Below are 57,671 nucleotides of genomic sequence, written 5' to 3'. Positions count from 1 at the left end.
TAGAGCTCGACATCTTAGCGCCTATTTCAGAGGGGGTTCAAAATGACCTACTTAAAGATCCATTTGCCAGTGTCAATCAGGATATTCTCGATATCGCCTCGTATAACGATGCTGATAAGTGGATAGAGCATATATTCAAGAATCAGACTCAAACTAAGAACTACGTTAAAAATAAACTTATTGATTCATTAACTTTTTTCTCCCTCGTGAGAAATCGCCTTAGGCCAGAAGAAGTTAAAGAACAGCTCGCATTTTATTTTAGAAATCTAGATGGTAATACGATCAAAAATGATCTTTATTACTTATGTGCAGAAGCTTCTGTTATCTCGGATGATATCTTTAGTTTTACAAAGAAGCATATTGAAGGCCTAAAAGGAACAGATCTCATCGATAACCTTGACCTTATTTTTTCAAAGAAGCCTTATGATGATGTTATCGATTATTATAAGTCCCTAATGGATGAAACACGTGCCTACTGTAAGAGTCTAGATCAAAAGAATATTTGGAATGATGAATTTGATATCGAATACGAAGGTTTTCATCAGTGGTATATCGATAAGACCAGAGCAGCAAAAACTTTTGAAACATTTCCAGAAAAGCACTACGAGAGTGATGCTCTCTCACAAGATTTTATAACGTATGAGAATGGAGACATTATTTGTCGCTCAATAAGTCATTGCTTAAGAAAATCTATTATCAATATTATTGAAACTTCTCGTGCAAGCTACTATGGTGATCTCTTCTGGAAGGCGAAGTTTTCACAAGCTTCAGCAGACTTATTTAATCCATACGCAGATCGTGTCTCTTGCAAGGTATATGATCCTTATTTTAAGACAAAGCAAGTCATGACTCAATTTGTGTCAGATATTGGCCAGGGACTGATGAGTTTCTTCACACCAGGTGTTCTATATACAAGAGTGAGCCTAACACCTGGCTACGTCACTTCTTTTAATAAGATGATTAAAGATGGCCAAATTGAATTTAATAAAGACTATGAAAAATCAAAAGTTAACGTTGAACTAATTACTGAATTTGGGCCATTAATTGGAGTTCCTTGTGCCCTCTCAATTACAGGTAGTACTAAGAGTCCAACGAATTTATATCATTTCAGAGGCATCTCTGTTGGTGCTTGCTTTGATCGTAGCGGTGGTGACGTCATTGCCAATAGTGGCTCAGATGTGTCTTCACAAGACCCAACACGTAGAGCGGCATGTGCTGCTTGTCGAATCAACTTTGAAGGTATTTCAAATACACTTACTTATTTTAATTCAAAACTTGGACCTTTCTTCTATGTAGCAAGAGCTTTATATAGCTTATACAAGGGCCTAACTGATTTTGATAATATCCCTAGAAGATGGGAGCTAGACTTAGAAAAACTTAAAACTACATATCAACGCTTTGGTGAGATTCCTAAGAGGTGCCGTTCGACTCTTTTAAATGGAAACCACTGTTTAAGTAATCAAGATGAGAAACTAGCTGTAGAGGCAGTTCTTGAGAAAAACTTAACAATATTCGCCTCAAAGAGAGTTGTTAATGGTTACAAATTTAAAGTCAGAGAATGTAAAAATGATTTAACTGTTAGGGTGGAGCAAAATTTTGCGAGGTTATTTTCATCATGCGAGCAATAATACTATTATTTTTCTTACCAGTTATTAGTGCTTATGCATTAAGTGTTAATATTATTTGGACACAAGATTTTACAAAAGAGCTACACCTAGAGTGTTCTAATATTGGTTGTCTTGATGGCCAAAGCTCAGACGTTATTGAAGAAGCTATTTGTGATGAATGTTTTTCTGACTCAGTTAATTCTACATTTATATTCAATAATATAACAACCTATCTTCATCCAAATGAATTGATAACTCTTGATGAGTTTATCACTTACCTTTACACAGCAGATTTTATCTCAATCAACTACAACTCTCCCTATGATCTTGTCTCAAGTCGCTCCATGGAAATTAAGAAATTACTTTATAAAGATTTGTGCCCGAATAAGCACGATGCAATTATTTTTTTTAGAAGAGGATATGCTGATACATTTTCCTCTCCAGAGCTTATTTACTGCGGAGAGGAAATATATACTGCACAATTATTTTAGATCGTACCAGTTAACACCAAATGCAGGATCGACTTTTAGTGGAACTTTTAATTCGACGACGTTTTCCATGCCTTCTTTGACAAGAGTCTTCATTTCATCAAGCTCTGACTCAAGAACATCAAAGATAAGCTCATCGTGTACCTGAAGAATCATTTTAGACTTTAGTCCACGCTTCTTCATTTCTGCATCGATATTAATCATTGCACACTTGATGATATCAGCCGCAGTCCCTTGAATTGGCGAGTTAATTGCCATTCGCTCAGCATTTGCTTTGACTGTGCGATTATTAGAATGAATATCTGGAAGGAACCTCTTTCTTCCATACATTGTAATTGAATAACCTGTTTTCTCAGCATCTTCCTTAAGTCCATCTAAGAAGCCTTTGATCTTTGAAAATCTCTCAAAGTATTTTTCAATATAGGCCTTAGCATCTTTTCTTGAAATTTTAAGGGCCGAAGCTAAACCGAATGAAGACTGTCCATACATAAGACCAAAGTTTACGGCCTTTGCCTTTGAACGCTCATCACTTGTAACTTCCTCAAGAGCAATGCCATTAATTTCACTTGCCGTTTGTGCGTGAATATCCTTGTCCTCATTGAATGCCTTAATCATTGTTGGATCTTCACTGTAGTGAGCAAGGATTCTAAGTTCTACTTGGGAATAATCGGCAGCTAAAAGTAAGTTACCAGGTGTTGCTATAAATGCCTTTCTCACAAGTCGTCCTGTTTCAGAACGAATTGGAATATTCTGTAGGTTCGGATTCACACTTGAAAGTCGACCAGTTTGAGCAACGTGCTGATTAAAGCTTGTATGAACCTTTCCTGTTTTAGGATTTACGATTTCAGGAAGGGCCTTCACGTATGTCGAAAGAATCTTTCCTAATTCACGATACTGAAGAATTAAACCTGGGACCTCATTAATATTTTTTGAATCAAGCTCTTCTAGTACAGAAGAATCCGTTGAGTAACCTGTTTTCGTTTTCTTAACAACAGGGAATGATAACTCATTAAATAAGAACTCCCCTACTTGTTTTGGAGAATTCAAATTAATAGTGTCATTCATTGAATATGAATCAACTTTCTTTTGAATTTTATCTAAAGACTCTTGCAGATCTTTTGCCATTTCATAAAGGTATTCTTTATTTAAGTGCACACCTTCGAACTCCATTTCAGCTAAGATTGGAATAAGCTTATTGTCGATATCTTCATAAACACTAACGAGTTCTTTTTCCTTAAGCTCTTCTTTTAAATGATTTGCAAGCCTAAAGACTGCAATTGATCTTAGGCCCGAATAAGATGCCTTATCTTCACTCGTTTCAAGAGAGGTAATAAAAGGAGTCTTCTTATCAAGAGTCGTTACCTTTACATTTACATTAGATGCGATAACTTCAAGATTATGTCTCGTACTTGGGCTTACATTATAGTGGGCCAAAGTAACATCAAAATTCTTGGCCTTAAACTCTAGTCCACGTCGAAGTAAGTGAGAGTAGTCACGTTTTGAGTGTTCACTATATACTTCTCTCGACTCAATACCCCAGATTAACTCTAGTAATTCTTTTTCATTAGAATCATTAACTTCGACAAAGTAAGAATTATTATCATCAAATGAAATACTTAATCCTACAAGATTACGAGCATGAATATCTTCACTATCAAACTCTGTTTGAACTGCAAGTGCCATTTGATCTTTAATAATCGTCTTAAATTCCTCAAGAGTCGTAACCTTATGTTCAAATGGAGATGCCAGCTCTTCACCTTCCCCTTCCTCACCATTAGCAATAGAAAGTTGGTATTTAAGATCTTCCATTCTCTTAATCATTGAATTCATACCAAGGTCTTTTAGAAAAGTTAGAAGTTCCTCTGAAGGATAGAACTTAATCTCAGAATCTTCTGCCTTACATTCTAAATCAATATCTGTAACAATTTTAATTAGTTCTTTTGAGAGCTTTGCATCCTCAACATGTTCAGTGAAAGCAGTTGTTAATTTCTTACCTTTAAATGTATCTGAAACTTCAAAACACTTCTCAAGAGTTCCATGCTCTGCAAGTAACTTTGCAGCTCCCTTTGCACCAATACCACGCATTCCAGGAATATTATCCGACGTGTCCCCCACCATTGATAAGTAATCAACGATTTGATCTGGGCGTACCCCCATCTTTTCAAAGACACCTTTTTCGTCGTAAGTAACATCCTTCATCGTATCGAGCATCTTAATATTGTCACCAACAAATTGCATAAGGTCCTTATCACCTGAGGCAATTAGGATTTCATCAAAGTCATTTTTCCATTGAACAACAGTTGAGCCAATAATATCGTCGGCCTCATATGTTTCATTTGCAACATTGAGAAGACCCATCTTGTCGATAAGTTCTTTAATGAGTGCAAACTGAGGGACAAGTTCTTCAGGTGGCTCAGAACGATTGGCCTTATACTGATCATAAAGTTCATTTCTAAAAGATCCGCCCGAAGTATCGCGAGCAAGAAGCATATGAGTTGGCCTATAATTGGCCATGATTTTCAATAGCATTGAAAGCACACCATAAGTGGCGTTAACAGGTGTTCCGTCTGGCGCATTCATTGAACGAATTGCAAAAAATGCACGGAATATAAAGTTACTGACGTCGACGACGATTAATCTTTTCTTTGACATATAATCTCCAATTTATGCTATAAATCTAGCCAATTATGTTGAATCTGTTAATGATTAATGTGGAGAATCGATTATGGACAATGCACAAAAGATCGAAATTTATACTAGAGTAAAGCGAGATATCTTTGCTATTTGTGAAGGCGAAAGTAGCACAATTGCAAAAATGGCCACAATCTCTTGTGTTTTGAAACAGGCATTTCCCCATTATTACTGGTGCGGGTTCTACATGGTTGACCCAAATAAAGAACAAGAGCTTGTCGTTGGCCCATACCAAGGAACTCTTGGCTGTCTTCGCATCCCTTTTGGTAAGGGGGTTTGCGGAACTGCTGCTCAACTTCTTGAAACACAAATCGTTGAAGATGTTCATGCAATTGCCAACCACATCACTTGTGACCCAAAGAGTCAGTCAGAGATTGTTATTCCGGTTTTTGAAAATAAAAAATTAATTGCAGTTCTTGATGTTGATAGCGATTCACTTGCAAGCTTCAATGAAATTGATAAATCTAATTTAGAAGAGATTATCAATACTGTTTTTGCCTAGGCCTGAGTCCCCTGGTCTTCAAACCAATTTGTTTTACGCTTCTTAATTGCAAGCATTGTATCATCATTTGCCATAACAGTAGTGTCGGCCATAACATCACCTAAGCGATGCCCCGAATCAAGCTTATAGAGAAGATATAACTCTATCCCCACAATTGGAATTCCTACAATGACGGCCATAAACCAACCTGCTACAGGAATGATGGCAAATACTAATGGAATAATAAAAGGGAGATTTCTAATAAAGCTTTGCTTAAGTGAACAAGGTGTTCCATCAACTAAAGAAATTACTCTAAAGCCGATAAACTTCTTACCAACAGACTGTCCATTTTGAATTGAGTCAGCAAAAGTTAGATAGACGATAGAAAGAAGAATACCAATTGGATATAAGAATAGAGACAAGACTACGACAATAAAAAGGTCAATTGCCTTAGCGAGTATGCGTGAATAACGTGCAACCTTAATGGCCGACTTTAAAAGGTACTTTCTATCCATATAACTATCTTATCCTATGAATTTTATTAGAAAACAAGGCATTTTTTGCACCTAGTCCAAACAATAGATATTAACTAAAGAAATGCTTAACTTCTCTATCAGTCAATAGACTTTGATTAATAGCCAAAAATAGGATTTTAATATATAACTTTAGACTGAGACTAAATAGAGCACATACGCTCTGGAGGATAATTATATGAGTACTGTTGGTAAAACTGACGTAACAAATTTTGAATCTGATGTACTAAAAAGCGCGAAGCCAGTTCTAGTAGACTTCTGGGCAGAGTGGTGTGGACCTTGTAAAACACTTGGACCAGTACTTGACGAAGTAGCATCAGAAATTGGTGAAACTGCAACAATCTTAAAAGTGAACGTTGATGACAACGGAGAACTTGCTCAACAATACGGAATTAGAGGGATCCCAACAATGATCTTCTTTAAAGACGGTCAAGCAACGAAGACTCTAGTTGGTGTTCAAACAAAAGAAGAAATTAAGAAGTCTTTAGAAGAACTTATGTAATAAAAGCCTCTACGATAGAGGCTTTTCTTTTTTGAGAAGGAATTTATGTCTAATTTTATTTCCCACGCATTTAATCACGCACAAGAAACTCTAACAAAATTTATCGCTAACGAAGAAAACTTCGCCACTATGGAGAAAGCGATTAATGAAATGGTTACGGCCATAAAAGGTGGAGGACGTGTTATTAGTTGTGGAAATGGTGGTTCAATGTGCGATGCTATGCACTTCGCAGAAGAACTAACAGGACGTTTTCGTAAAGATCGCCCAGCAATGCCAGCTATTGCTATCGCCGACTCTTCTCATATCACATGTGTGGCCAACGACTATGGTTTTGAATATATCTTTTCAAAATATGTTGAGGCCCATGGACACAAAGGAGATGTCCTTCTTGCCATCTCAACTTCAGGTAATTCACCAAATTGTCTTGAGGCCGTAAAATCAGCTCATGAAAAAGGGATGAAAGTTGTCGGTCTTCTTGGAAAAGGCGGTGGAAAAATGAAGGATCTTGTGGACTTCCCTATCGTTATTGAAGCAGATCTTTCTGATCGTATTCAAGAAATGCATATTAAAATTATTCACACTTTTATAGAGGGAATTGAGCGCCAAGTTTTCCCTCAAAATTACTAAAGAATTACGAGAAAGAATCGGCAGTTTATTCCAAGTCTTTAAAATCAAGTGCTTGACGCGAATATGAGTTAAAATATTCTTAAGTTAGTACATAATTTTAAGGAGCTATAAATGGAAGGCACAGCTGTATCATCGGTAAACACGATCGCTGCTTTTTTTCAAAACGGTGGAATCTTCATGTGGATCATTCTCTTTATCTGGGCAGTAGGTCTAGCTATTGGATTAGAAAGATTCTTTAAACTAAGCTTTAAATTTGATGTTGATGGGGCTTCATTTATGAATGAACTTCGTCGCTATATTATGGCAAATGATGTTGAGGGTGCCTCACGTGTATGTTCAGGATCAAGCGCTGCCCTACCAAAGGTATTAAGAAGTGGACTTGAAAGAGCTTCTGCTAAACCAGAGCAAATTCAAAATGCAATCGATGCAACAGCTTTAGAAGTCATTCCAAAAGTAGAGCTAAGACTTAACTACCTACAGCTAATTGCAAATATCTCAACACTATTTGGACTACTGGGAACGATCCAAGGTCTAATCGCTTCATTTGCGGCCGTTGCTGCTGCAGACCCTACGCAAAAAGCAGAGCTTCTTGCAAAAGGTATTTCACAAGCGATGAACACAACATTCCTAGGTCTACTAGTTGCTATCACAATCATGATCATTCACGCTTTCCTAAGTTCAAAGTCAGAGAAGATCATCAATGAGATCGATGAGTATTCAGTTAAATTAATGGACATCTTAAATACAGAAGAAAGTAAGTAATTATGTATAGAAAGCCGAGTCGAAAATATAAGAATAAGAAAGTTGAGAGACTGAATCTAATTCCAATTTTAGATTCGGTCTTCATCTTTATCTTCTTTCTTTTAATGTCTGCAAACTTTGTGAGAATTTATGAGATTGGTTCTGATGTTCCTATCATTTCAAACTCAACTCCACCAAAGAAGCAAAAAGAAAGATTAGACCTAACTCTAAAGATTAACACGAGTAATATCACTCTTCACTCCGGGCCAAATGAGAGACGTATTTTCACGGCCGGTAAAACAGCTGATGGTGAGTACGATCTATTCAAACTAAGAGAAAAGTTAATTGATCTTAAGAAGAGATATGTGGATGAAAAGGAAGTTATTTTCATCCCTAATGCAAATATCTCTTACGAAGAATTAATTAAGATTATGGATGCTGTTCGCGATATCAAGAAAACAGACCCAGAAGTTTGGACAAAGAGAGATGGACAGGACGTAAAAGTTCTTGAGCTATTTAACAATATTATTTTTGGCGATACGCAGTCGTAGAAATAAAGAATCAGGTTTATTATGAGAAATCGTTCAATTAGAAATAGAGGAATTAGAAGAAAGAAGGAACCATTTGATATTGATATCACTTCCCTTCTCGACATTCTTGTTATTCTTCTTGTATTCCTAATTCGAAGCTATGATACAACAGGTGTAATTCTTAATATTCCAAAAGATATTACAATCCCACACTCTGCTTCAAAGTCTATCAATGAGCAAGGTGTTGTTGTTCAGGTTTCGACAAAGATCGTTTGGGTTGATGATAAAGAAGTCCTTAATACTGAGACTTTCAAAGGACAACTCTACTCTCAAGGTGGGAAGCTTATTGTTCCACTTTATAACGAGCTCGTTGCTAAGAAGAAAGAAATTGATGACCTTACAAAAATGACACCTAATGCGAAAAAGTTCTCGGGTATTGTGAATCTCGTCATTGATAAGTCGTTGAAGTATAACTATGTTAAGAAGCTTATGCACACTGCTGCTGAGGCAGGGTTTCAACAGTATAAATTCGTTGTTCTTGGACAAGAGTAACATCGTGCGATCAAAGGTTGCCCGACGGCAAGCTTTGGCGCACAGATGAATGTGATACGAGAAAGCTAGCCGCAGGCGCGGCTTTCGGTTATATTAGCTCTAAAAGAATCTCGTTAATGTAACGCCAAACTCATCATCCCCATCAAGGACGTACAGTCCGCGATTATCAGCTTTTGCATCATCTCCGATAGTCACTCCACGGAAATTTAACTTCATCTTCCAAGCATTGTTTAGGCGACGCTCATAACTTAAGTAGTATAGAGTCTCCCCCGCTCTTTCAAGGTCAATATAAAGACCTAGCATAAACTCATTAGAGTACGCGTCGTTTAGAGCTAGGCGATGACCAATAAAAAGATCATTTTGAAAGATTTGAGCTTGGCTTCTCTTATCCTTACCAACACCTAGAACACGCTGGTATTCAGTATAGAACCCTGAACTCCAATTATTATCGTAATTATAAGTATACTCATGGCCAATAGAAGCTAGTTGATAATTAAAGATCTCTCTTTGACCACCAGTATAATCAATAATTGATACCGAATCATTTACGTTAAAGTCTGAATAAAGGTATTCAAATTTAAATGTTTGCTCACCCCAAAAATAAGTAGCAGCGGTACCATAATCAGCAACATCAAGATAATACGCATTGATATTTCCTGCTAAAAGATCCGGTACTGATGCAGCTGCAAAGATAGGTCTAGTACGATCGATATGATCCATTGCAAAGACAGTTAAGTCTAGATCACCAAACTGATGAGCATAGTAAACTGCGAATTGATCAAATTGATTATCTTCGTCTGAGTCCGTTATCTTATTACCTTTAACAACATTTTGTTTTTGAGGACTAAGGCCATCAAAGATTCTCATTTTAGAATCAGGATAGAAACCTTCTTTAAAATATGGCATATAGATAAACTTCATCGTCCCAATACTTGTGTAGTGACTTAGAACAACAGAAGTTTCACCAAGTTTTTCAAATCTCTCAATATTACCGTCGTTGATACGAGAATTGATAACATCCACAACGTGATATGCTTCAAGACGTGACCACATAAACATATGCTGACCAACTGATGCCTGCCAATTCCCAAAACTACGGCCAATATTAAACTCATTGAAGTCAACATAGCTATTGTCTTGGTACTTCTCATCAGCACGGCCGATAAGAGAAAGATTATACTCCCATCCGCTCCAGTCACCTCTATCTTCTAGAGCAACTTTAACAAAGGCCAGTTCATTTGGTTGATCCTCTCCTAAAAGAGTTTGAGCATCATCAACATAACCTCTAAAGTTTAATGAAACCTCTCCTCTACCATCAGCTAGAGAGCTAAGACTTGATAGAGTAAGTGCACCTGTGATTAATCCGTATATTAGTGTTTTCAATTTACTTTAACTTCCTCTTAGTAAGATCATTCTCATTAACAGCCTTACCAATAACTCTATTCTTCCACTTAAAAATCGACTGCTTCTTATTGTTAAGATTTAGCATAAGAATTTTATTAGCACGCCACATCTTTCTCTTACCAACAGTGTAAGATTTGAAGTCATCCATTGTAGAAGTTTTTATATGTTCATTTCTTTTGTTGTAATACTCTGACTTAACTGGTGCTAAGTACTTTTGAGAAACATAAAGAACTACCTTAGAGTAAGAACTCTTTGCCTTTGCAACTCTTTCAAGTACCCAAACTTTTTGTCCTGCAACCTTGTCATCTTTTAGATATTTATAATTGTATTTTTCAATTGTTTGACCACCGATATCCTCAAACGAGAATTCAGAACCCATGAATGAGCTCCCCTTTGAGCGTGAATTGATTTTCTTAACTCTCTTTAAAGACGGAAGATAAAGCCATTGGTCATCATCTTTTTCATTTTTCCATGTCCAAGTAAGTAGCTTAGTTCCCTTAACATCTAATGGTTTTTTAAACTCCATTAAGCTCTTATCAACACCATCAAATTCCCCTGATGCCCCTAGCATTTCGCGGATAATTTCAACACCACTTGAATCAACTAGGACAAGCTCCATCGTTGACGTGTCACCAATATAACCCTTATTCGCTTGATCCATTTTCCTAGCAATCTCTAGGCCTTTATCATTAGCAAATACAGAAAGTGTTAATAACATTAATAAAAGTTTAACTATCTTCATTAGAAACCTCGTGTTTTTTCGGTATGTTTTCCCATCAGATAGTAGCATTCACAACACAATGATTGAACATTTACTCGTGATAATGACAATGGATTCATTAAATTATTGAAAATATGCCCCTTATTTTACAACAAGGGGCGTTAGTGTTTTTTGATGAATTTAGTAAGCGCTTGAATTTAAGTTAAGTGGTACGTGAACACCAACTTCGGCCCCACCTTTTGGTCGTGGGAATTGAATCGTTTTTAAGTGATTTACAACACAATTTTTAACACTTGGCGGAACACCGCGGTCAGCTTTGGCAACACTTGCTTTTGTCACGTTCCCTGAGGCACCGATAACAAACTCCATTCCAAGAACTCCTGAGATACCTTTTTGTTGTACATCAAGTTCTTTTTGGTAGCAGTATCTAAACTGTGGAACGTTTTCCATAAGGATTCTCATGATATCATTTCGATCCATAGAACCTAAAATTACCTCACGATATGGTACACCTGCAATATAAACTTGTTTCTTCTGAACAAGTCCATCTGTTCCAAACGATGATGAAAGTTTTCCACTCGTCTTACTACTTAGTGATCCAACCTCTGCCTTAACATCTGCTTTTTGAACTTGTGCAGAATCTCCAGTTGATAATGCAGAGTTATCATCTGCAAAACTTTCACTTGCACCAGAGCCAGCTTTAAAAGAATTTAGAGCACCACCTTTGGCCATAAGAGAGTTCATTGAAGATGTAAAAGATGTTGATTTGTAGACATCAACTTTCCCGCGACTTTTTCTATTTGTCGCCAATTTCTTCACTGTTGTTTTCTTATTTGTTGTACGTGCAGGCTTAGATGCTTTCTTTTTCTTTTGCCTAACAACTTGTTTATCATTTGGCTTCCCTTGTCTTGCCTTCCCTTTTTTAGGAGTGGACGTAGACTTTTGTCTTGGATCACCCTTGCTCTTTGTCACCTTCTTTGGCTTCTCAACATTAGAGACGGCCTGCTTAATTGGTGCTTTCTTTTCAACTTTCTTTTTAACTTCATTTTTAACAACATTCTTCTTCTTAGTGACACGAAGCTGTTTTGGTCGATAAAGAATTTTTGCGATTCTTTCAGGAACCTTCTCTTTTTCGATTTCTTTATCAACTTTAAAATTTAGCATTCCAGCTGCAAAAACGATAAAGAAAAGAAGACAGAAAATAAGATATTTTCTTAATTCTTTATCACGTCTAAAGATCGGAGCCGTTTTAACGATTGGAGGAGCTTCAGTTCCTCTAATGAAAACCTTTAAGTTATCCTTTTCAAAAATATGGATATCATCACGACGAAGTGAGCTTTTAGCGTTTTTATTATTTAAGAATGTACGATGTTCAAATCCAGGAATAGTTCCAACTGCAACATCATTCTTTCTAATATCGAGAAGTTCAACTTTATCTTTCTTACCTAGGTATGGGAATTCGATATCATTCCCACGAGCATTTGAACCAACTAAATAGAACTTCCCATCTTTGTGAGGAATATAATCTAGTGAAACGATTTTCCCATTAAATAGAATAATGACTTCAGCTGCTTCCTTATCAATACTATATTTAAAGATAGGATAAATCTCATCTGGTTCTTCAAATATATACTCAGAGAATTTCACATTATCATCAATACTTAGAGGATAATTTACTTGATACTCTTCATCTTTTTTTATTCTCTCATCATTAAACTTAGGTTGCTTTGGTAAGTTCTTCACAACCTCTTGTGGGTGAATTAGTTGTTGTGGTGGGAGTTGAGCAGTCGAATCAAAAGTGAATGAGTAATTACCAATTGTAATAGACTCCCCACCCTTAAGTTCAGTTGTAACAATTTCTTCACCATTAACTAATACTGGTTTTGAAGAAGACATACTATAGATTGATACCTTGTCAGCAAATTCAATTAGACAATGAATATCATCAATCCCAGCACCTCTCATACGCACATCACAAGAGTCACTTGCTCCTAAAATAATACGATTCTTCTGAGGTAGACGAATATCTTTTTTACCTTTTAAATAAAACGATCTTCCTTGATCCACTTCTACTCCCTAGCGTATACGATCCAAACCTTTCATCATTTCGAGATGAAAATTTGGTTTTGAAGGTAATTTATTTTTAAATTGACGAAGGTAGCGACTCGACACAGTGATCTCGCCTGGCGCTCCAAGTTCTCCATCAACACTAATCTCTTCAAGATTAAATTGTTCAAACTTCTTATATTTATAAACTACTTTTTCCTTAACAGACTTTTGTCCATAAGCATGAGTAGCAAATAGTAATAAAATGGCAGACATTAATACTTTCATCATTACATCTTCCTAACTTGTTGATAGAAGGCCTTATCCTTAGCATTCATATCAGTACTATCTAAATCACTTTGTATTGTAATTGCATGTTCACTCTTTAATTGCTTCAAAGAGTAGTAAAGAGCAATTTTAAGACTTGGAATATCAATATAATCCGAATTCATTTCCTTAAGAATTGTATAAGCATACTTTGGCTTAGCATCAAATAAATATGAATATACTAACGAGTTAATAACATCACGATCATTCTTATTCACTGAGTATAGACGCTTAAGTAGTGAGATCGACTTTGAATACAGTCCATATCTAATGTAGATATTGGCAAGATTAAACATTGCCGTCTTATTATTCTTTTTTAGAATAAGAACTTGCTTAAAGGCTGCAATGGCCTTGGCATCCTTATCTTCATCTACATAGACGACACCAATATTATTAATTGCTGGAATATACTTATCATCTAAAGCAACCGCTTTATTAAAGTACACTTTTGCAAGTCTCTTATTGCCAGACTTATAAGAACAGATACCTTGTTGATTCCAATAAGATGGATTGGCCTTGTACTTCTCGTACATTTGATCAAGTTGAGCTAGTCCTTCTTTCGTATTTCCCATATAACAAAGACCAACTAGTCCCGTTTTCTTAGAATCGATTTCTTCTAGTTTATCTAACTTAACCTTGTCCAGAGACTCATCTTCTAGAACATCATCAACTAAGTCATTAATTAAATGATAATCTGCTTCTGCATTATAGCGAATCTGACTCTTTGGTTTAAAATCAGCATTTGTTAGGTTTTCGATCTGCTCACCATCTTCGAGTTGCTGAGTTGTCCCCTTCTTCGAAGAAGCACAAGAAACCATTAGTAGCATTGAAAGAATAGCTAAATACTTCATTAACGATTCCCCCTCTTATCCATTAAGACAGGCCCTGTCATCGTTGGAAGACCCAGGCCTTGTCGAGACAACGTCCCAAAATTTTGCGTTAGAACGTCGTTCTTATTAATTAGGTTATCTAATTCTCTTTTTAACTGACGTGACTTGGTTGCGAGGTTTGCTGAAACATTGGCCATACTTGCCTTAAAAGACTTCACATATTCAGCAGACTTACCTGTAGGTGAGAAAGTACCTACATCAGATGAGAATTGATCAAAAGAGTTAATTAAAAGAGAGTAACTCTTAACCATTGCCTCACCAGAACCCATTGCTACGATTCCTGCGACCTTTCCTTGAATACGATCTAAGCGATTAAACTTTAGCTTCATCGTGTTATTAAACTTACTCTCTGGAAAACTAAGTGAGATAGAATTAAAGTTATTAACTTCATTTTCTAGCTTATCAACTTCCATAAGTGCGACTTCATCAATTGTTTCAATTGCTAGACTCTTCTTCTTTTTCACTTTACGGTAGATATAGCTAAGCTCTCCTGCATAACGTGAGTTATTCTTCTGTGATCTCGAAAGCTTCGAAAGTTTCCCTACATACTCAGACTTCTTATATAGACTCTTTGTATAAGCACTTAAACGTTGGCGATATATCGTATCGGCCTTACTCAGTAATTTAAAATCAATATAGTAATCAAAGATTTGCTCATATGATGCTAACAAAGTTGAATTCTTGAATCGACACTTAGATTGTTCATCAACAAAGCTAACAGCAGCACTATCTTTTCGAGTAGCAAGTCCCATGACGATGTAGTTCTTAAGCAGGCCCTCTTTATTCTTATCTCTAATTGAACATGTTTTCGATAATAATTTCTGAGTTAGGCCCATACCAGCATCAACTCTTTGTCTTAAAAACAATTCACTAATAATGCTATTAAATGATTCGTAGAACTTCGTAATTTCAGAAACAAGCATTTCATCAATTGCACGATCTAACCATTTAGACATAAGATCCACATTACCTGATTCATAGAATAAAACCGCAATATTATAAGCAGCATTTCTTTTGGCCTCGGCAGTACTTTCTTTATCTTTATAGATAAACAAGTAACCTTTTAATGCCGTTACCTTATCACCCTTTTGGTTAGCCTTTTGAATATCTGAGAATTGGGCAACAAGAATAATTTTATTTAAATGAGTAATAAAGCCTCTTCTAAGAGGGATCCCTGTTGACTTTAATTCACCAACAAAGCCCATAAGCTCTGATTTATTCTTTTGAGACTTATGTAGGTCAACAATTCGGCCAATCATTGCCTCATTCTTTGAAATTGCTCTTGGATTTTCCTTGGCATAAACAAAGAATAAGTTCTGCGCCTTCTTCGCGTCTTTTTGTTCATCGACATAATAAGAGAATAGTTTTTCAACGGCCTTATTCTTTTTTACCTTTGAGTCCTCATGCTTAATATATGTTGAAAAAACTTTTTCAAAGTACTTTGATCTAATTGATGCAGATGTTTTCTTATCATTTAGTACGACAATCATACCTGCCAGAGAGCGTTTAAAGTATACATTATCCGTCTTATCCGAAGAAATAACCTTGTCATACATAAAGAGTGCTTGCTTATACTCAGCTGCTGCATAGTAAGACTCACCTGCGTAGAAGAGTGCTCTCTCACTTAAGCTAGGGTCAACTTCCTGAGAAATGAAGTAGAGTTCTGCTGCAATACGCCCTTTAAACCTCATAACTTTTGGACGTTTTTTATTGTGTGACATCCCTAATTCTTTTTGAAGATGAGCTGCCCTCTTTGTTACATAAAAAAGTGCTTCTTTTCTTTGTTCGGGATTCAGTTTTGTTTTAGTAATTGTTCGAGCGAAAACAAGAAAGTTCTTGTTATTATTATACTTATCGTAAATTTGTAGAAGTTGAACTAAAGACTTCGCCTTATATTCTTCATTCTTTCCATTAAAGGCAGACTTAAACATGCCAGCGGCTTGTGAGTACTTTTGTTTATCAAGAAGAAACATTCCCATATCATAGAAGTTTTTCTCAGGTGTGCCTTTCTCATTCTGGTAAAACTGAAGAGCTCTTTTTGTGTCGCCTTTATCAGCATAGAAATAACCTACATCACGTCCGGCCATATCTTTCTTATCAATATACTTTGGACTCTTAGATAGGCTGTGAACTTCTTTCATCTGCTTAATCGCAGTATTCTTCTTTCCTACTCTAAAGTTTGACCAAGCTAGGTTGTATAAGTACTTTGTATACCATTTATCATCTTTAATTTTATAGATGACAGTATCGTAGTATCTCTTAGACTTATTAAAGTCCCCTTCTCGATAGTAGATATCACCTAGTGCAAGACGTGATTTTACACCAATTAGGTCATTCTTTGGCGCCGACTTAACGGACTTAACAAATAATGACTTTGCACGATCCATTTGAACATTCTCAAGTTCATTATAGGCAAGGATATAGTAGATATGTGAGCGGGCCTTTGCATTTGGTCTCTTTTTTAAGATTGCAAGACCAATTTGTTGCGCGCGATTATAGTATGAGCTAGATTCAGCAAAGAACTTCTTGCGATCAATACGCTTCTTATCCTTAATGTCTAAATTAAAGAAGTTTTCATTCTCTTGTTCACGAATGATACGCCCTTTTTCTAAGTTTAGCTCGGCCATACGTAAATCGAGCATTGTATCATTTTTTGAATATCGTTTCATACGTACAAGCTCTTTAAGCTCCATATCGATTACTGAAACAATACGATCTCTTTTGGTATTAAGTTTGATACCAAAAGAATTAAAACTTATAAGAGTTGCAAATAATAAAACCTTAATCATTTCTGACACTCCGATCGAAGAGCAAATACATAATCACCTAATTCATCGGCCCAAAACTCACCATTGAATGACCAAAAGTATTGTTTTGAGTTTCTCTTAAGGTACTTAATGTCACCCCTTGCACCCGTATCTGTAATTCCACTATATAAACGCGCTTTTCTTGCATTTAAAGCTTCGAGTCTTAAGTAACTCAAACCAACAAATGACTTTTCTAACTGAGCAGAAGTTAACTTAAAAACCTTCTTTACATATGACCCGATAAGCTTCTGCTGTAAAAACAGTGAATCTTTTAGGTTGATTGCAAGAATCTTTCTCAGTCTTCTATTTCTAACTTTTTTAATTGATTTAATTTCTCTAAGCCCATCTTTATAACTCTTATAAAGCTGGATGAATGCTGGATCTTTTCTTACATTCTCAAGAAGTTTATTCGTTAATGAATCGTAATACTTCTTTCCATCAACATAACTATTGATAAATTTGAAGTACCACTCAAGTGAGTTTTTCTTAGCAAGCATCCTATCAATAACTTGCTTAGACTTATCAAATTCTTTGTAGTGATCATCAATGATATTGGACATATCATCATAAAGACATAATTTATAATAACTAAGCGCTTTTAAAACATTAATCTCAGGATTTACAACATAACTAAGAACAGGAGCTTTGTATGTTACAAGCTTACCAAGAGTCCTGTTATAGTCTCCCTTGTAATAACTATTCCAAGCCTCTTCAATTAGTAACTCAGGCCATATATATGATCTTTTATCAATATCAATAAAGGCAAGTTCTGAAGCTTCTAGATTTCTTTGCTCATACTTTACTCGAGCAATACCGGCCAAGCAGTAGTCTTGATTAATTTGTAATTGCCTTGCGCGAACTTCATCATTACTACTTGTTGATTGATCAATACAATTTTCAAATGCACCAACTGCTGCTTTAAAACTTCTTAGCATCGTAAACGCTACACCTTCAAGGTGTAAGGCAAATGGTTTAACCGGGTGAGCCGATGGGATTGTTCCATTTAATGTTTGTAATGCTTCTTTATACTTTCTTCTCTTAAGTTGTTTTTTTGCAAGTAAGTACTTTAGTGTTGGGGAATCAATATTCTTAAGATAGCTCTCCGGTAACAGAATAAACTGTCTATCCCCTACCTTTGATACAACTTGCTCAAAAAGATATTCGAAATTCTTATTCGTTCTTCCTTTGTATGTAACCAAGTACTCTTTCACATAAGGTACTGCTGTGTGATACATCTCTTTATCAATTAATTGCTTAATGATATTTGGATAACGAGTAATACGATTCTTTGATTTCGTTAAATCAGTCCATATTGACTCAAGAGCGTAAGCCTGACCCAATATTAGAAATGTTATAAGCGCTTTCTTAAACACAATAGCTTCCTTTATAAGTCAAACTGAACAGCGAAAGTAAGATCAATATTTGAATATAATTGATCACTCTCTGAACCAGATTCCCTCGCAGGTGCTGCTTGATATAGGATTCCGTTTATATCTGCTCTAATACTCCAAGATTGATTAATATAGAACTTAGTTGAAACATCCCACATTAGTCCTGTGTGAGACTCGTCAATCGTTAGACCAGGGTTTGGAGATCCGGCCCTAACCTCTGGACCGTTATTTGTTTCGTTAAGTTTTGCGAAACCTAGACCAAAGATCCAATCGACATATAAAATAGTGTTGAATGTATTAATTTTAGAATAGAAAGGTGCCCAAGTTGCCATAACACCAATATAGTCATTTACAATTCTTCTAAATGGAATGGAACCACTTCCTCCACCGTTACTATTTCTGACTGAAGCGGCCGTATCATTTTCTTCACCTGAATTTGAAGAATAGATAAATTCGGCACCAAGTTCTTCACTAAAAAAATAACCAGCTCTTAACTGCATTGATGTTGAGTCAACGAATGCACCAGAAAGGGTCTTACCAAAGCCCCCACTCACAAAGAAGCGTTGCTGTTTTTTGAATTTACGATTTTGAAGTACGTAAATTTCTTTATCTTTATCTAGCCATGAAAAATTGTAGAGATCACTTTCTGCTGCGAAAGTTTTAATCGTCATAAAAGTTAAAAATAATACAAAGATCATCCTAATCATTTTAGCGTCCTGCCTTTCAAATAGTTGGATTTACAGAGATTATTTTAACATAAGATGTTAACTACAATTTAAGTCGCTTATTGGTGGCATAAATTTCCATACGTGCATGATGAACAGTGTGGAATCCTTTTTCCGACTAAGTCAGTAAGGTTTCGCCATGTCGTAAATAAGTCAACTTCAAGGCCGGCCACTGAAACTTCTTCCTCGATCACACGTTTTTGATCGAGAGCGAGAACCTTTAACTTAATTTTTTCAGTAACTTGCTCACCAACTAATACCAGACCAAGCGCATATGTCTTTAACTGGAAGAAGTATGATCGTAACTTATCATCATCAATTAAACCTGACTTAAAGTCCCAAATTTCTATTACCTGACCATTTTGATAAAGGAGTCCATCAATAATTCCAGTGATCATCTGGCCAAAGAAAGAAAATTTAATTTGGTGTTCACTTAAAATTTTATCGTGGGATGATTTTTTAATCTCATCACCTACCCAACCGACAATTTCAACCTCATCAGTATTATTAAATTTTAAATCACGCCCTTTAATTAAATTTTCAACAAGAAAGTGAAGTCGATTTCCACGATCAACATCTGAAATACCTTGAATATGTGGTAGCTCAATTTCTTTTTCTTTTGCAAACTCTTTGAGATCATCCTCTAACTTTAAAACCTGATTTAAGTAGAATTTTCTAGAGCAAAGAGCTAGTTCTGATAATTTCGTAACTGAAAGCTCAGAAATTAGACCGATATCCACTTTGTTTTCAATATTCTTAACTCCTAAAGGATCCATAAAGTAAATTGGTGGTCGCGTTGCTTCAGCAACTTTATACTCTAACTCAAAGCTATCAAGAGAAACTGCCTTCATTTGATAATTTCTAAGTGGGACAATCCAACTATTATCCGAATGCTTAACATCATCACCATTAATACTAATATCGAAATATTCAATATTTTCGACGGCCCTTGTACAGGCAACGTAGAAGAGTCTTTTCGATTCAGAGAACTCTTTTTGCTTCTTTATTAACTTCTCTAAAATCAGATTAGGTGATGAATTCAACTTTTTACTATTGATATCAGCACTCCAAGACAATGCTCCAGGTAGTGCACCAAACTTTGATTTATCCACAACAGTACGTCCATTTGTGTGAATACCACCTAAGATGATCGTATCGAACTCTAATCCCTTAGAAGCATGAGTCGTCATAATTCTCACTTTCGGTTGAGAAAGATAAGAAAAGCTCGCACTGTAAGAGTCCTTTTCTAGAGATTTAAGAATTTTATATATTTGATCAATATCACCCTTTGCTCCTCCAATAATTCCATTTATTTTTTCGGAGTTATTCTTATAAGCAGAACTTGATAGACCTAGATCAAATACAAATGACCAAAATGCATATTCAATATTACTATTGAGATAAGTATCTTTCATCTTTATTAAATTTGGTACATCTACACTTTGGTATGATTCATAGTAGTGACTACAAACACCTTCAATAATAAAATTATAATATCGAGCTATTGCCTGAAGCCTCTTTTCGTCAGCACCTTCCTTAACACCTTCAATTAAGAAATTCACAAAGGCCTTAAAAATAATAACAAGAGGATCTTCACCATATGGAATTTTTACTTGGGCCACGAATGGGATTGAAGCCGACATAAGATTAGAGATCAGCTGTTTTGAGGGTGCAAGAGTACGATACAAAATACATATCTCTTCACTAGGATTTTCACTCTGCTTTCGTTTAATTAGCTCACAGATTGCTGCAGCTTCAATATTGTCATATACAGTGGAAGACTTCTTTTCTAATTCAAGCTCTAAATTTACCTTGTGACCTTTTACAGTTCCAAGCCCTGCTTCTTTTACATCTGGAAAGTTTTGATAATCCACTTTTACACTATACTGATCATGACCTTGATACTTTTCCCCTAGGCCAAAAATCGTTTCAAAGAACTGGTTATTAAAATTTACAACAGCTTCTTCAGATCGATAGTTATTAGACATATAAAGATTTTGAGGAATAACTTTTTCCGTTTGATTAAAAACAGCAATTTCCCCACCTCTAAATCCATAGATGGCCTGTTTTCTATCTCCAACACACATTAAGCGATTAAAATTTTCACCAATAACATGTTTAATAATTTGATACTGGCCTGGAGAGGTATCCTGATACTCGTCGACAATAATATAATCAAAGTTTTCTTGGCATAGCCTACGTGACTCTTCGCTCTCTTCTAATGACTTTAGTGTTAAGTATTCAATATCCGAAAAATCAATACCAGGATAATTATAATAATGCTCTTCAATATAATTAAATAACTCTTTATATAGAGTTAGCCACTCACGATATATTTCTTTATTTTCAAAGAAAGCATCGTAGTTTTCAGATTCCTTATCATAGAACTTCAATAGAGAGTTACATTGATCAATAAGCTCTCCAACCTCTAAAGGTATTCCCTTCGATTTTCGAGGTTTGTTAGACTTATAGATTTCACAAAAACGTTTTATATTTTCCCAGCTATAATTTTTAGACAAGAAAAAAGATTCAGACGCACTAAGGTGTTTCCACCAAGCTTTCTTGCTATGCTCATCAGAGTATGTATCGCTTGAATAGTGATTATTGAAGACTTCGTTACAACCAAGTAAACCTAATATATTATCGAAATACTCACTTTCATTGAACGAGACATCATTTACATTGATACTAGACCATTCATACCTTAGCTCAGGACTAGCGAAAACAAATTGCATCGAACTGATTAGGGCATCGATATTCTTTAAGAAAATCTCAATCTTTTGTTCTTTCAAATTACGAGCGAACCACTGTTTGGTTAGCTCTTCAATTTTCACATTGATTTTGAAACGATCAACAATATCAAGGTTTGCAGGTGCACCAAAAATATAACCACGTTTAATTAACTTTAGACAAAAACTGTGAATAGTTGAAATCCCAAGTGACTCAAGTGCTTCATCAATTATTTTCTTCTTTGTGATATCATCTACATTTGAAAAACGATCAAACATACGAGACTGTAACTCTCCGGCCGCTTCTTTTGTAAACGTCATCACCACTATTTTAGAAAGGTATGACTTAAGTTGTCCTAAAATATCAGTATTGCCTGCTTCAAAAAGAGCATCATATTTCTTCTCAATTAAATAAGCTAAGTGTTCAATAATAACTCTAGTCTTTCCCGATCCTGCTCCAGCATTAAGAAGTACACCACCATTATGCATGACTGCTTTTTCTTGTTCTGAATTTAATTGAATGGCCATTACTTATCTCCACCTTTTGCACAAATTGGATTTGCAACACAGAAGGTACATATACTAGAGTTTTGAGGAGTTGCCGGCCATGACTCCGCCCCTCTCATTGAAACCATTGTTTCAGTCATAAACTCGTTGAACTCTTCTTTCTTATAATTCTCTATTCTATTTGTTCTTGAATGAAACTCATTAAAAAACTTTTCTTCACCTACAAATATTGAATCCTTTAAATTTTCCAGACAGAGGTAACCTCCACCTTTCAAATGGTGTTCCACTCCCCATGCTTCAAAATAGGCAAGAAGCTGAATCTTTCTGAATTCATTAATATCTGTTTTTGATGGAACCGCTCCACCTGATGTCTTGAAGTCATAAATATAATAATCACTTCCATCTTTAATCACTAAGTCGATGGACCCCTTATAGCTTTCGTTTACTTTTGAGATATCTCTTTCAAAGAAGAACTCTACATTTGTCTCATTTTTAATTTCTAGTAGTTTATAAATAATTCCACTGCAGTAAGATTCAACAGAGAGCTTTAAGCTTTCAATATCAATTTTTTCAGGAAGTAGTGACTTCTCATCAATAAATCGTTTAAAGGTATTAGAAATTAACTCCTTAAGTATTCCTCGATCATAATGACTGTGTAGTTCTAGATATGACTCGATAACACTGTGATTAATTGTCCCAATGTAGCGACGATCAATAAAAGCTGACGAAGAGACATCGAGATCAACACGTTGTGCGTACTTTAGATGCCACTTTTTTGGACAATCAATATATGTCTGAATAAAAGATGGTGATAGTTTTTCAGGGATAGTAGCTTTTTTGCCATAGATCGTTTCAAAACTCTTTCTTTCACTTCCGTCCATATGTTCCGGGTTTAATGCAACACCCTCAAATAAGTTTTCCGCTATCGAGCTCCCATGAGTTAAGCCTTCTTCTAATATTAGATTTCCACCACTATTGATAAATCGTCTAAGCTGATTTCTTAAAATTACAATATCAAGGTTCTTACTTTGTAGTGGGCCAAACGCACTAAAAATAACAAGAACGTCATTTGAAAATCTTTGAGAAGAACTTAAGGCACCTAAGTCATCTTTAGAAATATAAAGGTATTGTTGCTCAGCATTCTCAAAAGTTAATAAATTGTCCCTTGTTCCGATTGTACCGGTATCAGTCATTGAAATATTAACGACAGATGTTCTTGGAAGATTTAAGCCTAGAACTTCTTTTAAAAGCTTCAAGTCAGCGTTATAAATATTTTCATTCACTGTCGCCTTCTCGCTAAAGCTAATCACTTCTTTCTTGAAAGCTAGAATCGTTTTAAAGAGCATAAAGCCCTTTTCATTCATATGAGAAAGAGCAAGCTTATCTAGGAAAGTAATTAGTTCCTCTGCCCTTAGATGACCTTTGTTTAGATTAAGCTGTTCTTGAACTTTTGAAGTAAGTTGATCAACACTAGTAAAGAATAGTGCAAAGTCAGTTTTAAACCTTTTTTGCGCAAGAAGAATTGAGTTCACTTGAGTTAAGTCTAAACCATTAGAAAAACTTAAAATTTGTTTTTCACCTGAGATTAAATCACTTAAATATTCAGCACTTCTTCCGGAAGGGATTGAAATATAGTCACAAGATATCCCCTCTAACTCTTCTGCCTCTTTTGTTTGTTCAAGCTCAATCCAATTCGGCCAAAAGATTTTATTATCACATTGATTAAAAACAGATTTCTCAAATGGGACAAAAACATTGGCCACTTTCCCCATCCCTTTTAACATATCAATCTGATTTGCATTAAAGTGGTCAAAACCAATAAATATATAACCCACATCCTCTTGCGGCCTAAAGCTTTCACTCACTAATTGATAAGACTTTTGTTCATCAACAATATGAAATGTTTCAAGGTATTTATGAAATCTCATTAAACCTGAAATACAATCTTTTTCAAGTGTGGCCAACTGACTCAACTCTTCGATAAGAGCGCCACTTAAGTCAAATGAGCGAACTTCAGTGAATAGCTCAAAACAAAAGTGAAACTTCTCATAATCATCATTGACGGCAGATTTCCAAAATGTCCAAAGATCAACCATGAGTTCAGACTTTGAGAGTTTAGTTTGTTCATCAGTTAAACTAATATGATCCGATAGAAACTTAGCAACTGTGATGGTTTCACTATTCTTTGCATGTCCTTTACGAATAAGATAATCACGATACAAGTCTGAACGCTGTGGCGAAGGACAAATAATTTGCCAATTAGCAATATTTTCATTTTCTACAAATAACTCATCAAAATGATTTTTATATAAATAGAGGTTTAACACGTAACATTACCCTTTTTAAATGACACTTTAAGCAAAAAACGATATATACAAAAGCGCCTACAAGGAGAATTTTACTGTGATTAAAGAAAGCCGTCTATTCAACTTCATTAATAAAGAGAAAACCTTCGCCATTTCTTTTCTAGAAGGTCAAAAAGTTATCCATGATCTAGCACTTGTTCACAGTGTCAATAATCAGGGTTTCGGATTCTTTAGAGATTGTACTCTTTCAATTCTTCCTATAATTAATTTTTTAAAGCCTCAAGAAAATATGGGAATCTTCATTGATTCAGAAAATCCTTACTTTCGCTTTAAACTAGAGATGAATCAGGCCGGATTTTTTAGAACGCTAATTCTTCCGGAAGATCTTCCGGCCGTGCCAGAGAAAATTAGTGGCAAGCTTAGAACAGCAAAACAATTCCCATATAGCAAGACTCCATATTCGAGTATTATCAATGTTGATAATCGCTCTATCAAAGAGCTTATGAATGACTTCTTTGATAAATCTTATCAGATGAAGTCTCAAGTTATTATCAGTGATGACAGTGACCAGGTTATGCTTGTCACAAAGCTTCCTGAAGTAAATGTTGATAAAGAAGAGGTCGTTGAGTCTGTAAGCTTAAAAGATTATATCAAGCAAAACAAAGAGAACTTCGATAATATTTTCAAACAAGCTCTAAATGAAGATAATGAAATTCAAAAAGCTTTTGAAGCACTCGATTTTGATTTCCTAAAATCAACAGAAATTAAATTTAAATGTAACTGCTCAAGAGACCGCATGGTCACAGGAGTAGCAGGAGTTGTACGCTCTAGTGGTTTTGCTGATGTATTTCATAATGATGCTTCAATTGAAACGAAGTGTGATTACTGTAAAACAGCATACCTGATCACAAAAGAAGAAGTATCTAGTATTTTAAATCTACACTAAAACGGAAGAGTCGTTTCTTCTGATCTCCAGAAGAAGCGGCCGTTTAAGTCCGACTCAAGATAGATCCCACAAAAATTTTCAGCAAGTGCACCATCGGCCCAAACAGGAGACATCAGTTGTGATTTCTTATTTGAAGCAATTGGAATCGACTTCCACTTCTTATTAACCCTGCGCCAATCAATAGCTTTTGGAGATACTGAGCTTACAACAATCAAGTAGTCATTTGTTGCACTAACCTTCTTTCTTACCTGAACTAAGAAGTTATTTAGGTATGACATATATTTCGCAAATTCTTTTGCATCCTGTCTTTTTAAAATTTCATAAAGATCGTAATCAACAATATTTACAAAGCGACGATTTGAATCACTCATTGAATCAAAGATATGTTCAAAGAGATTCATCGTATTTGAGAAACACTTATTACCGCGACAAGATTGGTCTTTGTAAATTTCACCAACCTTGTAATCTCCTGACTTTTGAAAGTGAAAAGACTTTGCTTCATTTACAGTTTTTGCTCCAGAAATGAATAAACGAGTATTTTGATAAAAGTTTGCATTACACTTATTTATCTTTCCTAAGTTCGGCGCCTTCCCTCGGTAGATGACCGAGTTACTATATCCAGAATTAACAAACACATCCCAAAGGCTCTTTCTTTGGTATTTATCACATGTTTGGTTAGCCAAACCGTAACCATTAACTTGGGCCAGCAGTTGGTCCTCAACACTTGGAGTAATTGTCATCATATTATATGACCACATTTTTCCAAAGCACGCGAAATTTTCTAACTCAGTCTTGGCCGTATAATTTAGGTTTTTAAAATGCAAATAACCCATGTGCTCTTCGCTTAAACCGGGTATTTGAATAAAAATTAGATTTTGTGGATAGTTATTAAACGAATGTTTCTTTAAGTTAATCGTATTAACTCTTGAACATGAAAAAAATATTCCGAGAAGTAATAAAAATATTAAGTTTTTTTTATCGTACATCATAATTTCCGACTCATTAAATAGGGATTCTTATGATATATTATCATATATATAAGATTGAAATTATTAAAATTAATATTCACGTTTAAAAAGTAAGCGAGGGAAGAAATGAATCAAACTCTTGATGCTGCCACGCGAGAAATATTTTGGAATATTCCATTCTCGTTTAAGGTTGTCATGTACATCCTATTTTTTGCAGCAGTCTTTGTTATGTTCAAAGGCCTGTATCAAAAAATTCAATTTATCACTGGAAAGAAAGGTGTTGATGCCATCAAAGGCCTAAAAGACCTTCTACCAGAGAAACTAAACTGGGGAGCATTCTTTAAGACAATGCTTCTAACAGGTAAAGTTCCACGTTTTAGAAATGTTGCAATTTTTCACGGCCTAATCTTTTGGGGATTTGTTATCCTTTGGATTGCCACGGACCTAGTTGCCATTCACGCTGATACTCCTTTTAAAATTTATAAAGGACCTGTTTATATCGTTATCTCTTTCCTAGCTGATATGGCAGGACTTATGGTTCTTGCAGGTATCGGACTTGCATACAAAAGAAGATATATTGATAAGCCTGATTACCTACAAGCAACGAGACCAAAGCAAGAATTATTTATGTACGCTATGCTAATCTGTCTTGTTGTTCTTGGATACCTAATTGAAGGTGTTAGAATTATGGGAACAGGAATGCCTGTTGGTGAAGCAACATGGTCTCCAGTTGGTTGGTTCCTTGCGACAATTTTTTCAGCAATCCCACTTTCAGAACAAACTTGGGCATACACTTACCGTGGAATGTGGATGGTTCACATGGCAAATACAATGTTATTTGTTGCTGCATGTGGAACAACAAAATTCTCACATATCTTCGTACTTCCGTTTGCTGCACTAGTTACTCCACCAAGACGTGGTGCAGTTCTTGAGCCAATGAATTTTGAAGATGAGACAGCTGAAACTTTTGGACTTGGTAAAATCTCAGAGCTTACTCTTAAGAACAAACTAGACCTTCTTGCATGTGTTGAGTGTGGACGTTGTACACAAGTATGTCCTGCAAATCTTGCGGAGAGACCTCTAGATCCTAAGAAGATCATTACAAAAGCTCGTGACCTTGCTTTTGAAACAGCGGCCAAGGGTGAAACTGACGCAGACTTCTGGGAAAATACAACTTACTCTTCAATCGAGCTGGACTCATGTACGACATGTGGTGCTTGTATGGAAGAGTGTCCTGCAAATATTGAGCACGTTGATATCATTATGGGTGCTAAGAGATACAAGACTCTTACTCTTGGTGAAATTCCAGCGGATGCAGCAACAGCAGTTCAAAAAGTTCAAATTAACGGAAACCCTTGGGGTATCTCTCAAGATGATCGTTTCAAATGGGCAGACGGCCTTGATGTTCCTGTAATTGAAGCAGGCAAGAAAGTTGATTACCTTTACTACGTTGGTTGTGCAGGTTCATACGATGCTTCTAACCAGAAAGTTGTTCAAGATACGGTTAAGCTTCTAAAGAAAGCAGGTGTTTCATTTGCTGTTATGGGGAAAACTGAAAAATGTAATGGTGACCCAATCAGACGTTTTGGAGATGAGTACTCATTCTTTGAAATTGCGATTGAGAATATTGCTAATATGAGACAATACGACTTTGATAAAGTTGTAACACACTGTCCACACTGTCTTCATACAATTGGTAAGGAATACGCTAAATTTGATGATGGTGACTTTACAACAGTTCACCACACTGAACTTCTTGCAGACCTACTACGTTCTGGAAAATTAAAGCCAGAAAAGAAAGTCGAAGAAAATCTTACTTTCCACGATCCATGTTACCTAGGTCGTCACCACGGTGAATACAATGCTCCTAGAGAAATTCTTCAGGCAGCAGGTGTTGAGATCAAAGAAATGGATAAGAAAGAAGATACTGCCCTATGCTGCGGAATGGGCGGTGGAAATATGTGGTACGAAGTTGAAGCTGGTACTGATTTAGCTGCTGGACGCCTTGAGCATGTAGGTGAAAAGAAAGTTGATAAATTAGCTACGGCCTGCTCTTTCTGTATGATAAACTTTAAGGGTGGAATTAGCGAAAAAACAGGTACAGAAAACCTTGAGATTGAAGACGTTGCTTCAATCCTTGCAAAAACTATCGATTAAATCAATTATACTAGGCTCAGTTCTAGCTGGGCCTAGCTTTTTTCAAAATCAAATACTCGCCCAAACCACTCAAGAAAATCAAACCAGTCTATTAGAAACATTTGAAGAAAAGTTAAATGCTTTTCAAAATGAAGTGAATGAGAAAATCCTCAATCCACCAAGTGACAAGGTAACTTTTAGACAAAATTTTAAAGATGAAGAAAGCATTGAGTTATCAAAGAGGCAATTAAATGCAATCATTCTTTATAGTGAACAAGACTATACTGAATTATTTCATGTGAATAAGTGCTCAATATACACCCTGTTAAAAAATCGACTTATTCGAATCAATAATCGACCTCTTTTAAATGTTGAAACAACGATTACATCAGGAAGCTCGACTTCAACGGCCCTCGTTCCAATTGATGCCTTCTTAGCACATTATTATAAGAGCAATTGTCGACTCTCATTTAAGCAGTCTCGCCTATTTGAAAAAGGACTCTTGAAAGATACATTCAAAAAACTAACTCCTAAATTTCCGAGGAATCAAACTCAGTGTCTTGATCAATACAAGGATTTAAAGAGCAATATCAATCTTGATCATATCTGTAGTGCCCCCTACACAATTGAGTTAGCAGACAATCTCTCACAAAAGCTAAGAGATAATTCCCTTAGTATTTCAGAGCGAAGCTATATCAACTCCCTAAGACGACAATCTAAGACCTATACTGATGAGATTAACGACAGAGACATTTTATACTTTAAGAATTTTTGCAGTAACTTAAGTCGTGAAGAGTTATTTTGTAAAAACTATTCTAAGCAAGATTTTTGGTCACTAATTATAAATAAACAAAAGTCTCCTGATTACATTGAAGTCCGCTGCCGTAATATTCTAGCAAAGAGTTCTGAAGAAGATAATTTGAAGGACCTAGATTATCTAAAATGTATTTCACTTTTACGAAAAGAACCAAATCGTTGTATGACTCAGGGGCCAGCAACAGGATCAGTACTTTACCCTATGCCTAGCTGTCATGAGATTTCTGAAACATTAAAAATCTCAAGACTAAAGAACAACTTCAATGACTGCCCAAGAAATATTGGTAATTATGCTATCGTAAACGGTTCACGAGTGATTAAGCATTTTGCAACTAATGACATTAAGAGCAAAGATTGCGTATTCCCATCTTATGAGAAGATCTATGGCCTATACCTAGAGTCAGATGAAGAAGATAAGTGGCCACTTCGTATTTGTTATAGTTCTAACAATGGGAAAAAGTGCTTACCTTTTATTCCTGGAAATTCAAAAGAGAATTACAATGCTTTAAATATGGTTGTAGCAAATGCGCTATTCCAAACTAAAATTGTCTCAACCCGAATCAAGTGTGAACAAGTTTCTAAAAAACAATTTAATCCACTTCGATTAAAATATAAGGCAGGGTGCTGGATAGTTCCTCAAGAGCTGGCCTGTCGATCAGAGAGTTGTAAATACAATGTGATGATTGATAACCGTAAGGCACTTGAGATCTGGAGTGAGGGCTCTCTTGCCTTTGACTACTTCAAGACAAAGTACAACTCTTCTGATGCTGATATTCACAGCAGAATTCTTTCTGTTTTGAATATTAAAGAACAAGAAATTAATTCACTGACTTCTTTAAAATTCTTTTTAGATAACAAAAAGAATGGAATTATTCACGGCCAAGGATGTGCAGAGGATATCTACCCTTCTCATTACCAACTAAGAAAGATCGGAATTTGTACACCAATGCCATTTATTATTGATGGATATAAAGAGATTAATAACAATACTTATTTAAGCTTTAGAAGTGCCATGGATGATATTAATTCTCCTCGTTCCGTATTGTGGGCGAATGCCTTTACAGCTCTTTCTAGGTACTCAACATTGAGCCCTTTGAAGAATTGGGAGTTATATGGCCTTTACTAAATTTACAAAGATCATTATTTCATCTCTTCTTGCGACAAGCGTGCTTTCAAAATCAGCACTACTTGAATTATCCACGAGACAAAATGTTCACAATCTAAAATATGACGATTTAAATGGGATTACTTTCTACTTAAAAGGAAAGAATGCAATAGCCTACTCAGCAAAGAATCGCGCCAACACAGTTTTAGAAAAGAAGACTGATAGCGAATTTGATGTCATCAAGGCATCTGATGATCTCTATATTATTAGCGTTAAAGGTGGACACTACAAAGACTTTTCATACATCTCTGAATCAGAAATATATTTTTATCATATCAAAAAGAATCAATTAGACTTCGTTGGAAAAGGTAGCTACCCCAAATTCCATCATAAAAGTAATTATATCTCTTACACAAAAGAAGACGAAAGTAAGCTATTTCTTGAGGTCGTAAATATAAAGAACAATCTCGATCGCTTCTCAATTCCACTAGTAACAAAAGACATACTTCACCAGAGTGAAGTAGAAATTTTTGATGATAGTCTCATCTATTACACAGATAAGAGTCTAGAATTCAAAATCAATCTTAATATCTTTAATAATCGTTCTAAGAAGAAATATCTTCTTCATCAGTTTGATAAGGCGAATAAGGTTGTCAGCCTCGCCAGTTCCGACAAGAAAGTATTTATCCTTGAGTCATCTGGTGGTCAAAATCCATATATGGATTTAACAGAGTTAGAAAAAGGAAGGGTTGATTTTACGAAAAGAACTCCACTCATTAACACGCAATCTGGACCGGCCTTTAATTTAAATATTTTAAATAATGAGCTATTTTTTATTCTGACGTTAAAAAGTGAGAACTCTAACCTCTTTAATCAAAGAGAGATTGTCTCTTTCAACCTAGAAGATAAGAAGCTCTACCAAAGAACTGATTTGAACTATATTTCAAATATTGTTCTTCATAATAAATCAATCTTAGTTCCTTATAAGGACAAGATCTACTTATTAAAGAATAAAGAAGGGAAATTTAGTATCAATAAAGAGATTAAGTCAAAACTATGAGATTACTAATCATATTACTTATCACATTCAAAATTTTTGCATCTGAACCAACACAACAAGAGCTAAAGTTTTCACCAAGCCTTAGTCCGATGCTTAAGAATTTAGTAACAGAGCTTTATCTCAATAGTAAGATAAACCAAGAATATATTATAGGCCTTAGTAAGAATCTGACCTCACCACTTGATAATGATTTTATCGAGCTAATGATTTTAAATTCCATCTTAAATACAAAGTTAAATAAGCAGTATGAACACGTAAATATCTCTCAAGCACTCTACAACGAGCTTGATCAGAATATTAAATCCATCGAAGTTAATCTACCATTTTCAAAAACAATATCTGCGAAGATTTTAAAAGATATTGGTGAGTTATTAACAAATAGAAATTTAAGAGAGTACAACGCCTATATTAAGAATAGAGATTTAAAAGTTTCACCAGAGTTAAAGGCCTTCATGAACCGAATCAGCTATCTACAATATTGGATTGATACGCTAAGAAAGCCAAGCTCTGTTCGTAATGTAACACTATTAAAGACAAACCTAGAAATTCTCAACTCGCTAAATCGTAATTTAAGCATTACGGCCGCGACTTACAAAAAAGATAATGATATCTCTTATATCTCGATAAATGACATTGATCTGATCAAGGCCAGAAGACAAGTTGATAAGCTTCTCTTTAATAACGCGCCCGACAAAGACCCTGATTACAAGGCCCCTCAAGAGCTGCCAGAGCCCGTCGAAAACTGGGAGTAAGGTTAAAGGTGGCGTGTACTTTTTGGGGATTTCAACTATTTACCCATCTATTTTTAAAAGAAATAACGTGTATCCTATGATATATAATTTCAATTAGTTAAATCGAAAAAAGGAAGAAATTGTGACAAAAAATTTCGATGAGCTACCTAAAACATATAGCTCTAATGATGTAGAAAAGAAGTGGTACCAGAAATGGGAAAATGAAAAGTATTTTACTCCTAAAGCAGGAAAGACTGGTGAGTCTTTTTGCGTCATCATGCCACCTCCAAACGTCACAGGAATTCTTCACGCAGGTCACGCACTTGATATCACAACTCAAGATGCCCTTATTCGTTTTAAAAGAATGAAAGGTTATGAAACCTTATTCCTTCCAGGAATGGATCACGCAGGTATTGCAACTCAATCAAAAGTTGAAGAGCTAATTTGGAATGAAGAAAAGAAAACTAAGCACGACTACTCTCGTGAAGATTTTCTAAAGAAGATCTGGGAGTGGAAAGAACAATATGGTGGTGTCATCGCTAACCAACAAAGAGTAATGGGTGCAAGTTGTGATTGGGATTACTCAATGTTCACGATGGATCCTGAAGCAAACGAGGCCGTTCGACGCGCTTTCGTAACTCTTTATAATGAAGGTCTAATTTACCAATCGGACTATATTGTTAACTGGGACCCAAAACTTCAATCGGCAATCTCAGATGCAGAAGTTGATCACAAAGAAGTTAATGGTGCCTTCTACCATATCCTCTACTCTGTTAAAGATAGTGATATTAAATTAGAAGTTGCAACAACTAGACCTGAGACACTTCTTGGTGATACGGCCGTTGCAGTTAATCCAAACGATGAAAGATTTGCTCACCTAATTGGTAAGAAAGCAATCGTTCCACTTTGTAACCGTGAAGTTCCAATTGTTGGTGACGAACACGTTGATATTGAAAAAGGAACTGGTTGCCTAAAAGTTACTCCAGGTCACGACTTCAATGACTTTGAAATTGGAAAGAGACATAATCTTGAAATCATCAATATCCTTAATCTAGATGGAACTCTAAATGAGCACGGTCTTGAGTGGCAAGGCCTACCTTGCAAGAAAGCTCGTAAGGGTGTTATTGAAAAGCTTAAAGAGCTTGAACTATTCGTTAAAGAAGAAAAGCACGTGCACCAAGTTGGTCACGGTGAGAGATCAGGTGTTGTTATTGAACCAATGATCTCAAAGCAATGGTTTGTAAATGTTCACGATATGGCAGCTGAAGCTGTTGCAAAAGTGGAAGATGATACAACTCGTTTCTATCCAAAAGGATGGGAGAATACTTACTTTGCTTGGCTTCGCGAGCCAAAGAACTGGTGTGTTTCTCGTCAACTTTTATGGGGACACAGAATTCCAGTATTCACATGTACTTCATGTGAACACCAATGGGCCGATGAAGCTCTTGAGCCTGAATCATGTCCAAAGTGTAGTGCAAAAGATTACACACAAGATCCAGACGTTCTTGATACATGGTTCTCTTCAGGTCTATGGCCAATGTCGACACTTGGTTGGCCAAATGAGCAAAGAATGGAAGAGCGCGGTTTTGATAAGTTCTATCCAACTTCAGTTTTAATCACTGGTTTTGATATTATCTTCTTCTGGGTTGCTAGAATGATGATGATGGGAACTAAGTTTTCTAACCAAGTTCCATTCGATAAGGTTTATATCCACGCAATCGTTAGAGATAAACTAGGTCGCAAAATGAGTAAATCTCTAGGTAACGGAATTGATCCACTTGAGATGGTTGAGCAATACGGAGCAGATGCTTTCCGCTTTACTCTTGCTGCTGGTTCTGGTTACAACCGTGCCATCAACCTCGACCCAGAAAGAATTGCAGGTTACAGAAACTTCATTAATAAGATTTGGAACGCTTTCCGTTTCATCTCTCCATTCTTAGATCTTGCTCAAAAAGAACTTCCAACTAACCTTGATGATCAAGAGAAATGGATTCTATCGGAGCTTAACGATGCAACAAAAGTTGTCAATGAGTCCCTCGATGCTTTCCGCTACGATGATGCTTGTTCTGAAGTTTACTCTTTTGTTTACGATAAGTTCTGTTCTTGGTTTATCGAACTTTCAAAGAATACTCTTAACGGTGAAGACGAAGCATCTAAAGTACAAAGAGCAACAGTTCTTAAATATTGTTTTAGAAAAATCACGGCCCTTCTCCACCCAATAACTCCTTTCATTACAGAAGAGCTTTGGGGTTACTTAAAAGAAGATAGTGAAGACCTATTAATCTCAGCAGACTACCCTGAGTATGATGCTGCTCTTAACTACCCAAGTGAGCAAGTTAAGATGAATAAATTTATTGAAGTTGTTTCAGGAATTCGCTTCCTAAGGCAATCAGTAAATATCAAACCTAAGGATGAAGTTGAGGTAGTTCTTCTAACTGACGATGAAGAAGCATCTTCTTACTTTGCGGATAATATGGCAGGTATGCAAGATCTAGCTCGTGCAAAAGATGTAGCAATTGCAGCAAAGTCTAGTGAGAACCCTAAGAAGTGTATCATGAAGGCAACGACTCACACTGATATCTTCTTAAAACTTGATGGCGTGATTGATCTTGATGCACAAATTAAGCGCTTAGAGAAAGACTTTGATAAAACTCAAAGAGAGTTTGATAAGATTGGAAAAAAACTTAATAACGAAAAATTCATGGCAAACGCGCCTGAAGAAGTTGTTGTTGAAGTAAGACAAAAAGCAAGTGACTTTGAAGAAAAACTAAACTCACTTAAAGAACAAATCGAACAATTCAAATCATAAAAAAAGTAAGGCCCTTTCAACAAGGGCCTTTTTTATATCTCAAAATAAAAATATTCTTCTTGATAGATTTCTCCATTAAACTCAAATGGAGATTCTTTTAACACTCTTCCTCCATTTTTAGTAAAGAATCCTTTTGAAGGATTATCCTTAAAAGTACAAAGATAAAAACAATCATATCCTCGATTTTTAAAGTCTTTAATTGCTGCTTCAAATAGCTTTTGTCCCATACCGGACTTCTGATACTTTTTTAAAATATAAAAATCGTAGATTTCACCAGGTATACCGTGCTCATGTTCACGAGCTGGCCCATAATCGATAAAGCCAACCACATCACCATCTGGTGCGTGAAAGACGAGAGTTCCACCTTCAGTGGGCCTGCGAGGAATTTTTCTTTCCCATCCATGTTGTACATCTGAATACTTCAATGAGTAGAGATAATCTTTAGAGAGAATGCCTTTGTAATTTTCCCAAAAGCAATCAACATAGATCCTGGCCAATGACTTGATATCGTCCACTTCCACTGGAACGATTTCAAAAGGTGCAAATGTGAGATCTTTTGCGGCCACCATAGAAATATTTTAGCAATATTATGCCGGCCTCGCAAACAAGTCTTTTTTAGAGCTATGGAACGAGTCTAAGTGACTGATAATTAACTATATAGTCTTCTAAATCTGGAAAAGTTTTTAGCTGAATTAACTCGCTAATTCCGTATGCTAAAAGCGTTTCTCCACTAAAACAAAGACGACCAATTGTCTCAGGCATATGCTTCCATTCAGGAATAGTCAGCTCTTCATCACCTACTAAGAAGACGACCTGGCCACGGTTACGGCCCATTTGTGCGGTTGCTAGCGACTTTGTTATAACAACATCAAACTCATCAATACGACGACGGAGAATATTTGAAGATTCACTAAATAAACTTATTCTTTTACTTACCTTTACCCCATCATAACTCTCTACTGCTTCACTTGGAATATAACCATGAAGTTTCAAAGTCGGTAAACATTCCGCTAGAAAGTTCATCCTTTCTACAAATTCAACATCATACTTATGTGGATAATTGATAAATATATTTGAGATTTTCTTATGAGTGAAGGCATGGTCAATATTCGCATCTTTGAAGTTCCCTTCCACTGCCTTTAAAGCACTAACTTTCTTTTCATCTAAGTACTCTCCACTATATTCTGGTAAAGATACTTGATAAAAGAAACTTTTTGGTCCACCTTGTAAACCGATCTTCACATTTGCTCTAAAAGCTAGCCCAAGAACTGCGGAATACATATCATTCACATAATCAATATAGTAATCAGTATTAAAAACTTCGTGTAGGTTTGCCGCAAACTTATGTGCCGCAAACATTGACTCCGTTTCTTTCTTTGAAATCGAATAGGCCCAACATCTTTCAGGTAACCAAAAGTCATCAATTCGAGTTGCATCGGTATAAACAATTGCAACCTGATTGTCCTCATGCTCTTTAAGAATGGCATTTACTACGGGTAGGATTGAAGCGATTTCAGCTTCATCACCTTTAACCCTGAGTAGGAACTTCTTCACTTGGAGACCTCTCCTTAACTCTTAATTCACAATAAATTACTGTAAAGAAAACAACAGCAAGTGGAAGAAAGAATAGATTTAGTAAAGGTATTGAAATAAGAATCATAAAAGCAACTCCCCCTAGTAAATAAGGAAGAAAGCCTGATTTTACATCCCCTACACATTCTGAAAAAGTTAGGTTATTTCTTGACCAAGAATAATCAATAAATGAAATCGCAAGAATTAGTCCACCTAGAACAAATGTAATAGGCGGGAAGAAAAACCCAATACCAATATTGATAATTGATAGAACAACAATCACACCAATCTTTTTAAGTTCATTCATGAGGATACTTGGTAGCCTCTTTAATGTCTGGGCAAGTGTATCACTTGTTTCTTTTTGTAATTTGTAAATCATCTCAACTCGTGAACTGAGCATATCATTAAAAGGAGAGGCAATAACTGAGACCACAATAAAAAATGTCCAGTTGATAATGACTCCTAGAAGAATAATTAAAACTCCAGAAAAGACAGTGCTAACCCACCCCTGATCTGGATACTTCTCATTGATATAACCATGTCCCCATGTTGAGACTTCACTAAAGGCATAGTGTCCTAATGAGTAATAAAGAATAAAACCAATTAAAACCGGACAAAGAGCGATTAAGATAATTTTCTTATCTGACTTAAGAATATTCATTGAACGAAAAAAGAAATATGGAAGTTTTCCAATCATTTTGACTCCATTAATTTTGAACTGGGAATTTAAAAGTTTTTAATTTTGAAAAGTCTCTTAAAGTCGGTTTTGCCGGAATGGACTTCACAATACTTTTCAAATTCTGCCAGTCTAAGTATCTATCCATTATATCCGACTCCACATGATTTTTTTCAATGAAGTCAATTTTACCTTTGGCCTTATTGACCATCCCACTCGCTCCATTAAGATTGTCATCTTCATGGTGGTAAAGAGCAGTTGCCAGTTGAATCACAACCCAATACACATAACGCGCATTGTCTCCTATGGCATCCATCCAAAGGTCCTCAACGACCTCATGACACATCCAGTAATGACCTGTATTAAATAAGTTAAGCCCCTCTTGGATGAGTTCAAGATGCTCAGTAGTAAATTGTCCAAAGTGATAATCATTCATAATAGTGTAAGTCTAATTCATCTCATTCTCATAGACATGATGCAACGACCAAAACTATTCAATCGGCCTTAAAAACGATAGAATTTCTCAAATTTAATTTAACTAAAATATGAAACAGGAAGAGTGATGCATCATAAAGATCTCGTACCAGAATACTTAAAAAATCTACAAGTTTACCAAGCAGGTAAACCTATCGATGAAGTCGTTAGAGAAAAGGGACTAACAAGAGTTTCTAAACTAGCTTCGAATGAAAACCCACTTGGGCCATCTCCATATGCTATTCGTGAAATGACTCGTGGACTTTGGGATCTCCACCGCTATCCAGATATGCATGCCTATGCACTAAAATCAAAACTAGCAAAGATGTATGACCTACAACTAGATAATATTATTCTTGGAAATGGTTCAGAAGGAATCATGGCCTATATTGCTCGCGCCTTCCTTAAGCCAGATGATGAAGTTCTAACTTGTGACAATACTTTCATTGGCTTCTATATTCTTGCCAGAAGTGTTGGAGCAAAACTTAATAAAGTTCCACTAACAGAAGACTACCGTTTCGATGTAAAAGCACTTGCAGAAAATATCTCTGATAAAACTAAGATCATTTATATTGCGAATCCTAATAATCCAACAGGAACTTATATTACAAAAGAAGAGTTCGATTACCTTATGAAGTTCGTACCTCCTCATGTTCTTGTCATTCTAGATGAAGCTTATTTTGAATTTGCTCAAGAGTTTGATGATTACCCAGATTCGATGAACTACCGCTATGACAATGTTCTTACGCTTAGAACATTCTCTAAGGCTTATGGGCTTTCAGGAATCCGTGTCGGTTATGGCTTTGGTCACCCTGAATTAATCGGCTACCTTACAAGAGTAAAGCTACCTTTTGAACCAAATCTAATTGGACAACTAGGAGCTGTAGGTGCTCTTGAAGATAGGCCACATCTTGAGCGTACACTTAGAAATAATCGTAAGCGCTATGATGAGCTTATGGAGTATTTAACAGCGAGACATTTTGCTCCAATAAAATCAGTGACAAATTTCGTTACAATTAAAACAGGTAGCAGTGAAGCAAGTGACTTCATGTTTGAAGAGCTTCTTAATGAAGGTGTCATTATTAGAAAACTTGTTGCTAACGAGATGCCAGAATTTGTTCGTATCAGTATTGGAACGAAGGATGAAATGTATCACTTCTATGAAGCATTCGATCGCATCCTACCAGCATATAACAAAAGATTTAGAAAGGAACTTGCATGAAAATTTGCCAATATGTAAATCATGGAACTCATCGCCCAGAGCCTCGTCTAGGTATCTTATTAGATAATGGACTCGTAATTGACCCTAATAATGTTTGGGCATGTGATTATGAAAGAGAAGGATATTTCAACTTTTGGCAAAGAGCAAACCACACTTGCCCTCCATCTCTTTTAGAAATTTTACAAACGAAAGATGATCCTATCGACTTCCTAGGTGAATGTTATGGCCTTTACCTATTTTTAGAAAAAGTTGGTGACCTTACTCTTAGAGATGGAACACCAATCGCATTTAAATCTGATGAGATTAATCTAAAAGCACCAATTGATAAAATCCCGAACTACCGTGACTTCTACGCACATGAAAAACATGTCGCTGCTGGTTTCAAAAAAAGAAATGAGCCAATTCCGGAAGCTTGGTATGAAATCCCGGCTTACTACAAAGGGCCAACTCATGGATTCATTGGACATAACCAAGAAGTTCTATGGCCACACTACACAAATATTCTCGATTACGAGCTAGAGTTAGGAATGGTTATTGCAAAAGATGGAATTAATATCCGCGAAGAAGATGCAAAAGATCATATCTTTGGATTTACAATCCTAAATGATATTTCTGCTCGCGATATTCAAAAGAAAGAAATGGCCGTCCGTCTAGGCCCTGCAAAAGGGAAAGATTTTTGTTCAGTGATTGGACCAGTTATTACAACTTTTGATGAATTCGATTTTAGAGAGCCAAATCTAAAAATGACGGCAACAGTAAACGGTGAAAAGTGGTCAGAAGGATTCTCTGGTGACTCTCACTATAGCTGGGCCCAAATGATTGCTCACGTCTCTCAAGATGAATGGGTCTTATCTGGAGACCTTTTTGGTTCAGGAACTGTTGGCACAGGCTGTGGTCTTGAGATTGATAGATGGTTAAAGCCTGGAGACGAAATCACTCTTGAAGTAGAAGGCATCGGAAAGCTAACAAATAAAATAGGGCCACAAAGAGGGACTAAATAATGGCAACAGATAATAAAATGGAAAGCTTTAAAGCAAGTGGTGTTTATACAAAACAGGCTCACGTTGATATCCCAGAAGGTCTATACGAAGAAGAACATGGACGCAATGGTTTCTTCGGTCGTGTTAGTCAGCTTTACCATACACAGCCACCGGTTAACTGGACTAATATTTCGGGAGATTTAAAACCAAAGAACCTTCCATCTCTTTTTAGTCATAAAGACCTGCAAGATGACTTCCGTACAATCTTAACGAATAATGATTGTGAACTTAGTCTTGGTACATTAACAAAGTCACTAGATTATTTTTTAAGAAATGCTGACTTTGATGAGCTCTATTTTGTTCATGAAGGTAGTGGTACTTTTGAAACAATCTATGGCCATGTACCATTTGTAAAAGGTGACTACATCCTGATACCTCGTGGAACAACTTATACAGTGAAGATTTCACAAGCTGCAAAGTTCTTTCAAGTCGAATCGAACTCTGAATTTGAAGAACCTTCACGTGGGCTTCTTGGACCTAACGCTCTTTATGATCAAACAGCAAAGTTCACACCTGAAGCAGCTCTTGGCAGTGATCAAGACTGGCAACAGTATGACGTAAGAGTAAAAAGACTTGGAGAAATCACAACAATCACCTATCCATTTAATCCTCTAACAGCTAAAGGCTGGAAAGGCTCTGTCTATCCATGGAAGATTTCAATTTATGATATCTGTCCAATCATGAGCCACCGTTATCATATTCCTCCATCAGGACACACAACTTTTGTAGCAAGAAACTTCGTTGTTTGTTCTTTTGTTGAAAGACCTCTTGAGGATAAGAAGCACAAGGTTTTAAAAGTTCCTTTCTACCATTCAAATATCGATTTTGATGAGGTTCTTTTCTATCACCAAGGGAATTTCTTCTCTCGTGATAATATCGATGCAGGAGCTTTAACTTTTCACCCTCAAGGTGTTCACCATGGGCCACACCCAAAAGCCTTTGAAGCAGGTGAAGACAAATTATACACGGATGAGTACGCTGTCATGGTTGATACTCGCTATCCTTTAAAACCAACTAAATGGTTTGAAGAAAATGAAAACAAAGACTACTGGAAAAGCTGGATGTAATTATGGCAATTTTTGATACAACAAAACAAGATTTTAAAGACAATTATAAATTATTAATCGGATCAGTTGTTCCAAGACCAATCGCAGTTGTTTCAACTGTTAATGAAGATGGTACAAGTAATATTGCACCTTTCTCATTTTTTACTGTGGTAAGTGCAAACCCAATGATCATCGGCTTCACTCCAATGATTCGTTCAAGCGATGGGGAACAAAAAGACACTCTTAAAAATATTCTTCGTCAAAAAGAATTCGTCGTAAACTTTGTAACTCAACACAACTACGAAAAAGTTAACCTCTGCTCAACAGAGCTTCCTCATGGTGAATCGGAGTTCGACTTTGCTAAACTTACAGAATTAGATTCTGAAGTTGTAACACCAAAGAGAATGAAAGAGTCACCAATCCACTTTGAGTGTAAGCTTAGAGATACATTAAGCTATGGTGATGTTCCTGGAACAGGTACTTTTGTGACAGGTGAAGTTGTTCGTGTTCACGTGGAAGACGAACTACTTGATAGCGGTAGAATCGATCAAGATAAGTATGCCCCTATTGGAAGAGGCGCGGGAAATGACTGGATTGTCTGTGATCACAGGGTTCAAATCGAGCGTCTCATGAAGGCACAAATCCAAAAATAGTCAATAATTTCAAGCCCTTAGGGGCTTGAGTATTATCTATACACCCCTAGTAAATTTTCCATTTTTGCCCATCTCACGGCCATTTTTCGCTAATATTTCCTCGAACACACATTAATAAAGAAGAGGAATATTTATGAAAAGACTACTGATAACAGCTATGATCCTAACAGGTGCTACGGCCCAAGCAGATCTATTTGATAACCTAACGGCAAATTTAAACCTTTCACCTTCTCAGTCTAACAACTTAAGAAATGGACTTTCTTCAATCCTAAGTGGCAGTGGAAGTCCCTCAGTGAGAGAAGCTGAAAAACTAAGCTTTAATAAATGTTTTGAAATGTTAAGAGAAGCAAAAAAAGAACAGATTAGAAATAACAAGGACTTTATCAAATCTGGATATGCGACTGGAAATTTTTATTCAAATGTTATTGAAGGTGACTATCAACAATTCCATAACAAAAATGAAGATATTAGTAAATTTGGGCGTACTCTTATGAGAGGGATTACGAACCTAGATAGTATTAGATTTAATAGCACAACTTCTGCAAAAGATGCTCCTCATCTTGATTACTATTGCTCAAGCTACATGGATATTGAGAATGTATCAAAAGTAATAGTTGGAAATAAAGAATGTCGTAAAGTAGATCTGGCCCTAAATGCAATTGATGCAAATACAAAGAAGAAATACAAAGCAACGGCATCCAACCTCTTCTGCGAAGGAGAGAATATTGTAAAGACAGACTTTACAGGCAAAAGATTTGAAGTAATTTACGAAATGAATGAAATTTAAAAATAAAAAAGCCGCTTGAAGCGGCTTTTTCTTTATCTAAAACATATAACCTAAACTTAGCCCATAAGTGAAATCATCAGAGTTCTTATCATCATAAGAAGAATTCAAAAATGAATAGCCTGTCTCCATCTGAATATATACCCCATCAAAATCAAACCTCACACCAGGAAGCACTAAAATAACCTCTGGTGACTGTTGTCCATCATAAGATACAGTTGCACCATCTTTAAGAACACCATCTACTTTGTACTCCATAAAAACAGTATTTAAATAGAATAGAATCGAAGGACTTACACGATAACCAACATTAAGTGAAGCTCCTAGGGACTTAGCTTTTAGATCTGTTGTATATACAGTCGAATCAGTATTCAGTGAGCCATCTTCGTGATAGCCAAAGCCGAACTCACCCTGAAGAGACATCTTGAGACCAACTGTCTTTCTATCACCACCAATAAATTGATACTTAATTTTTAAAAGGTCAGAAGTATCCGGATATGTTTGAAGCCCAATATCAAGTCTTGGAAGTAGCCCTAGATCACCTTTAAATGTTAAAAGAGGCTCAGGCCCACTAACAGACTCCTCTGTTGTTGTACCACTAATAATAAAGTCATACCCTTCAGCAAGATCGACATCATAGCCGCTTGCAACACCTATTGCGACATCGACCTTACCTAAGCCACCCGTTGTTTCAGGACTATCCATACGAGCAGTAGGAATATTGTAATCAAGCTGAGCGCAACTTACGAATGTAACTAATACTAATAAGAAACTAAGAAATCTCATGAACTCTCCGATAATTAATTTATTAAATTATATTGGAGTTTAAGATAATTTAAAGAAGGAAAAAAAAAGGCCCGCAGAAAGCGGGCCCTTAGTATTATTTAATTTTTAATTCTGAGTGAAGTTTTGCAAAAGTTTTTTCTTCACGGATTGCATACATAAGGTTTGCTTTCATACGCTCATCTTTTGTGTAGAATTCTTTTACTTGGTCAGCAGTTAGACCCGAAAGGCTTGCGCTTTCTTCGATTTTTGCATCAAAGTCTGCATCAGTTGATTCAACTTCGTACTTATTTGCAAGGTGGTCTAGAATTAGTCCTGACTTAACTTGGAAAAGAGCTTTTTCATCTAAGTCACCTGCCCACTTCTCAAAGTACTCACCTAGCATATCTTCAGTGAAACCTTGTTGCTTAAGGTTGTTTGCAAGATCGTTCTTTAAGTGCTCTTTTTGTTGAGCAATCATAGTTGATGGAACGTCAAAGCTATTTTCAGAGATTAGTTTTTCAAGAATTTCTTGATTTAACTTTTCAGCTGCTTGTCTTTCGTTTTGCTTAGTTAGGTTCTCTTGAGTTTTTGCTTTGAAATCTTCTACTGATTCAAAACCTAGCTCTTTTGCTACTTCATCAGTAAAGTCTGGAAGCTTTCTTTCTTTGATTTCAAGAAGTTCAACGTGGAACTTAACTTTTGCTTCTTTAAGTTCTTCTACGTGATACTCAGATGGGAAAGTAACTTCTAAAGTCTTCTTTTCACCTGCTTTCATACCAATCATTTGCTCTTCGAATCCTGGGATAAATTGACCAGAACCGATTTCTAGTAGGTATTCTTCACCTTTCATATTTTCAGGTTTTTCACCATCAGCTTTTTCACCTTCGAAGTTCATAACAGCGAATAGTCCGTTAGCAAGTGCTGTACCTTCAGCAGCTTCAACCATTTCAGCTCTTGGAGCAAGGTAGTTCTTACGTACTTTTTCAACATCTTCTTCAGTTACTTCAACTGTATCTTTTGTGAAAGATAGTTTTGAGAAATCTTTAAGTTCTACAGTTGGGAAGATTTCAACAACAGCATCAAATGATACAGACTTTCCATCTTTGTAATCCATATTTTCAAAGTTAGGGTAACCAACTACTTTAAGATCTTCTTTATTGATTGCTTCAAAAAGTTCCTTTTGAACGAAACGATTTAGAGCATCACCTTCAACTTGTGGACGGTATAGTTTTTCAACCATAGCGATTGGCGCTTTACCTTTTCTGAAACCTTTGATTGAAACTGATTTTTGTTTCTCTTTAAGAGCAACAGTAATTTGCTCAGATAGATCTAGGTTATCGAATGAAAAAGATAATTTTTTTGTGCAGTCATTAACTTGTTCTACTTTATAAGTCATGAATAAATCCTCACTTCGCTATGCGACAATATTAACATTATGAATAGCCGAAATTAGCTAGAATATGGCAAAAAGTCAATGAATATAAGGGGTTTCAATTGGCCTAATACTCAACCTTAACCAAAAATAGGCCCTGCGGTGGTGCTGTCGGAGCAAGCTTTTCAGCACTTGGATTGGTCAACTGCCCCACAATAACTTCTCTTGAAATCTTTCCTTGAGCACACGACCAGATACTCGAAACAATTAAGCGAACCATCTGCTTCAAGAAGCCATTACCAGTGATTTCCATGATAAAGACACTTTCTTTAAGCCCTGGCCCGTAACTCATCTCACTCTCAAAGACATTGCAGCTTGTTATTTTTCGAATTGTCGACTTAACAGGTGTTCCCTTGGTAGAAAACCCCTCAAAGTCATGCTCGCCGATAAATAGCTGACATGCTTCATTTAGCTTGCCCAAATCTAAATCCTTGCCCAGGTAAGTCACATAATTTCTCAAGAATGGATTAGGCTGTTTTTTTTCTGAAAATACGTAACGATAAGTTTTACTCTTTGCATTAAAGACCGGTTGAAAATCATCAGGAGCATATTCGGAGTCCACAACCTTTATTGCATCTGGTAATTGACTATTAAGTGCACGCATAAGTGCTTTTGGATTAATATCAATGGGAAGAGTTATTCGAGTGACCTGAAAAATTGCATGAACACCTGTATCAGTTCTTCCGCAACCTACAACTTGTATCTCTTCAGATTTAGATAATTGTTTTAAAACTTTTTCAATTTCACCCTGAATACTTTGCTGGCCTATTTGCTTCTGCCATCCAAAGTAATTCGTTCCATCGTACGAAAAAGTAACTTTATAGATACTCAAAGTTAAAGCCTATACCAAAAGACATTCCGCTTACGCTAAAGTCATCTCTTTTAAATCCTGAAATATCCATTGTCTTGGCCATGAGACTAATGCTCATTTCGCTAATGTCACTGAACTTTTTTAGGTCCATTCCGAAATTTGGAAAGATATTATAAATCGAAAAATCAATCGAAGCTGAAGCATTATAACCGTAACCTACTTGGCGAATATCCTTATCGTCATCACCTTGTTCACGATCATCTCTATTTTGCCAAATAGGAGCAATTACTGGCCCACCTTGAGCAGTAATCGAAACTTTCTTTCCAAGGTTTAACTTCGCACCAAGGTTTAAATCAATTGGAAATAACCATAGATTAAATGTTGTTCGTGAAATTGTTCCGTTCCCAAACTTTCCTTTTCCTGAGTTAAATGAAACACCAAGATTTCCCTGAAAGAATGTCGAGACAATATTTCTTTGAAAATAACTTCTATAATTGAACGTAAGATAACCTGCTTGAATCGAGTCAGCTTCAGAGTTATCGTTTTGAAATGTTGATTCGAAAGTCCCCGTACTATCTGAATAATCATAAGTATCGTAGATATAAGTAAAACCAATTTGAGTATTTGCTTTCTGATACGTATTTTTTAATAAATCTTCAGTCTTATACTCAACATATGAATTTGGACTTGGATCTCTTAAGATTGAATCTTCATCAGTGGCCGTTTTCAACCACTCCTTATCTTGTGAACTCATTACAGCATTTTTAAGTTCTTCATCTGTATATTGCTGAGGTATTGAACCAAAGATATCAGGAATCGAATTCTTATCCTCCTCTTCACTAGAACCTTGATCATTTTCATACGGAGAATCTTTTGAATCTAACTCTCCAGGCAGAGGCTGATTAAAGTCTATAGAAAAAACATTTGTACTTGAAATTAATAGCGTACAAATTAAGAGGTTTTTAAGATTCGCTTTCTTCATCTTTATCTTCCCAGTCGAATAGTTCAACTTTAGTATCCTTACTAAAAATATTATACACTAAACATCCAACAACATAGGCTGTAATCAGCACAAAAATCATCAGTTGCTCGTAAATAAGGATTAATACTAGAATGAGAAGAATCATTGCAAGAACCTTGCGGCGATTTTTTCTTACATAATCCGAGTTTTTAAAAGAATTAAACGGAATATTTGAGATCATTAGTAGGGAATAGAAAATCACATATGCGGCGGCATAGTAACTCTGATAGTCACCAAAGTTAAACTCCAGTGTCACCATAATAAAGCCAATAATTGCCAACGCTCCACCAGGAATTGGTAGGCCCTGGAAGTAATTAGATGGAACTTTATTTATATTCGCATTAAATCTTGCAAGTCTTAGAGCACCACATAGTAAGTACAAGAAAGAAATAACCATTCCAGGTCTTCCTAGACCCTGAAAGAACTTAAAGTAGACAATTAAAGCTGGGGCCATTCCAAAAGAGATAACATCACTAATAGAGTCAAATTGTTCACCAAATTGAGACTGTGTCCCTGTCAAACGTGCAACTCTTCCATCAACACTATCAAAAATTGCACCCAGTAGTAGAATCATACATGCAGGATAAAACATACCCTTCATGGCCATGATAATTGAAGCAAATCCACACCCCATATTTAACGCTGTAAAAACATTCGGTAAGAAAAAAGTTAGCTTATGTGGTTGTCCGTCATATCTTGTCATTTGAATTTCCTTCTTATTCTTCTATATAGCGACCTACGATTGTTTCCCCGCCCCTAACCTTTTCATTCATGGCCACAAGGAGTTCAGAGTTTTCGACTTGCATTTTTACAGTAGCACCTAATGGATAGAAACCAATATCAACTTGTCTTCTTCCAAGGTCCCCTGGTAATACAATTAGCTCTGGGTCACGTTTAAAAAATGAATTTATAAAAAATAGTCTAATTTTTCTATCGTTAGAGTCTTCTAAAGTAACTTTTGTTCCAAAGTCCTTGTCATTAAAAATAACGTTATTTACTCTCGCCGAAATTGGTAAATATATCCCATATCCACTCAATAGTCCCATTCTAATTGATAGCTCAGAAACGTTATTCGATATTTTATTAATACCAATAACTTTCCCTGTTACAGGAGCATAAATCGACCCACGAGTTGTTACTTGATCTTCTTTAAATGAACTCAACTTCCTTCTAAATAGGAATAGAAATATACCTACGATTACAAAGTAGATTGAAAATAAATAAAAGCCGAATAATAGTAATAATAGAAATGCTACTACTATAATAAAGTTGATTGTGGACTTAGATAGATAAAATATTTTCACTTTAATAATTTATCAATATTCAACTGACATGTCATACTAAGACTTTTTAAATTCGACGTGAAGTGGACGGAAATAATAAGGCCTCTGTCTCATTCTTTCACTTACAACCTTACTAAAAATCGGTGCGGGGTTCTTACGTAGCACCTCTCGAGTATCCCCTTCACAATGCTCTGAAAGCTCATTTACACCATGAGTATATAATTGTGACTTATCCACAATACCCGAGCAAAATGCTTCAAATTCAGCTTGTGTTAGGAGCTTCTCCTCATCATTTGTACGAATATAATACTCTTTCTTAAATGCCGGAAACATCCAGTGAGTCGAGTCCTGTCCAAGAATACTTGGAATATCAGAGCTATAAAATGAGAAAACTTCAATATCATCTAACTCAAAAACTTGAGCAAGACCTTCTCCTACTCTCATACCAGTGTAAGAACCTGGGCCAGCAATTGAGATAAGACCTTTAATATTACTCACATCAAGGCCATGCTTTGAAAGTAAAGCATGTATATTTTCATGAAGAACTTCAGAAGTCTTCTTTGTTTCAACAACAACATCTTCAACCCAAGAGAAGTTTTCGTCTAAAATTCCAAAGTGTAGAAGATGTGATGTATCAATAAATAAGTAAATCATTAGAAGAATCGCGTAAAATCGTTAAACAACGCCCCAATCATTAGTAGTAATAGAATAGAAAGACCAAATTGCTGGGCAATCTCTAACTTTCTTCTTGATAGTGGCCCACCGTTAATTGCTTCTAAAATTAGAAAAACAATATGCCCACCATCTAATACAGGAATTGGGAATAAGTTAATAACACCAAGGTTGATAGAAATTAACGCCATCAACTGGAAGAAATATGAAATTGAAGTATTGAAAGAATCGGAAGCAACTTTTCCAATCGTAAGTGGTCCACCAATATTCTTTAATGAAACTTCCGCTGTAATTAGTTTTTTAAAGCCTTCAAATGTTTTAACAACTCCATCCCATGTACGATATAAACTTCTTGGAATTGCTTTGAAAAAATTCATTGGCTCAGTTGTGACATACTTACCAGCGGCATAAATACCATGGCTGTAAACCCCAATTAACTTAACTGTTTTACCATTTTCAGTTCTAACGTCAGGAGTAATATTAAACTCTTTACTCTCACCCTTTCTAATAACTTTCAGTGAAGCCTGACCTTCATTTTCTTGGATTTCACCTCTAAGCTCGTCAAATGAATTAACTTCTTTTCCATTAACTGAAGTAATAATATCACCGGCCAACAGTCCTGCTTTATCCGCAGGAGACTTCATCTGAACACTCTTAACAACTAGATCCATAGGAAAGTAGTTATTTGTAAAAAGAGCGTGTTTAAGACCATTCGTTACATCGAGATGAGCAACGGCCTTAGCTTCCTTATCAAATATCGGCTGACTCGTTTCACTATCAATAGACTTAACAGGAAAAAGATCGAGATGTCCTGCCTCAATGGCAAGCTCTTCTAAACTATAGTCAGTATTTGGTTTATTACCTTTAGAAACAATGAATAGATTTCCATCTGCAGATTTAACAATTGGCAGTAGTAAGAAAGGTGGATACTTTACCATTTCTTCAAAGAATTGCTCAGGCTTCATATCAACCTTCACAACTTCTTTTCGACCTAGACGCTCAACAGTTAAAGAATTAATGTGGCCATCACTCTCCAAAACAATATCACTTGGAGAAGTTACCAGGTGCTCATTAACTTTATTAACAATATCTCCACTTCTAAAGCCTAGCTTATAAAAGCGCGTTTCTTTGGCAACACTACCAATTTTTATTTCTGGAACTTTTTCACCTGTTAAGAAAAGTGCAAAGAAGATAAAGAAGGCAAGAATAAAGTTAGCAAGTGGACCTCCAAAAACAATCCAAAATCTTTGCCACTTTTTCTTATGAATAAAAGAAAATTTCTTTTCTTCTTCAGAAATACCATCTTTGTTAAATGGATCATCTCCAAACATCTTCACATATCCACCAAGTGGAATTAAAGAGATGGCGTATTCCGTGTCACCTTTTTTCCATCTAAATAGTTTTGGACCAAAACCAATTGAAAAAACTTCAACTCTTACACCAAAGAGTCTTGCAAATAGGAAATGCCCTAGCTCATGAAAAAATACGAGTGGACCTAAAAATAAAATAAATATAACAATTTTCTCTAACATACTAACCCTTATAAAATCTTATAACTCAACAATAGTGTGTAAAACGGTATAACAAAGAGAAGACTATCGATTCGATCGTAAACCCCACCATGCCCAGGAATTAAGTTCGAGCTATCCTTTACACCTATTTGTCTTTTCAACTTAGACTGAATCAAGTCACCGACTTGACTCAAAATACCTAAAATAAAAAAGATCAGTATATATTTTACCGCAAAATCACCTATTAAATAATACCATACTAAAGTTCCTAATAGACCAGATGTTGCGGCCCCGCCAATTAAACCTTCAACAGTCTTATTAGGACTTACTGTGGCCCATAATTTAGTCTTTCCAAAATTCTTTCCGAAGAACCAAGCCCCAGTATCCATACCGAAGTTAAATACAAGTAGAATAATTACAAGAGCTTGCCAATTAGCATGATTAAGAAGTGAATGAAGATTAAGAAATGGAATCAAAAATATCACCATACTTAAAATTGTTACTCGCTTTAAAAGATTAACAAAATTCATCGACTCCATTGGAGAAATGAACAAGTAACCTATTAGAACAAGATTTAATAAACAACCAATTGAAGGAATAAGAAGTCCATCAAATACATGATTGTTGTTCATTGCCCAAAACTGAATTCCAAGTAAAAGAACAAAGTTAATGAGTGTGAAAATACCTGTTACTTTGAGAGAGAGAAAATTCTTCGCGAATTCATAAAAGCAGGCAGCACTAACAACGATAAGGAGTGCTTCAATACCGACAACGCCAATAGAATATGCTAATGCGACGATACCTATCATTACAATGGCAGATAGGACTCTTTTTTGAGTATTTGTCATTTTAATTCCGTTTAATTTATTAATCTAATATTCTTTCTAATCTTATTTTTTGAAGCGGCCAGTGATTCAGTTTCACAAACTTGCCCAAAACGTCTTTCGCGTTTTTCGACTTCATAAATAATATTTTCAAATTCTTTACATGTGAAATTTGGCCACATCGTTTCAGTGAAATATAATTCACCGTATGCAATTTGCCATAATAGAAAGTTTGAGATTCTTTGATCTCCCCCAGTTCTAATCATTAGGTCAACATCACCTAACTCAGGGGCGTGAAGGGCCTGAGAAATATTCTCCTCAGTAACTTCAATATCTTCAGCAATTAGTTTGTTTACAGCACTAATAATTTCAGCGCGTCCACCATAACCAAATGCAAAAGTAAGCTTTAAACCAGTATTATCTTTCGACTCGTCTTTTAGTCGATTAATAATTTCAATTGTATCTTTTGGAAGTTTTGAAATATCACCAATAATATTAAACTTAATATTATTTTTTAAAACCCTCGTTCTCTCTTTGATAAGAAATTTCTTTAAAAGAAGAAAAAGAGTTCTAATTTCAGAAGGTGGGCGGCCCCAGTTCTCAGTAGAGAACGCATAAAGAGTCAGGGCCTTAATTCCCATGTCGTCAGCTTTTTCAACAACATCACTAACAACAGAACTTCCACGCACATGTCCCCATACACGACGATGAGCGCGGTTCTGTGCCCAGCGCCCATTGCCATCCATTATAATTGCAACATGTTTTAATTTAGACGTTTGAAAGTTCATCATTTATTCAAGTAAAGATTAAAGAGTTAGAAGCTCTTTCTCTTTTGCTGCAATGATCTCGTCTACTTGTTTTGTATACTTATCTGTTACAGTCTGAATTTCAGTATGAAACTTCTTTGAATCATCTTCAGAAATCTCTTTAGCTTTTTCAGCTTTTTTCACAAGTTCATTTCCGTCACGACGAGCGTTACGAATTGCGATTTTGCTATCTTCACCAATCTTTTTAATTTCTTTTACCTGCTCTTTTCTTGTTTGCTCAGTAAGTGCAGGGAATGCAATTCTAATTAGGTTACCGTCATTTGATGGGTTAAGTCCTAAGTTTGCATTGATGATTGATTTTTCAATTTCACTGATAAGAGTTTTATCAAATGGTTGAATTTGAAGAAGTCTCGCTTCTGGAGTTGAAACCTGTCCAACTTGGTTAACAGGAGTTGGAGAACCATAGTAGTCTACAGTAACACCATCTAATACAGAAGCTGATGCACGACCAGTTCTGATTTTTGTTAATTGATGCTTTAGAGAATCAATTGACTTTGACATACCAGTTTCTAATGATGATTTAATTTCATTAATCATAATATACCTCTTATAAATTATTTTAGTACTTTAGTTCCAATGCTTTCGCCTGCTACGGCCTTAGCAATATTACCTTTTTCAAACATATTAAATACCACAATTTCCATCTCATTATCCATACAAAGTGAGATAGCAGCAGAATCCATTACCTTGATTCCTTTATTTAATACGTCGATATATTTTAATTGATCAAACTTGACTGCGTCATCATATTTCATAGGATCTTTATCATAGATTCCGTCAACTTTTGTCGCTTTAAAAATTACCTGTGCGTCAATTTCATTTGCTCTTAGGGCAGCTGCCGTATCTGTCGTAAAGTAAGGGTTTCCTGTACCTGCTGCGAAGATAACAACACGCTTCTTTTCAAGGTGTCTCTCAGCACGACGTCTAATATATGGCTCACATACCTCTTGCATATTAATAGCCGACATTACTCTCGTAAATACACCTTTTTGCTCAAGTGAATCTTGCATTGCAAGTGCATTTATGACAGTCGCCAACATTCCCATATGGTCTGAAGAAGTACGATCCATACCTCTTGTCGCTCCCGCTACACCACGGTGGATATTTCCACCACCAACAACGATAGCAACTTCTACACCCATTGCTACCAGTTCTTTAACCTCTTCAGAAATTTGGTTAAGAACATCGTGAGTTACACCATAACCAGCTTCACCAGCTAAGGCCTCACCAGAAAGTTTTAATAGAATTCTTTTATATTTCATATGTCCCCAATAACACTACAATCAAATTGCAAAAAAAAAGGGCTTAAAAAAGCCCTTTCTTATATTTAGTAATTAATTTTACTGTTGAGTCATCTTAGCAACTTCTTCAGCTAAGTTGTCTTCTTTCTTCTCAATCCCTTCACCAAGGTTGATTTTGTGGAAAGCTTTAACAGTAATATCACCACCAACTTTACCAGCTACGTCAGCAACAAGCTTCTTGATAGTAAAGTCTGGGTTCTTAATGAATACTTGCTCAACAAGACATACTTCTTTAGCAAGTTTTCCAAGTTTACCTTTAACGATCTGATCGATCATGTTTTCAGGTTTACCTTCTTCTTTAAGTTGTGCACGGTAAACTTCTTCTTCTCTCTTTTTGTAGTCTTCATCAATATCATCTGAAGTTAAGAAAGATGGGTTAGCCGCTGCAACGTGCATTGCGATATCTTTTGCAAGTTCCGCAACTTCTGGAGCATCAGTCTTATCAGTTCCTAGTTCAACTAGAACACCGATTTTTCCACCGTGGTTATATGAACCAAGAACACCTGTTGTTTCAACTGCAGCAAATCTTCTTAGGTCGATTTTCTCACCACATTTCATAGTAAGTTCAGTTGTTTCAGCATTCTTAGCATCTTTAAGTTCTTCAATAGAAGCTGGCTTATTTGAAAGAGTCCAAGCAGCAACATTACTTGCGAAACCTTGGAAATCGTCACCTTTAGCAACAAAGTCAGTTTCACAGTTAACTTCAAGAATAACACCCTTGTTACCTTCTACTACAGATACAACTGTACCTTCAGCAGCAACACGGCTTGCTTTCTTAGCAGCTTTTGCTAGACCTTTAGTTCTTAGGAAATCTACTGCTGCCTCTAGGTCACCATTAGTTTCTGTAAGAGCTTTCTTACAGTCCATCATACCTGCACCAGTTTTTTCTCTTAATTCTTTAACAGCACTTGCCGTAATAGCCATTTTTTACCTCGCTAATTAATTATTAATTATTCTTCTTCACCAGCTAAATCGATGTCCTTCTCATACTTAGATAGAATTTCTTCTTCTAGAGCTTTATCAGTAACTTGGTTACCAGCTGCTTTAGCTTTGCTTGCACTACCTGCGATAGCACCTGCGAAGTAATCAGAGAAAAGAGTGATCGACTTGATTGCATCGTCGTTACCTGGAACAACGTAGTCAACACCTTCTGGGTCACAGTTAGTATCAACGATTGCAACAACAGGAATACCTAGCTTGTTAGCTTCTTTTACAGCAATTCTTTCATTGTTTGGATCAACAACTACGATTGCACCTGGAAGCTTTCTCATATCCTTGATACCACCAAGGTTTTTCTCTAGCTTTTCAACTTCTTTACCAACTTTGATTCTTTCTTTCTTAGTTAGTAACTCGAAGTCACCTGTTTCTTTCATTTTTTCAACTTTTCTTAATTTATCGATTGAAAGGTTGATTGTTTTGTAGTTTGTAAGCATCCCTCCTAGCCATCTGTTAGTTACATAATATGCACCACATGACTTAGCAGCAGTCTTAACAGTTTCAGAAGCTTGTCTTTTTGTAGCTACGAAAAGAATTGGCTTACCTTCAGAAGAAGTCTTCTTTAGGAAGTCATAAGCTTTTTTTGCTAAAGGAATAGTTTTAGCAAGGTCAACAATATAGATCCCGTTTCTTTCACCAAATACATATGGCTTCATTTTTGGATTCCACTTGTGAGTCTGGTGACCAAAGTGTGCACCTGCTTTTAAAAGATCATTAATGTTTAATTCTGACATACGAACTCCGCAGTTGGTTAAATACACTAACTCGAACCGAATGGACCAACCCTTCGAGTAGCTGTTTATTTCGCGATATTGCGATGGTGCATTTTTAACACGATGACTCTGCGGATTCAATATTTTTTTGTAATATTTTTAGAGGAATTATTGGCCCTAACTTACCGAAAGAAAGGGCCTTTTAATTATAGAGTTGGTGAATTTCCATCAACGAGAACGCGACGCGGCTTAGCACCCTGAGCAGGACCTACGACTCCACGTTTTTCAAGCTCCTCAATAAGATTTGCTGCTCTGTTGTAACCAATTCTTAATCTTCTCTGTAGCATAGACGCTGACGCTGAGCGAGATTCCATGACAACTTTTACGGCTTCATCATAAAGAGCATCACCTGAGTTTGATGAAGCTGCTGGCGTGATATGTGAACCATACGAGTATTCATCTGTTTCTACTTCTCCACCATTCTCAAGAAATTCCATTGCTTTCTCATCGAAACCTGACTCTAGGGCCTCTAATTTCTGCGTTAGGGCCTCGATTTCTACTTCATCAACATATGAAGAGTGAACACGTTGTGTGTTAATACCATGTTTATAAAGCATATCCCCTTTACCAAGTAGTCTTTCAGCACCGATTTTATCAAGAATCGTACTCGAGTCGGTACGTGAAGATACCCTGAAGGCAACACGTGTTGGGAAGTTTGACTTAATAACACCTGTAATAACATCAACAGAAGGTCTTTGTGTTGCAAGAACAAGGTGGATACCGGCAGCACGGGCCTTAGCTGCAATACGAGCAATATTATTTTCAATTTCTTTTCCGGCCTTAGTAAGAACAAGGTCAGCAAACTCATCGACAATGATTACAATATATGGAAGTTCGTAGTCTTCAGCTGTTGTGTCTTCATAATGGTGGTGAATCTTAGCAAGCATTTCAGGAGTCGCTCTCTTAAGCTTCTCATTGAAACCAGAAATATTACGAACACCAAAGTCAGCAAGAATTCCATAACGACGATCCATTTCCTGACAGGCCCAAAGAAGTGCAATTGATGCAGTTTTTGCATCAGTTACAACAGGCATTAGTAGGTGTGGAAGTTTTGCATAAAGGGCCATCTCAAGTTGCTTAGGGTCAATAAGAATTAATTTCATTTTCTTTGGTGACTTCTTAACAAGTAGTGAAACTAGAAGTGAGTTAATAAATACCGACTTACCAGCACCAGTTGCACCAGCAACAAGCATGTGTGGACACGTCGCTAAATCAATAACAAAAGATTCACCAAAAGCATTCTTCCCCATAGCAATTGGAAGTGAGTACTTAGCATTCTGAAACTCTTTAGAGCTCAATACTTCATCTAAATATATAATATCACGTGGGTTTCTTGGAACTTCAACACCAACAGTATCTTTACCCATCATTGCAGGAACAACACGAATTGGAGCACCATAAAGCGCTAAAGATAAGTCATCAGCAAGACCTGCAATCTTAGAAACCTTAACACCAGCTCCAGGTCTAAATTCGAAAGTATCAACGACTGGACCTTTTAATACGTTTACAATTTCACCCTCAATCTTAAATTCTGTAAGTTTTGATTCTAAGAGAGTAATAATTTGTTCAAAGTATGCTTTATCAGGTTCATTTGAAACCTTTTCAATTGTAGCCTCAGTAGCTGTATCAACAATATTAAAATATTGATTATCGGTAGATGTATCGGCCATACGATTAAGAGGAGCGGTAACAAGAATCTTTTTAACTTGTGGCCCTCTTTGTACGCCTTCTTCAGATTGATCGCTACTCACATCATTGGCTTTAGAAGCTTCAATGCTTTCTTGTGTACTACGAACGATTGTATTTGATTCATCAAAAGCAGGACGTGTAATCTGTGGTTTAATTACGGCCTCTTCAATTTCTTCGTCTTTATCTTCTTCAACTACTGCCCTTTCTTCAACAGTAGTCTTTGCTTTTAAAATATTCTGAGGCTTAATTTTATTAAGTGAGGCAAATAATGAACTCTCTTTCTTATCTTCCTCTTCTTTCTTATCATCTTTAAGGATACTATCCATTCTTTTACGAAGGCTATTATCATGTTCAATCTGAGCAACAGGCTTTTTCTTCTCAAATGGAGCAGCAAGCGCTTGCTTTGCTTGTATAGCTTTAGATGGAACGGCCTTAGTAAAAATAAAAGCCTTAACAATACTTTCCTTAAATCCACCTCTAAATGTTCCAAACAAAAATAGTCCAAAAGCTACACTTGTATAGATGCCTAACCAAAGTGATGTGAAAGCATTCTGTAAAATATATTGAAGGCCAATTCCTAGTGCATCTTGAAAAAAGAAAAATGATACGGCCCCAGAAAAAAAGACTAGAGGAAAAAAGTTTAAGACATCAACCATATACTCACGTTTGTCGTAAATAAAAGTATGGCAAAGCGAAAAAACAAAAAATGGAATCAAAATCCAAGGGCCACTGAAGTAAGAACCAAACTTAACCATTGAGAAGAAATAATAGCTTAAAATATTACCCGAGTTATCAGATGTAATCGTAAAGTAATTATCCGGTAAATCATTTCCAAAATAGAAAGAGATAAAAGAGAATAATGTTAAGATAAATAGGATAACTAGTTGAGTTTTAAGGATATTTTTCTTCATACATCTATTGTATATGAAATGTAAGTAAAGGCAAAAGAAAAGGCCGAAAACCCTTCTAGAAGCAAGATAAAAACAAATAGACTATTAAAAATAGAAATTTTATGGCCACAAACAAAAAAAGCCAGATCATAAGATCTGGCTTTTTATATAGAAGGTGCATCTTCCTAGTCTCACACCAAGTTACCCTGGCACTACCTTCGGCGCAAGCGGGC

General features: G+C 36.0%; 51 protein-coding genes (1 of these 51 running past the window's edge). 19 read left to right on the top strand and 32 right to left on the bottom strand.

Translation table 11 applies throughout. The features are described from left to right. Both ABMA72_RS10905 and ABMA72_RS10900 read left to right on the top strand, forming a co-directional pair. Positions 1-1,628 carry the 3' portion of a hypothetical protein gene (locus ABMA72_RS10905; RefSeq protein WP_392858117.1) on the top strand. It extends 1,003 nt beyond the left edge of the window, so 1,628 of the gene's 2,631 nt are visible here — the last part of the coding sequence; the start codon falls outside the window, past its left edge; the stop codon is at positions 1,626-1,628. After that, positions 1,616-2,098, top strand: coding sequence for a hypothetical protein (locus tag ABMA72_RS10900; RefSeq protein ID WP_392858115.1), 483 nt, complete (start codon positions 1,616-1,618; stop codon positions 2,096-2,098). The genes ABMA72_RS10905 and ABMA72_RS10900 overlap by 13 nt, the downstream gene beginning before the upstream one ends. On the opposite strand, the gene polA is transcribed toward ABMA72_RS10900, so the two are convergent. Next, a complete protein-coding gene (polA, locus tag ABMA72_RS10895; RefSeq protein ID WP_392858113.1) occupies positions 2,090-4,747 on the bottom strand; it encodes a DNA polymerase I in 2,658 nt (885 codons plus the stop codon). The genes ABMA72_RS10900 and polA overlap by 9 nt on opposite strands. Positions 4,748-4,820: 73 nt before the next feature. On the opposite strand from polA, the gene ABMA72_RS10890 reads away from it, so the two are divergent. Then, entirely contained in the window at positions 4,821-5,288 is a 468-nt protein-coding gene (locus ABMA72_RS10890) for a GAF domain-containing protein (RefSeq protein WP_392858111.1), read from the top strand. Here the strand turns inward: ABMA72_RS10890 and ABMA72_RS10885 are convergent. Further along, complete coding sequence (locus ABMA72_RS10885) at positions 5,285-5,782, bottom strand: RDD family protein (protein ID WP_392858109.1); 498 nt, start codon at positions 5,780-5,782, stop codon at positions 5,285-5,287. The genes ABMA72_RS10890 and ABMA72_RS10885 overlap by 4 nt on opposite strands. Positions 5,783-5,978: 196 nt before the next feature. On the opposite strand from ABMA72_RS10885, the gene trxA reads away from it, so the two are divergent. The 5 genes from trxA to ABMA72_RS10860 all read left to right on the top strand — a co-directional run bounded on the left by trxA (position 5,979) and on the right by ABMA72_RS10860 (position 8,752). Next, complete coding sequence (gene trxA, locus ABMA72_RS10880) at positions 5,979-6,302, top strand: thioredoxin (RefSeq protein WP_103217620.1); 324 nt, start codon at positions 5,979-5,981, stop codon at positions 6,300-6,302. A 45-nt stretch (positions 6,303-6,347) separates the two neighbouring features. Next, the gene (gene gmhA / locus ABMA72_RS10875) at positions 6,348-6,929 is read left to right on the top strand and encodes a D-sedoheptulose 7-phosphate isomerase (RefSeq protein WP_392858107.1); all 582 of its coding nucleotides are present in this window, start codon (positions 6,348-6,350) and stop codon (positions 6,927-6,929) included. 111 nt (positions 6,930-7,040) lie between these two features. After that, positions 7,041-7,691, top strand: a complete 651-nt coding sequence (locus tag ABMA72_RS10870; RefSeq protein WP_021268125.1) for a MotA/TolQ/ExbB proton channel family protein — start codon at positions 7,041-7,043, stop codon at positions 7,689-7,691. 2 nt (positions 7,692-7,693) lie between these two features. Continuing rightward, complete coding sequence (locus tag ABMA72_RS10865) at positions 7,694-8,221, top strand: ExbD/TolR family protein (RefSeq protein WP_392858104.1); 528 nt, start codon at positions 7,694-7,696, stop codon at positions 8,219-8,221. A 21-nt stretch (positions 8,222-8,242) separates the two neighbouring features. Continuing rightward, complete coding sequence (locus tag ABMA72_RS10860; protein ID WP_392858103.1) at positions 8,243-8,752, top strand: biopolymer transporter ExbD; 510 nt, start codon at positions 8,243-8,245, stop codon at positions 8,750-8,752. Positions 8,753-8,851: 99 nt separating this feature from the next. Here the strand turns inward: ABMA72_RS10860 and ABMA72_RS10855 are convergent, their stop codons facing one another. The 10 genes from ABMA72_RS10855 to ABMA72_RS10810 all read right to left on the bottom strand — a co-directional run bounded on the left by ABMA72_RS10855 (position 8,852) and on the right by ABMA72_RS10810 (position 24,626). Then, a complete protein-coding gene (locus ABMA72_RS10855; RefSeq protein ID WP_392858102.1) occupies positions 8,852-10,135 on the bottom strand; it encodes a hypothetical protein in 1,284 nt (427 codons plus the stop codon). A gap of 1 nt (position 10,136) precedes the next feature. After that, the gene (locus tag ABMA72_RS10850; RefSeq protein WP_392858100.1) at positions 10,137-10,898 is read right to left on the bottom strand and encodes an outer membrane lipoprotein-sorting protein; all 762 of its coding nucleotides are present in this window, start codon (positions 10,896-10,898) and stop codon (positions 10,137-10,139) included. 159 nt (positions 10,899-11,057) lie between these two features. After that, positions 11,058-12,944: an AgmX/PglI C-terminal domain-containing protein gene (locus ABMA72_RS10845; RefSeq protein ID WP_393057130.1), complete on the bottom strand. Its 1,887-nt coding sequence runs from the start codon at positions 12,942-12,944 to the stop codon at positions 11,058-11,060. A 9-nt stretch (positions 12,945-12,953) separates the two neighbouring features. Next, positions 12,954-13,214, bottom strand: coding sequence for a hypothetical protein (locus ABMA72_RS10840; protein WP_392858094.1), 261 nt, complete (start codon positions 13,212-13,214; stop codon positions 12,954-12,956). Next, a complete protein-coding gene (locus tag ABMA72_RS10835; RefSeq protein WP_393057128.1) occupies positions 13,214-14,101 on the bottom strand; it encodes a tetratricopeptide repeat protein in 888 nt (295 codons plus the stop codon). The genes ABMA72_RS10840 and ABMA72_RS10835 overlap by 1 nt, the downstream gene beginning before the upstream one ends. Beyond that, entirely contained in the window at positions 14,101-16,929 is a 2,829-nt protein-coding gene (locus ABMA72_RS10830) for a hypothetical protein (protein WP_393057126.1), read from the bottom strand. The genes ABMA72_RS10835 and ABMA72_RS10830 overlap by 1 nt, the downstream gene beginning before the upstream one ends. Then, complete coding sequence (locus tag ABMA72_RS10825; protein WP_393057124.1) at positions 16,926-18,320, bottom strand: hypothetical protein; 1,395 nt, start codon at positions 18,318-18,320, stop codon at positions 16,926-16,928. The genes ABMA72_RS10830 and ABMA72_RS10825 overlap by 4 nt, the downstream gene beginning before the upstream one ends. Positions 18,321-18,331: 11 nt before the next feature. Further along, complete coding sequence (locus ABMA72_RS10820) at positions 18,332-19,045, bottom strand: outer membrane beta-barrel domain-containing protein (RefSeq protein WP_392858087.1); 714 nt, start codon at positions 19,043-19,045, stop codon at positions 18,332-18,334. Between the two features lie 77 nt (positions 19,046-19,122). Further along, the gene (locus tag ABMA72_RS10815) at positions 19,123-22,320 is read right to left on the bottom strand and encodes a UvrD-helicase domain-containing protein (protein ID WP_393057122.1); all 3,198 of its coding nucleotides are present in this window, start codon (positions 22,318-22,320) and stop codon (positions 19,123-19,125) included. Further along, complete coding sequence (locus ABMA72_RS10810; RefSeq protein ID WP_393057120.1) at positions 22,320-24,626, bottom strand: PD-(D/E)XK nuclease family protein; 2,307 nt, start codon at positions 24,624-24,626, stop codon at positions 22,320-22,322. Before ABMA72_RS10810 ends, ABMA72_RS10815 begins: the two co-directional genes overlap by 1 nt. A gap of 76 nt (positions 24,627-24,702) precedes the next feature. Between ABMA72_RS10810 and ABMA72_RS10805 the strand changes: the two genes are divergently transcribed. Next, positions 24,703-25,551 carry an Hsp33 family molecular chaperone HslO gene (locus ABMA72_RS10805; RefSeq protein ID WP_393057118.1) on the top strand — a complete coding sequence of 283 codons (849 nt, stop codon included), beginning with the start codon at positions 24,703-24,705 and terminating at the stop codon, positions 25,549-25,551. Here ABMA72_RS10805 and ABMA72_RS10800 read toward each other — a convergent pair. After that, entirely contained in the window at positions 25,548-26,384 is an 837-nt protein-coding gene (locus tag ABMA72_RS10800) for a hypothetical protein (RefSeq protein ID WP_392858077.1), read from the bottom strand. The two genes, ABMA72_RS10805 and ABMA72_RS10800, sit on opposite strands and share 4 nt — an antisense overlap. Positions 26,385-26,645: 261 nt before the next feature. On the opposite strand from ABMA72_RS10800, the gene ABMA72_RS10795 reads away from it, so the two are divergent. The 5 genes from ABMA72_RS10795 to ABMA72_RS10775 all read left to right on the top strand — a co-directional run bounded on the left by ABMA72_RS10795 (position 26,646) and on the right by ABMA72_RS10775 (position 35,176). Beyond that, complete coding sequence (locus ABMA72_RS10795) at positions 26,646-28,676, top strand: (Fe-S)-binding protein (protein ID WP_392910695.1); 2,031 nt, start codon at positions 26,646-26,648, stop codon at positions 28,674-28,676. Then, complete coding sequence (locus tag ABMA72_RS10790) at positions 28,657-30,597, top strand: hypothetical protein (RefSeq protein WP_393057116.1); 1,941 nt, start codon at positions 28,657-28,659, stop codon at positions 30,595-30,597. The genes ABMA72_RS10795 and ABMA72_RS10790 overlap by 20 nt, the downstream gene beginning before the upstream one ends. Beyond that, on the top strand, positions 30,584-31,636 hold the full coding sequence (locus ABMA72_RS10785) for a hypothetical protein (RefSeq protein ID WP_393057115.1): 1,053 nt from the start codon (positions 30,584-30,586) through the stop codon (positions 31,634-31,636). Before ABMA72_RS10790 ends, ABMA72_RS10785 begins: the two co-directional genes overlap by 14 nt. Next, positions 31,633-32,388, top strand: coding sequence for a hypothetical protein (locus ABMA72_RS10780; protein WP_393057113.1), 756 nt, complete (start codon positions 31,633-31,635; stop codon positions 32,386-32,388). Before ABMA72_RS10785 ends, ABMA72_RS10780 begins: the two co-directional genes overlap by 4 nt. Before the next feature lie 121 nt (positions 32,389-32,509). Then, on the top strand, positions 32,510-35,176 hold the full coding sequence (locus ABMA72_RS10775) for a valine--tRNA ligase (RefSeq protein WP_392858070.1): 2,667 nt from the start codon (positions 32,510-32,512) through the stop codon (positions 35,174-35,176). A gap of 32 nt (positions 35,177-35,208) precedes the next feature. On the opposite strand, the gene ABMA72_RS10770 is transcribed toward ABMA72_RS10775, so the two are convergent. The 4 genes from ABMA72_RS10770 to ABMA72_RS10755 are packed head-to-tail and all read right to left on the bottom strand — an operon-like array spanning position 35,209 to position 37,860. Then, entirely contained in the window at positions 35,209-35,745 is a 537-nt protein-coding gene (locus tag ABMA72_RS10770) for a GNAT family N-acetyltransferase (protein ID WP_392858067.1), read from the bottom strand. A 52-nt stretch (positions 35,746-35,797) separates the two neighbouring features. Further along, the gene (locus ABMA72_RS10765) at positions 35,798-36,730 is read right to left on the bottom strand and encodes a hypothetical protein (RefSeq protein ID WP_393057112.1); all 933 of its coding nucleotides are present in this window, start codon (positions 36,728-36,730) and stop codon (positions 35,798-35,800) included. Continuing rightward, the gene (locus ABMA72_RS10760) at positions 36,705-37,445 is read right to left on the bottom strand and encodes an EI24 domain-containing protein (protein WP_393057110.1); all 741 of its coding nucleotides are present in this window, start codon (positions 37,443-37,445) and stop codon (positions 36,705-36,707) included. Before ABMA72_RS10760 ends, ABMA72_RS10765 begins: the two co-directional genes overlap by 26 nt. 10 nt (positions 37,446-37,455) lie before the next feature. Continuing rightward, the gene (locus tag ABMA72_RS10755; protein ID WP_392858063.1) at positions 37,456-37,860 is read right to left on the bottom strand and encodes a DUF309 domain-containing protein; all 405 of its coding nucleotides are present in this window, start codon (positions 37,858-37,860) and stop codon (positions 37,456-37,458) included. 126 nt (positions 37,861-37,986) lie between these two features. Between ABMA72_RS10755 and hisC the strand changes: the two genes are divergently transcribed. The 5 genes from hisC (at position 37,987) to ABMA72_RS10730 (ending at position 42,646) form a co-directional block, all read left to right on the top strand. Next, positions 37,987-39,120, top strand: a complete 1,134-nt coding sequence (hisC, locus tag ABMA72_RS10750) for a histidinol-phosphate transaminase (RefSeq protein ID WP_393057108.1) — start codon at positions 37,987-37,989, stop codon at positions 39,118-39,120. Further along, a complete protein-coding gene (locus ABMA72_RS10745) occupies positions 39,117-40,121 on the top strand; it encodes a fumarylacetoacetate hydrolase family protein (RefSeq protein WP_392858057.1) in 1,005 nt (334 codons plus the stop codon). The genes hisC and ABMA72_RS10745 overlap by 4 nt, the downstream gene beginning before the upstream one ends. Next, positions 40,121-41,227 carry a homogentisate 1,2-dioxygenase gene (locus ABMA72_RS10740; RefSeq protein ID WP_393057106.1) on the top strand — a complete coding sequence of 369 codons (1,107 nt, stop codon included), beginning with the start codon at positions 40,121-40,123 and terminating at the stop codon, positions 41,225-41,227. The genes ABMA72_RS10745 and ABMA72_RS10740 overlap by 1 nt, the downstream gene beginning before the upstream one ends. Before the next feature lie 2 nt (positions 41,228-41,229). Continuing rightward, on the top strand, positions 41,230-41,859 hold the full coding sequence (locus ABMA72_RS10735) for a flavin reductase family protein (RefSeq protein ID WP_392858054.1): 630 nt from the start codon (positions 41,230-41,232) through the stop codon (positions 41,857-41,859). A gap of 133 nt (positions 41,860-41,992) precedes the next feature. Beyond that, a complete protein-coding gene (locus ABMA72_RS10730) occupies positions 41,993-42,646 on the top strand; it encodes a hypothetical protein (protein ID WP_393057104.1) in 654 nt (217 codons plus the stop codon). 36 nt (positions 42,647-42,682) lie between these two features. On the opposite strand, the gene ABMA72_RS10725 is transcribed toward ABMA72_RS10730, so the two are convergent. The 15 genes from ABMA72_RS10725 to ABMA72_RS10655 form a co-directional block, all read right to left on the bottom strand. Beyond that, positions 42,683-43,429, bottom strand: coding sequence for a hypothetical protein (locus tag ABMA72_RS10725; protein WP_393057102.1), 747 nt, complete (start codon positions 43,427-43,429; stop codon positions 42,683-42,685). 94 nt (positions 43,430-43,523) lie between these two features. Next, positions 43,524-44,804 (bottom strand): trigger factor, encoded by a 1,281-nt coding sequence (gene tig / locus ABMA72_RS10720; protein WP_392858048.1) that lies wholly within the window; start codon positions 44,802-44,804, stop codon positions 43,524-43,526. Positions 44,805-44,907: 103 nt separating this feature from the next. Beyond that, complete coding sequence (gene truA, locus ABMA72_RS10715) at positions 44,908-45,672, bottom strand: tRNA pseudouridine(38-40) synthase TruA (RefSeq protein WP_393057100.1); 765 nt, start codon at positions 45,670-45,672, stop codon at positions 44,908-44,910. Beyond that, positions 45,659-46,633: a hypothetical protein gene (locus tag ABMA72_RS10710; protein WP_392858045.1), complete on the bottom strand. Its 975-nt coding sequence runs from the start codon at positions 46,631-46,633 to the stop codon at positions 45,659-45,661. The genes truA and ABMA72_RS10710 overlap by 14 nt, the downstream gene beginning before the upstream one ends. Next, positions 46,614-47,375 carry a CDP-diacylglycerol--serine O-phosphatidyltransferase gene (gene pssA, locus ABMA72_RS10705; RefSeq protein ID WP_392858043.1) on the bottom strand — a complete coding sequence of 254 codons (762 nt, stop codon included), beginning with the start codon at positions 47,373-47,375 and terminating at the stop codon, positions 46,614-46,616. Before pssA ends, ABMA72_RS10710 begins: the two co-directional genes overlap by 20 nt. 13 nt (positions 47,376-47,388) lie before the next feature. Next, positions 47,389-47,835 (bottom strand): hypothetical protein, encoded by a 447-nt coding sequence (locus tag ABMA72_RS10700; protein WP_393057098.1) that lies wholly within the window; start codon positions 47,833-47,835, stop codon positions 47,389-47,391. A 177-nt stretch (positions 47,836-48,012) separates the two neighbouring features. Continuing rightward, on the bottom strand, positions 48,013-48,609 hold the full coding sequence (locus ABMA72_RS10695) for a hypothetical protein (protein ID WP_393057096.1): 597 nt from the start codon (positions 48,607-48,609) through the stop codon (positions 48,013-48,015). Beyond that, on the bottom strand, positions 48,609-50,159 hold the full coding sequence (gene rseP, locus ABMA72_RS10690; RefSeq protein ID WP_392858037.1) for an RIP metalloprotease RseP: 1,551 nt from the start codon (positions 50,157-50,159) through the stop codon (positions 48,609-48,611). The genes ABMA72_RS10695 and rseP overlap by 1 nt, the downstream gene beginning before the upstream one ends. Positions 50,160-50,167: 8 nt before the next feature. Continuing rightward, complete coding sequence (locus tag ABMA72_RS10685) at positions 50,168-50,986, bottom strand: phosphatidate cytidylyltransferase (protein ID WP_393057094.1); 819 nt, start codon at positions 50,984-50,986, stop codon at positions 50,168-50,170. Positions 50,987-50,997: 11 nt separating this feature from the next. Then, the gene (gene uppS / locus ABMA72_RS10680) at positions 50,998-51,753 is read right to left on the bottom strand and encodes a polyprenyl diphosphate synthase (protein ID WP_392858033.1); all 756 of its coding nucleotides are present in this window, start codon (positions 51,751-51,753) and stop codon (positions 50,998-51,000) included. Between the two features lie 15 nt (positions 51,754-51,768). After that, positions 51,769-52,326, bottom strand: coding sequence for a ribosome recycling factor (gene frr / locus ABMA72_RS10675; protein WP_393057092.1), 558 nt, complete (start codon positions 52,324-52,326; stop codon positions 51,769-51,771). 17 nt (positions 52,327-52,343) lie between these two features. After that, on the bottom strand, positions 52,344-53,051 hold the full coding sequence (pyrH, locus tag ABMA72_RS10670; RefSeq protein ID WP_392858031.1) for a UMP kinase: 708 nt from the start codon (positions 53,049-53,051) through the stop codon (positions 52,344-52,346). A gap of 78 nt (positions 53,052-53,129) precedes the next feature. Further along, complete coding sequence (gene tsf, locus ABMA72_RS10665) at positions 53,130-54,014, bottom strand: translation elongation factor Ts (protein WP_392858030.1); 885 nt, start codon at positions 54,012-54,014, stop codon at positions 53,130-53,132. A gap of 26 nt (positions 54,015-54,040) precedes the next feature. Then, positions 54,041-54,820 carry a 30S ribosomal protein S2 gene (gene rpsB, locus ABMA72_RS10660; protein ID WP_021268438.1) on the bottom strand — a complete coding sequence of 260 codons (780 nt, stop codon included), beginning with the start codon at positions 54,818-54,820 and terminating at the stop codon, positions 54,041-54,043. Between the two features lie 185 nt (positions 54,821-55,005). After that, positions 55,006-57,459, bottom strand: coding sequence for a DNA translocase FtsK (locus ABMA72_RS10655; protein ID WP_393057090.1), 2,454 nt, complete (start codon positions 57,457-57,459; stop codon positions 55,006-55,008). Between the last annotated feature and the right edge of the window lie 212 nt (positions 57,460-57,671).

It is taken from the genome of Halobacteriovorax sp. CON-3, assembly GCF_043196995.1.
Taxonomy (GTDB): Bacteria; Bdellovibrionota; Bacteriovoracia; order Bacteriovoracales; family Bacteriovoracaceae; genus Halobacteriovorax_A.
Note: the sequence above shows the minus strand (reverse complement) of the source record. Positions and strands in the feature narration are given on the sequence as shown.

Coding starts and splice junctions, on each gene's coding strand:
- ABMA72_RS10900 (WP_392858115.1), top strand. CDS start 1,616: ATGCGAGCAATAATACTATTATTTTTCTTACCAGTTATTAGTGCTTAT.
- polA (WP_392858113.1), bottom strand. CDS start 4,747: ATGTCAAAGAAAAGATTAATCGTCGTCGACGTCAGTAACTTTATATTC.
- ABMA72_RS10890 (WP_392858111.1), top strand. CDS start 4,821: ATGGACAATGCACAAAAGATCGAAATTTATACTAGAGTAAAGCGAGAT.
- ABMA72_RS10885 (WP_392858109.1), bottom strand. CDS start 5,782: ATGGATAGAAAGTACCTTTTAAAGTCGGCCATTAAGGTTGCACGTTAT.
- trxA (WP_103217620.1), top strand. CDS start 5,979: ATGAGTACTGTTGGTAAAACTGACGTAACAAATTTTGAATCTGATGTA.
- gmhA (WP_392858107.1), top strand. CDS start 6,348: ATGTCTAATTTTATTTCCCACGCATTTAATCACGCACAAGAAACTCTA.
- ABMA72_RS10870 (WP_021268125.1), top strand. CDS start 7,041: ATGGAAGGCACAGCTGTATCATCGGTAAACACGATCGCTGCTTTTTTT.
- ABMA72_RS10865 (WP_392858104.1), top strand. CDS start 7,694: ATGTATAGAAAGCCGAGTCGAAAATATAAGAATAAGAAAGTTGAGAGA.
- ABMA72_RS10860 (WP_392858103.1), top strand. CDS start 8,243: ATGAGAAATCGTTCAATTAGAAATAGAGGAATTAGAAGAAAGAAGGAA.
- ABMA72_RS10850 (WP_392858100.1), bottom strand. CDS start 10,898: ATGAAGATAGTTAAACTTTTATTAATGTTATTAACACTTTCTGTATTT.
- ABMA72_RS10840 (WP_392858094.1), bottom strand. CDS start 13,214: ATGATGAAAGTATTAATGTCTGCCATTTTATTACTATTTGCTACTCAT.
- ABMA72_RS10835 (WP_393057128.1), bottom strand. CDS start 14,101: ATGAAGTATTTAGCTATTCTTTCAATGCTACTAATGGTTTCTTGTGCT.
- ABMA72_RS10830 (WP_393057126.1), bottom strand. CDS start 16,929: ATGATTAAGGTTTTATTATTTGCAACTCTTATAAGTTTTAATTCTTTT.
- ABMA72_RS10820 (WP_392858087.1), bottom strand. CDS start 19,045: ATGATTAGGATGATCTTTGTATTATTTTTAACTTTTATGACGATTAAA.
- ABMA72_RS10815 (WP_393057122.1), bottom strand. CDS start 22,320: ATGGCCATTCAATTAAATTCAGAACAAGAAAAAGCAGTCATGCATAAT.
- ABMA72_RS10800 (WP_392858077.1), bottom strand. CDS start 26,384: ATGGGTTATTTGCATTTTAAAAACCTAAATTATACGGCCAAGACTGAG.
- ABMA72_RS10795 (WP_392910695.1), top strand. CDS start 26,646: ATGAATCAAACTCTTGATGCTGCCACGCGAGAAATATTTTGGAATATT.
- ABMA72_RS10785 (WP_393057115.1), top strand. CDS start 30,584: ATGGCCTTTACTAAATTTACAAAGATCATTATTTCATCTCTTCTTGCG.
- ABMA72_RS10780 (WP_393057113.1), top strand. CDS start 31,633: ATGAGATTACTAATCATATTACTTATCACATTCAAAATTTTTGCATCT.
- ABMA72_RS10770 (WP_392858067.1), bottom strand. CDS start 35,745: ATGGTGGCCGCAAAAGATCTCACATTTGCACCTTTTGAAATCGTTCCA.
- ABMA72_RS10760 (WP_393057110.1), bottom strand. CDS start 37,445: ATGATTGGAAAACTTCCATATTTCTTTTTTCGTTCAATGAATATTCTT.
- ABMA72_RS10755 (WP_392858063.1), bottom strand. CDS start 37,860: ATGAATGATTATCACTTTGGACAATTTACTACTGAGCATCTTGAACTC.
- hisC (WP_393057108.1), top strand. CDS start 37,987: ATGCATCATAAAGATCTCGTACCAGAATACTTAAAAAATCTACAAGTT.
- ABMA72_RS10745 (WP_392858057.1), top strand. CDS start 39,117: ATGAAAATTTGCCAATATGTAAATCATGGAACTCATCGCCCAGAGCCT.
- ABMA72_RS10740 (WP_393057106.1), top strand. CDS start 40,121: ATGGCAACAGATAATAAAATGGAAAGCTTTAAAGCAAGTGGTGTTTAT.
- ABMA72_RS10735 (WP_392858054.1), top strand. CDS start 41,230: ATGGCAATTTTTGATACAACAAAACAAGATTTTAAAGACAATTATAAA.
- ABMA72_RS10730 (WP_393057104.1), top strand. CDS start 41,993: ATGAAAAGACTACTGATAACAGCTATGATCCTAACAGGTGCTACGGCC.
- ABMA72_RS10725 (WP_393057102.1), bottom strand. CDS start 43,429: ATGAGATTTCTTAGTTTCTTATTAGTATTAGTTACATTCGTAAGTTGC.
- tig (WP_392858048.1), bottom strand. CDS start 44,804: ATGACTTATAAAGTAGAACAAGTTAATGACTGCACAAAAAAATTATCT.
- ABMA72_RS10710 (WP_392858045.1), bottom strand. CDS start 46,633: ATGAAGAAAGCGAATCTTAAAAACCTCTTAATTTGTACGCTATTAATT.
- pssA (WP_392858043.1), bottom strand. CDS start 47,375: ATGACAAGATATGACGGACAACCACATAAGCTAACTTTTTTCTTACCG.
- ABMA72_RS10695 (WP_393057096.1), bottom strand. CDS start 48,609: ATGATTTACTTATTTATTGATACATCACATCTTCTACACTTTGGAATT.
- rseP (WP_392858037.1), bottom strand. CDS start 50,159: ATGTTAGAGAAAATTGTTATATTTATTTTATTTTTAGGTCCACTCGTA.
- ABMA72_RS10685 (WP_393057094.1), bottom strand. CDS start 50,986: ATGACAAATACTCAAAAAAGAGTCCTATCTGCCATTGTAATGATAGGT.
- uppS (WP_392858033.1), bottom strand. CDS start 51,753: ATGATGAACTTTCAAACGTCTAAATTAAAACATGTTGCAATTATAATG.
- frr (WP_393057092.1), bottom strand. CDS start 52,326: ATGATTAATGAAATTAAATCATCATTAGAAACTGGTATGTCAAAGTCA.
- pyrH (WP_392858031.1), bottom strand. CDS start 53,051: ATGAAATATAAAAGAATTCTATTAAAACTTTCTGGTGAGGCCTTAGCT.
- tsf (WP_392858030.1), bottom strand. CDS start 54,014: ATGGCTATTACGGCAAGTGCTGTTAAAGAATTAAGAGAAAAAACTGGT.
- rpsB (WP_021268438.1), bottom strand. CDS start 54,820: ATGTCAGAATTAAACATTAATGATCTTTTAAAAGCAGGTGCACACTTT.
- ABMA72_RS10655 (WP_393057090.1), bottom strand. CDS start 57,459: ATGAAGAAAAATATCCTTAAAACTCAACTAGTTATCCTATTTATCTTA.